Origin of the sequence: Klebsiella sp. GG_Kp173 (assembly GCF_040062415.1) — a bacterium.
GTDB lineage: Bacteria > Pseudomonadota > Gammaproteobacteria > Enterobacterales > Enterobacteriaceae > Klebsiella > Klebsiella quasipneumoniae.
In genome coordinates this window covers 1-57,377 of record NZ_JBEAFZ010000010.1, presented here as the reverse complement: position 1 = coordinate 57,377, position 57,377 = coordinate 1, and the positions used below count along the sequence as shown (strand labels likewise).

Annotated in this window: 51 protein-coding genes, 3 tRNA genes and 1 pseudogene; 25 read left to right on the top strand and 30 right to left on the bottom strand. The window is 58.1% G+C overall.

Translation table 11 applies throughout. From position 1 onward, the window contains the following. Nucleotides 1-7: 7 nt before the first annotated feature. The 15 genes from tolR to sdhC all read right to left on the bottom strand — a co-directional run bounded on the left by tolR (nt 8) and on the right by sdhC (nt 15,527). On the bottom strand, nt 8-436 hold the full coding sequence (tolR, locus tag ABLU50_RS08335; protein WP_002895061.1) for a colicin uptake protein TolR: 429 nt from the start codon (nt 434-436) through the stop codon (nt 8-10). 3 nt (nt 437-439) lie between these two features. Further along, nucleotides 440-1,132 carry a Tol-Pal system protein TolQ gene (tolQ, locus tag ABLU50_RS08330; protein ID WP_004152221.1) on the bottom strand — a complete coding sequence of 231 codons (693 nt, stop codon included), beginning with the start codon at nt 1,130-1,132 and terminating at the stop codon, nt 440-442. Then, on the bottom strand, nt 1,129-1,533 hold the full coding sequence (gene ybgC, locus ABLU50_RS08325) for a tol-pal system-associated acyl-CoA thioesterase (RefSeq protein ID WP_087832755.1): 405 nt from the start codon (nt 1,531-1,533) through the stop codon (nt 1,129-1,131). Before ybgC ends, tolQ begins: the two co-directional genes overlap by 4 nt. Before the next feature lie 149 nt (nt 1,534-1,682). Then, the gene (gene ybgE / locus ABLU50_RS08320) at nt 1,683-1,973 is read right to left on the bottom strand and encodes a cyd operon protein YbgE (RefSeq protein ID WP_002895053.1); all 291 of its coding nucleotides are present in this window, start codon (nt 1,971-1,973) and stop codon (nt 1,683-1,685) included. Beyond that, a complete protein-coding gene (gene cydX, locus ABLU50_RS08315; protein ID WP_002895051.1) occupies nt 1,973-2,089 on the bottom strand; it encodes a cytochrome bd-I oxidase subunit CydX in 117 nt (38 codons plus the stop codon). Before cydX ends, ybgE begins: the two co-directional genes overlap by 1 nt. 15 nt (nt 2,090-2,104) lie before the next feature. After that, on the bottom strand, nt 2,105-3,244 hold the full coding sequence (gene cydB / locus ABLU50_RS08310) for a cytochrome d ubiquinol oxidase subunit II (protein ID WP_004885993.1): 1,140 nt from the start codon (nt 3,242-3,244) through the stop codon (nt 2,105-2,107). A 15-nt stretch (nt 3,245-3,259) separates the two neighbouring features. Next, a complete protein-coding gene (gene cydA / locus ABLU50_RS08305) occupies nt 3,260-4,828 on the bottom strand; it encodes a cytochrome ubiquinol oxidase subunit I (RefSeq protein ID WP_002895047.1) in 1,569 nt (522 codons plus the stop codon). Between the two features lie 827 nt (nt 4,829-5,655). After that, nucleotides 5,656-6,525: a succinate--CoA ligase subunit alpha gene (gene sucD / locus ABLU50_RS08300; protein ID WP_087832754.1), complete on the bottom strand. Its 870-nt coding sequence runs from the start codon at nt 6,523-6,525 to the stop codon at nt 5,656-5,658. After that, a complete protein-coding gene (gene sucC, locus ABLU50_RS08295) occupies nt 6,525-7,691 on the bottom strand; it encodes an ADP-forming succinate--CoA ligase subunit beta (protein WP_002895039.1) in 1,167 nt (388 codons plus the stop codon). Before sucC ends, sucD begins: the two co-directional genes overlap by 1 nt. 103 nt (nt 7,692-7,794) lie before the next feature. Further along, complete coding sequence (gene odhB / locus ABLU50_RS08290; RefSeq protein WP_023319992.1) at nt 7,795-9,021, bottom strand: 2-oxoglutarate dehydrogenase complex dihydrolipoyllysine-residue succinyltransferase; 1,227 nt, start codon at nt 9,019-9,021, stop codon at nt 7,795-7,797. Nucleotides 9,022-9,035: 14 nt separating this feature from the next. After that, a complete protein-coding gene (gene sucA / locus ABLU50_RS08285) occupies nt 9,036-11,843 on the bottom strand; it encodes a 2-oxoglutarate dehydrogenase E1 component (RefSeq protein WP_004147623.1) in 2,808 nt (935 codons plus the stop codon). Nucleotides 11,844-12,283: 440 nt separating this feature from the next. Beyond that, the gene (sdhB, locus tag ABLU50_RS08280) at nt 12,284-13,000 is read right to left on the bottom strand and encodes a succinate dehydrogenase iron-sulfur subunit SdhB (RefSeq protein ID WP_002894954.1); all 717 of its coding nucleotides are present in this window, start codon (nt 12,998-13,000) and stop codon (nt 12,284-12,286) included. Between the two features lie 15 nt (nt 13,001-13,015). Then, the gene (sdhA, locus tag ABLU50_RS08275) at nt 13,016-14,782 is read right to left on the bottom strand and encodes a succinate dehydrogenase flavoprotein subunit (RefSeq protein ID WP_004179067.1); all 1,767 of its coding nucleotides are present in this window, start codon (nt 14,780-14,782) and stop codon (nt 13,016-13,018) included. Continuing rightward, nucleotides 14,782-15,129 carry a succinate dehydrogenase membrane anchor subunit gene (sdhD, locus tag ABLU50_RS08270; RefSeq protein WP_002894949.1) on the bottom strand — a complete coding sequence of 116 codons (348 nt, stop codon included), beginning with the start codon at nt 15,127-15,129 and terminating at the stop codon, nt 14,782-14,784. The genes sdhA and sdhD overlap by 1 nt, the downstream gene beginning before the upstream one ends. Next, on the bottom strand, nt 15,123-15,527 hold the full coding sequence (gene sdhC / locus ABLU50_RS08265; protein ID WP_004142216.1) for a succinate dehydrogenase cytochrome b556 subunit: 405 nt from the start codon (nt 15,525-15,527) through the stop codon (nt 15,123-15,125). Before sdhC ends, sdhD begins: the two co-directional genes overlap by 7 nt. A 640-nt stretch (nt 15,528-16,167) precedes the next feature. Between sdhC and gltA the strand changes: the two genes are divergently transcribed. Then, nucleotides 16,168-17,451: a citrate synthase gene (gene gltA / locus ABLU50_RS08260; RefSeq protein ID WP_004885983.1), complete on the top strand. Its 1,284-nt coding sequence runs from the start codon at nt 16,168-16,170 to the stop codon at nt 17,449-17,451. Between the two features lie 89 nt (nt 17,452-17,540). Here gltA and nei read toward each other — a convergent pair whose 3' ends face one another. From nei to ABLU50_RS08230, 6 genes are read right to left on the bottom strand one after another with little or no spacing between them, the layout of a single operon-like run. Continuing rightward, nucleotides 17,541-18,332 carry an endonuclease VIII gene (gene nei, locus ABLU50_RS08255; protein ID WP_348864663.1) on the bottom strand — a complete coding sequence of 264 codons (792 nt, stop codon included), beginning with the start codon at nt 18,330-18,332 and terminating at the stop codon, nt 17,541-17,543. Nucleotides 18,333-18,347: 15 nt separating this feature from the next. Next, nucleotides 18,348-18,992 carry a pyroglutamyl-peptidase I gene (pcp, locus tag ABLU50_RS08250; RefSeq protein WP_087832753.1) on the bottom strand — a complete coding sequence of 215 codons (645 nt, stop codon included), beginning with the start codon at nt 18,990-18,992 and terminating at the stop codon, nt 18,348-18,350. Between the two features lie 29 nt (nt 18,993-19,021). After that, the gene (gene pxpA / locus ABLU50_RS08245) at nt 19,022-19,774 is read right to left on the bottom strand and encodes a 5-oxoprolinase subunit PxpA (protein WP_348864662.1); all 753 of its coding nucleotides are present in this window, start codon (nt 19,772-19,774) and stop codon (nt 19,022-19,024) included. After that, nucleotides 19,764-20,696, bottom strand: coding sequence for a 5-oxoprolinase subunit PxpC (gene pxpC / locus ABLU50_RS08240; RefSeq protein WP_087832752.1), 933 nt, complete (start codon nt 20,694-20,696; stop codon nt 19,764-19,766). Before pxpC ends, pxpA begins: the two co-directional genes overlap by 11 nt. Next, nucleotides 20,690-21,346 (bottom strand): 5-oxoprolinase subunit PxpB, encoded by a 657-nt coding sequence (pxpB, locus tag ABLU50_RS08235; protein ID WP_087832751.1) that lies wholly within the window; start codon nt 21,344-21,346, stop codon nt 20,690-20,692. Before pxpB ends, pxpC begins: the two co-directional genes overlap by 7 nt. A gap of 14 nt (nt 21,347-21,360) precedes the next feature. After that, nucleotides 21,361-22,104, bottom strand: a complete 744-nt coding sequence (locus ABLU50_RS08230; RefSeq protein ID WP_004885970.1) for a type 2 GTP cyclohydrolase I — start codon at nt 22,102-22,104, stop codon at nt 21,361-21,363. Nucleotides 22,105-22,371: 267 nt separating this feature from the next. Here ABLU50_RS08230 and ABLU50_RS08225 point away from each other — a divergent pair, with 267 nt between their 5' ends. Beyond that, nucleotides 22,372-23,850, top strand: a complete 1,479-nt coding sequence (locus tag ABLU50_RS08225; RefSeq protein WP_004885969.1) for an MFS transporter — start codon at nt 22,372-22,374, stop codon at nt 23,848-23,850. Here ABLU50_RS08225 and phrB read toward each other — a convergent pair. Both phrB and ABLU50_RS08215 read right to left on the bottom strand, forming a co-directional pair. Continuing rightward, nucleotides 23,822-25,264 carry a deoxyribodipyrimidine photo-lyase gene (gene phrB / locus ABLU50_RS08220; RefSeq protein ID WP_087832750.1) on the bottom strand — a complete coding sequence of 481 codons (1,443 nt, stop codon included), beginning with the start codon at nt 25,262-25,264 and terminating at the stop codon, nt 23,822-23,824. The genes ABLU50_RS08225 and phrB overlap by 29 nt on opposite strands. A gap of 182 nt (nt 25,265-25,446) precedes the next feature. After that, the gene (locus ABLU50_RS08215) at nt 25,447-25,656 is read right to left on the bottom strand and encodes a DUF2517 family protein (protein ID WP_004142243.1); all 210 of its coding nucleotides are present in this window, start codon (nt 25,654-25,656) and stop codon (nt 25,447-25,449) included. Between the two features lie 305 nt (nt 25,657-25,961). Between ABLU50_RS08215 and kdpF the strand changes: the two genes are divergently transcribed. From kdpF to kdpE, 6 genes are read left to right on the top strand one after another with little or no spacing between them, the layout of a single operon-like run. Next, the gene (gene kdpF, locus ABLU50_RS08210; protein WP_020323459.1) at nt 25,962-26,051 is read left to right on the top strand and encodes a K(+)-transporting ATPase subunit F; all 90 of its coding nucleotides are present in this window, start codon (nt 25,962-25,964) and stop codon (nt 26,049-26,051) included. Continuing rightward, a complete protein-coding gene (gene kdpA / locus ABLU50_RS08205) occupies nt 26,051-27,730 on the top strand; it encodes a potassium-transporting ATPase subunit KdpA (RefSeq protein ID WP_087832749.1) in 1,680 nt (559 codons plus the stop codon). Before kdpF ends, kdpA begins: the two co-directional genes overlap by 1 nt. Nucleotides 27,731-27,750: 20 nt before the next feature. Next, the gene (gene kdpB, locus ABLU50_RS08200) at nt 27,751-29,799 is read left to right on the top strand and encodes a potassium-transporting ATPase subunit KdpB (RefSeq protein ID WP_004885966.1); all 2,049 of its coding nucleotides are present in this window, start codon (nt 27,751-27,753) and stop codon (nt 29,797-29,799) included. A 10-nt stretch (nt 29,800-29,809) separates the two neighbouring features. Next, nucleotides 29,810-30,385: a potassium-transporting ATPase subunit KdpC gene (gene kdpC / locus ABLU50_RS08195; RefSeq protein ID WP_004885963.1), complete on the top strand. Its 576-nt coding sequence runs from the start codon at nt 29,810-29,812 to the stop codon at nt 30,383-30,385. Next, nucleotides 30,386-33,073 (top strand): two-component system sensor histidine kinase KdpD, encoded by a 2,688-nt coding sequence (gene kdpD / locus ABLU50_RS08190; protein WP_057214014.1) that lies wholly within the window; start codon nt 30,386-30,388, stop codon nt 33,071-33,073. Further along, on the top strand, nt 33,070-33,747 hold the full coding sequence (kdpE, locus tag ABLU50_RS08185) for a two-component system response regulator KdpE (RefSeq protein WP_002894776.1): 678 nt from the start codon (nt 33,070-33,072) through the stop codon (nt 33,745-33,747). Before kdpD ends, kdpE begins: the two co-directional genes overlap by 4 nt. Here kdpE and ABLU50_RS08180 read toward each other — a convergent pair. From ABLU50_RS08180 to seqA, 3 genes are read right to left on the bottom strand one after another with little or no spacing between them, the layout of a single operon-like run. Then, nucleotides 33,729-34,166, bottom strand: a complete 438-nt coding sequence (locus ABLU50_RS08180; RefSeq protein WP_004885958.1) for a hypothetical protein — start codon at nt 34,164-34,166, stop codon at nt 33,729-33,731. The two genes, kdpE and ABLU50_RS08180, sit on opposite strands and share 19 nt — an antisense overlap. Before the next feature lie 54 nt (nt 34,167-34,220). Further along, nucleotides 34,221-35,861, bottom strand: a complete 1,641-nt coding sequence (pgm, locus tag ABLU50_RS08175) for a phosphoglucomutase (alpha-D-glucose-1,6-bisphosphate-dependent) (RefSeq protein WP_002894773.1) — start codon at nt 35,859-35,861, stop codon at nt 34,221-34,223. Nucleotides 35,862-35,893: 32 nt separating this feature from the next. Further along, nucleotides 35,894-36,442, bottom strand: a complete 549-nt coding sequence (seqA, locus tag ABLU50_RS08170; protein ID WP_017901421.1) for a replication initiation negative regulator SeqA — start codon at nt 36,440-36,442, stop codon at nt 35,894-35,896. Nucleotides 36,443-36,625: 183 nt separating this feature from the next. Here seqA and ybfF point away from each other — a divergent pair, with 183 nt between their 5' ends. From ybfF to ABLU50_RS08130, 8 genes are all read left to right on the top strand, one after another. After that, nucleotides 36,626-37,399, top strand: a complete 774-nt coding sequence (ybfF, locus tag ABLU50_RS08165; protein ID WP_053810641.1) for an esterase — start codon at nt 36,626-36,628, stop codon at nt 37,397-37,399. Between the two features lie 133 nt (nt 37,400-37,532). Further along, entirely contained in the window at nt 37,533-37,826 is a 294-nt protein-coding gene (ybfE, locus tag ABLU50_RS08160; RefSeq protein WP_004885954.1) for a LexA regulated protein, read from the top strand. Between the two features lie 151 nt (nt 37,827-37,977). Continuing rightward, on the top strand, nt 37,978-38,508 hold the full coding sequence (fldA, locus tag ABLU50_RS08155) for a flavodoxin FldA (protein ID WP_002894765.1): 531 nt from the start codon (nt 37,978-37,980) through the stop codon (nt 38,506-38,508). Between the two features lie 291 nt (nt 38,509-38,799). Next, a complete protein-coding gene (fur, locus tag ABLU50_RS08150; RefSeq protein ID WP_004885952.1) occupies nt 38,800-39,252 on the top strand; it encodes a ferric iron uptake transcriptional regulator in 453 nt (150 codons plus the stop codon). A gap of 127 nt (nt 39,253-39,379) precedes the next feature. Beyond that, nucleotides 39,380-40,306 carry a tricarballylate utilization LysR family transcriptional regulator TcuR gene (gene tcuR, locus ABLU50_RS08145; RefSeq protein WP_017901422.1) on the top strand — a complete coding sequence of 309 codons (927 nt, stop codon included), beginning with the start codon at nt 39,380-39,382 and terminating at the stop codon, nt 40,304-40,306. Nucleotides 40,307-40,403: 97 nt separating this feature from the next. After that, nucleotides 40,404-41,807: an FAD-dependent tricarballylate dehydrogenase TcuA gene (gene tcuA / locus ABLU50_RS08140; protein WP_017901423.1), complete on the top strand. Its 1,404-nt coding sequence runs from the start codon at nt 40,404-40,406 to the stop codon at nt 41,805-41,807. After that, nucleotides 41,794-42,933, top strand: a complete 1,140-nt coding sequence (tcuB, locus tag ABLU50_RS08135; protein ID WP_023319978.1) for a tricarballylate utilization 4Fe-4S protein TcuB — start codon at nt 41,794-41,796, stop codon at nt 42,931-42,933. The genes tcuA and tcuB overlap by 14 nt, the downstream gene beginning before the upstream one ends. Before the next feature lie 55 nt (nt 42,934-42,988). Further along, nucleotides 42,989-44,284 carry an MFS transporter gene (locus ABLU50_RS08130; protein WP_004885943.1) on the top strand — a complete coding sequence of 432 codons (1,296 nt, stop codon included), beginning with the start codon at nt 42,989-42,991 and terminating at the stop codon, nt 44,282-44,284. 51 nt (nt 44,285-44,335) lie between these two features. On the opposite strand, the gene chiQ is transcribed toward ABLU50_RS08130, so the two are convergent. Together chiQ and chiP are read right to left on the bottom strand one after the other, a co-directional pair. Next, nucleotides 44,336-44,668: a ChiQ/YbfN family lipoprotein gene (gene chiQ, locus ABLU50_RS08125; RefSeq protein ID WP_023319976.1), complete on the bottom strand. Its 333-nt coding sequence runs from the start codon at nt 44,666-44,668 to the stop codon at nt 44,336-44,338. 47 nt (nt 44,669-44,715) lie between these two features. Further along, complete coding sequence (gene chiP / locus ABLU50_RS08120; RefSeq protein WP_017901425.1) at nt 44,716-46,119, bottom strand: chitoporin; 1,404 nt, start codon at nt 46,117-46,119, stop codon at nt 44,716-44,718. A 73-nt stretch (nt 46,120-46,192) separates the two neighbouring features. Here chiP and ABLU50_RS08115 point away from each other — a divergent pair. Next, nucleotides 46,193-46,501, top strand: a pseudogene (locus ABLU50_RS08115) (methionine synthase). Nucleotides 46,502-46,556: 55 nt separating this feature from the next. On the opposite strand, the gene glnS reads toward ABLU50_RS08115, so the two are convergent. Both glnS and nagE read right to left on the bottom strand, forming a co-directional pair. Further along, on the bottom strand, nt 46,557-48,224 hold the full coding sequence (gene glnS, locus ABLU50_RS08110) for a glutamine--tRNA ligase (RefSeq protein WP_004885933.1): 1,668 nt from the start codon (nt 48,222-48,224) through the stop codon (nt 46,557-46,559). A 178-nt stretch (nt 48,225-48,402) separates the two neighbouring features. Next, complete coding sequence (nagE, locus tag ABLU50_RS08105) at nt 48,403-50,358, bottom strand: PTS N-acetyl glucosamine transporter subunit IIABC (protein ID WP_017901426.1); 1,956 nt, start codon at nt 50,356-50,358, stop codon at nt 48,403-48,405. A gap of 315 nt (nt 50,359-50,673) precedes the next feature. Between nagE and nagB the strand changes: the two genes are divergently transcribed. From nagB to ABLU50_RS08065, 8 genes are all read left to right on the top strand, one after another. Further along, the gene (gene nagB / locus ABLU50_RS08100) at nt 50,674-51,474 is read left to right on the top strand and encodes a glucosamine-6-phosphate deaminase (RefSeq protein WP_002894749.1); all 801 of its coding nucleotides are present in this window, start codon (nt 50,674-50,676) and stop codon (nt 51,472-51,474) included. 113 nt (nt 51,475-51,587) lie between these two features. After that, on the top strand, nt 51,588-52,736 hold the full coding sequence (nagA, locus tag ABLU50_RS08095) for an N-acetylglucosamine-6-phosphate deacetylase (RefSeq protein ID WP_004885928.1): 1,149 nt from the start codon (nt 51,588-51,590) through the stop codon (nt 52,734-52,736). Between the two features lie 8 nt (nt 52,737-52,744). Then, nucleotides 52,745-53,965 (top strand): N-acetylglucosamine repressor, encoded by a 1,221-nt coding sequence (locus tag ABLU50_RS08090; protein WP_004885919.1) that lies wholly within the window; start codon nt 52,745-52,747, stop codon nt 53,963-53,965. Between the two features lie 119 nt (nt 53,966-54,084). Then, nucleotides 54,085-54,837, top strand: coding sequence for an HAD-IIA family hydrolase (locus ABLU50_RS08085; protein ID WP_004885918.1), 753 nt, complete (start codon nt 54,085-54,087; stop codon nt 54,835-54,837). A 278-nt stretch (nt 54,838-55,115) separates the two neighbouring features. Continuing rightward, nucleotides 55,116-56,780, top strand: a complete 1,665-nt coding sequence (asnB, locus tag ABLU50_RS08080; RefSeq protein WP_004885914.1) for an asparagine synthase B — start codon at nt 55,116-55,118, stop codon at nt 56,778-56,780. A 237-nt stretch (nt 56,781-57,017) separates the two neighbouring features. Beyond that, a tRNA-Met gene (locus ABLU50_RS08075) sits at nt 57,018-57,094 on the top strand. A 9-nt stretch (nt 57,095-57,103) separates the two neighbouring features. Further along, nucleotides 57,104-57,188, top strand: a tRNA-Leu gene (locus tag ABLU50_RS08070). Nucleotides 57,189-57,211: 23 nt separating this feature from the next. Next, a tRNA-Gln gene (locus ABLU50_RS08065) sits at nt 57,212-57,286 on the top strand. Nucleotides 57,287-57,377 lie beyond the last annotated feature (91 nt).

Here is a 57,377-nt window from a genome sequence, read left to right as displayed (position 1 = left end):
GAAGCGATTAAATAGGTTTGGTCATCAAGCCGACCGATTTAACCCCTGCACTATGCAACAGGTTCAGCGCTTTAATAATTTCATCGTAAGGGACGTCTTTCGCACCGCCGATCAGGAATACCGTTTTCTCATTGGCTTCAAGACGACGCTTCGCTTCGGCAATCACCTGCTCCGGCGGCAGCTGGGACAGCGTCTCCTGCCCCACTTTCACGCTGTACTGCCCTACCCCGGAGACTTCCACAATCACCGGCGGATCGTCATTGCTTTTCACCGCTTGCGATTCCGTGGCGTCCGGCAGATCGACTTCCACGCTCTGCGTAATGATCGGCGCCGTTGCCATAAAGATCAGCAACAGCACCAGCAGGACATCCAGCAGCGGAACGATGTTGATCTCGGACTTCAGTTCGCGACGTCCGCGTCCACGTGCTCTGGCCATGGCTTACCCCTTATTGCTTTCGCTGGTGGTAAAAGCCTGACGGTGCAGAATGGCGGTGAACTCTTCCATAAAGTTGTCGTAATTCAGTTCAAGCTTGTTCACGCGCTGGTTCAGGCGGTTATACGCCATGACCGCCGGGATAGCAGCGAACAGACCGATCGCAGTGGCGATCAGCGCTTCGGCGATACCCGGCGCCACCATCTGCAGGGTGGCCTGCTTCACCGCGCCAAGAGCGATAAAGGCGTGCATGATCCCCCAAACGGTACCGAACAGACCGATATACGGGCTGATGGAGCCTACGGTGCCGAGGAACGGAATATGGGTCTCCAGCGTTTCCAGCTCGCGGTTCATCGAAATACGCATCGCGCGCGATGCCCCTTCGACGATCGCCTCCGGCGCATGGCTGTTGGCCCGATGCAAGCGCGCAAACTCTTTGAAGCCGCTGTAGAAGATCTGCTCCGAACCGGTCAGATTATCGCGACGCCCCTGGCTTTCCTGATACAAACGAGACAGTTCAATCCCGGACCAGAATTTGTCCTCGAACGCTTCAGCTTCGCGCGCGGCCGAGTTAAGGATACGCGTTCTCTGAATAATGATAGCCCAGGAAGCGATAGAAAAACCAATCAAAATCAACATGATAAGTTTAACCAGAAGGCTCGCCTTCAGGAACAAATCAAGGATATTCATGTCAGTCACTGCTTAAACTCCGCGACAATAGACTTGGGAAGCGCACGTGGCTTCATTAAGAGTGGATCAACGCACACAATGAGAACCTCAGCTTCGTTTAACACTGTATTCTCGACGTTGACGATTCGCTGCGTGAAAACCAAAGAGGTGCCGCGCATCGAGGTAATTTCCGTCTGGACTTCGAGCATGTCGTCGAGTCTGGCGGGGGCAAAATACTCCAGCGTCATTTTGCGAACCACGAAGGCAACGCGTTCAGCCAACAGAACCTGTTGACTAAAGTGATGGTGGCGCAGCATCTCTGTGCGTGCTCTTTCATAAAAAGCGACGTAACTGGCGTGGTAAACCACACCACCGGCGTCGGTATCTTCGTAGTAGACCCGAACCGGCCATCGAAACAGCGTTGTATTCACTTTACATCCCGGTAATGCAAAAAAAGGTTAGAGCTTTCAAACTTCGCTACTATACGCGCGGGAAAGATGGTTTGGAATGGGGGAAAGTAAACGGGGCGTAAATTTTTATGGGCTTATGCAAGCCCATAGCATTAACAGAGATCTCTTATTCAAAAGAAGAAAAAGAAGAGACCTAAAGCGAGCACGATATCAGCGATAAGCGGACAAAAAATCCCCTGCCAGTGAACGGCACGCGGGCGGAAGCCTACGCCGTGAATAACGCCGCTGCAAACTGCCCACATCAGCAAGAAACCATGCCAGATTTCCAGCTCGCTGGTCTTCGCGGCAAAGCGCGACGGATCCCAGAAGATGCAGCCTGCCAGCAGCAGCGCCATCAATAAGGAAAGCGCCCGGAGCGGGCGCTTGTCCATTATCGCGTACAGAGTAGCGATAAATTTCATCAGATTTCTTCTTTCTTCCCGGCTTTGGTGGCTTCCACGTGCTCAAGCGCCAGCGCGGTAATCACCCCAAAGGCACAGGCAAGAAGCGTTCCCAAAATCCATGCGAAGTACCACATATATAGCTCCTTACCTTAGTACAGCGAGTGGGTGTTCTTTTCGATGTCTTCGCGCGTGATGCGGCCAAACATTTTCCAGTAACACCAGCTGGTGTAGCCCAGAATGATCGGCACGAAGACAATCGCCACGTAGGTCATCAGATTCAGCGTCCGTTGGCTGGAGGTCGCGTCCCACATCGTCAGGCTGGCGTTCAGCATAGTGCTGGACGGCATGATGAACGGGAACATCGCGATACCGGCAGTCAGAATGATGCAGGCCAGGGTCAGCGAGGAGAACAAGAATGCCCAGGCGCCTTTATCCGCTTTGGTCGAAACGACGGTCAGCAGCGGCAGCACCACGCCCAGGGCAGGGATCGCCCACAGCGCTGGCATATTGTTAAAGTTCACCATCCACGCGCCAGCTTCACGCACCACTTCTTTGGTCAGCGGATTAGACGGGCCGGTATGGTCAATCACCGATTTCACCACATAGCCGTCGATACCGTAGTAGACCCACACGCCCGCCAGCGCGAAGCAGACCAGCGTCACCAGCGCCGCCACCGTGGAGACGGTGCGGGTGCGCAGGTGCAGTTCGCCTACGGTACGCATCTGCAGGTAGGTCGCGCCCTGGGTCAGGATCATCGCCACGCTGACGATACCGGCCAGCAGACCAAACGGGTTCAGCAGCTGGAAGAAATTACCGGTATAGAAGAGACGCAGGTATTCGTCGACATGGAACGGCACACCCTGCAGCAGGTTGCCGAAGGCCACGCCAATCACCAGCGGCGGCACGAAGCTGCCGATGAAGATGCCCCAGTCCCACATGTTGCGCCAGCGGGTGTCCTCGATCTTGGAACGGTAGTCGAAACCGACCGGACGGAAGAACAACGAGGCCAGCACCAGAATCATCGCCACATAGAAACCGGAGAACGCCGCGGCGTAGACCATCGGCCAGGCAGCGAACAGCGCGCCGCCGGCGGTGATCAGCCACACCTGGTTACCGTCCCAGTGCGGGGCGATGGCGTTGATCATAATCCGACGCTCGGTATCGTTACGGCCGAGGAAGCGGGTGAGCATGCCCACCCCCATGTCGAACCCGTCGGCGACGGCGAAGCCAATCAGCAGGATGCCAATCAGCAGCCACCAGATAAAACGCAATACTTCATAATCGATCATTTGACGACTCCTGTCTTAGCGTGCCGACTGAATAGCCGCAGAGGACTGTTCAAAGTGATAGCGGCCGGTTTTCAGGCTGCTAGGTCCTTTGCGGGCAAACTTGAACATCAGGAACAGTTCAGCCACCAGGAACAGCGTGTACAGGCCGCAGATCAGCAACATAGAGAAGATCAGATCGCCCGCGGTCAGCGACGAGTTGGCCACCGCCGTCGGCAGGACTTCACCAATCGCCCACGGCTGACGGCCGTATTCGGCAACAAACCAGCCCGACTCCACGGCAATCCATGGCAGCGGCAAGCCATAGAACGCGGCGCGCAGCAGCCATTTTTTCTCGCCGATACGGTTACGGATCACGCTCCAGAAGGAGGCGCCGATAATCAACAGCATCAGGATGCCGCACGCCACCATGATACGGAAGGCGAAGTACAGCGGTGCGACGCTTGGAATAGAGTCTTTGGTCGCTTTGGCGATCTGCTCTTCCGTGGCGTCAGCGACGTTCGGGGTATAGCGTTTCAGCAGCAGACCATAGCCAAGATCTTTCTTCACGTTATTGAACTGGTCGCGAACGGCCTGGTCGGTGGAACCGGCGCGCAGTTGCTCCAGCAGCGCATAGGCCTTCATGCCGTTACGGATACGCTCTTCGTGCTGAACCATCAGATCCTTCAGACCGATAACCGGCTTATCCACCGAGCGGGTGGCAATGATGCCCAGCGCGTAAGGGATCTGGATGGCGAAGTGGTTGGTTTGCGCATTCTGATCGGGAATACCAAACAGGGTAAAGGCCGCCGGCGCAGGCTGGGTTTCCCACTCTGCTTCGATAGCCGCCAGTTTGGTTTTCTGCACGTCGCCCATTTCGTAACCAGATTCGTCACCCAGCACAATAACGGAGAGGATCGCTGCCATACCGAAGCTGGCTGCGATGGCAAAGGAGCGCTTAGCAAAGGCAAAGTCACGGCCTTTCAGCATGTACCAGGAGCTGATAGCCAGGATGAACATCGCACCGGTGACATAGCCCGACGCCACGGTGTGAACAAATTTCACCTGAGCAACCGGGTTGAGCACCAGTTCGGAGAAGCTAACCATCTCCATACGCATGGTTTCAAAGTTGAAGTCCGATGCGATAGGGTTCTGCATCCAGCCGTTTGCGACGAGGATCCACAGCGCGGAGAGGTTGGAGCCCAGTGCGACCAGCCAGGTGACGGCCATGTGCTGAACTTTACCCAGACGATCCCAACCGAAGAAGAACAGACCTACAAAGGTGGATTCGAGGAAGAAGGCCATCAGACCTTCAATGGCCAGCGGCGCACCGAAGATATCCCCCACGTAGTGTGAGTAATACGACCAGTTAGTCCCGAACTGGAACTCCATGGTCAGACCGGTCGCCACACCCAGTGCGAAGTTGATACCAAACAACTTGCCCCAGAATTTGGTCATATCTTTATAAATCTGTTTGCCGGAAAGGACGTAGACCGTTTCCATGATGGCCAGCAGGAACGCCATACCGAGCGTCAGTGGCACAAACAGGAAGTGGTACATCGCGGTCAAGGCAAACTGTAAGCGCGACAGTTCGACTATATCTAACATCATGACTCCTTGCTCATCGCATGAAGACTCCGAAAATGAACCGAGAAGCTCTGGCTCATACGCATGCCCCAATACAAATTTTTATTTGTCGCCCGCCCGGAGCGGGTTTCAACCGAAAGTGAAACCACGCCAGGACAAGGTTACAAATACGTTAACGAAAAACCCAATTGATTCCCCAATATATTACGCCGCAATAACCTTACAATAAATATGTTTTTATTGTTCCAGTTTTACATTTTTCGACGGTGATCAATATATAGCGAAGATGGCCAGTTTAGGCCAATTTGACTTGAGACAATTTAACGTTTTTTGAAGGATTTTTCCAAGCATTAAGTATTGATATAAATCAATTTTTACTCTACGTGTTAATTATGTAGCCCAATAAAGAATATTGGTAAACTTAATGTTAATACTGTGTTTAAAGTATACTTTGATTGGTTACTAAAAAGGGAGAGATGAGAATCATAGGTAATATTATTTAACGCCACAGGAAAAAAAAGAAAAAAAGAGCCGATCTGATTAATGCTAGACCGCTCACAGTATTTTTTCCTGTTTTCTTATCCCCTCCCCCACTCTTTTTTTAGTGTCTGTTTTGTTTCCCTCCGGTACGGCCAGGGCATATTTTCATTTCCGACAACCGCACGTCGACAATATTTATGAAATAATTCTTAAAATCAATATGATAGATAAGGTTTTCGCCAAACGCGGGGTTTGCTGGCTCAGCGGCTTTCGGGAGAAGCGGATAACGGCCAAAAAAAAGGCCACCTGACGGTGGCCAACCATGTCGAAATCGGACAGATTTCTGCTTGCGGACAAGCAGAGAGGGTTTACTTGATGATCGCTTTCAGCGCTTCGCCGATATCGGCCAGGCTGCGAACGGTTTTCACACCGGCTGCTTCCAGGGCTGCGAATTTCTCATCAGCAGTACCTTTACCGCCAGCGATGATGGCGCCCGCATGGCCCATACGCTTGCCTTTCGGCGCGGTCACGCCCGCGATGTAGCCGACAACCGGCTTGGTCACGTGCTCTTTGATGTAGGCAGCCGCTTCTTCTTCCGCGCTGCCGCCGATCTCACCGATCATGACGATCGCTTCGGTCTGCGGGTCTTCCTGGAACAGCTTCAGGATATCGATGAAGTTAGAGCCCGGGATCGGGTCGCCGCCGATACCGACGCAGGTAGACTGGCCGAAACCGTAGTCGGTAGTCTGCTTAACCGCTTCATAGGTCAGGGTACCGGAACGGGAAACGATGCCCACTTTACCCGGTTTGTGAATGTGACCCGGCATGATGCCGATTTTGCATTCGCCCGGGGTGATCACGCCTGGGCAGTTCGGGCCGATCATGCGCACGCCCGCTTCGTCCAGTTTCACTTTCACAGTCAGCATATCCAGGGTCGGGATACCTTCGGTGATGGTGATGATAAGCTTAATGCCCGCGTCAATCGCTTCCAGAATGGAATCTTTGCAGAACGGCGCCGGAACGTAGATCACGGTCGCGGTAGCGCCGGTCGCTTCAACGGCTTCGCGCACGGTGTTGAACACCGGCAGGCCCAGGTGCGTGGTGCCGCCTTTGCCTGGCGTCACGCCGCCAACAATTTGCGTACCGTAGGCGATCGCTTGTTCAGAGTGGAAGGTCCCCTGGCTACCGGTGAAGCCCTGGCAGATAACCTTGGTATCTTTATTAATTAAAACTGACATTATTTCCCCTCCACTGCGGCAACAACCTGCTGTGCTGCGTCCGTCAGACTTTTCGCTGCAATAATATTCAGGCCGCTGTCAGCCAGTTTTTTCGCGCCCAGTTCGGCGTTGTTACCTTCCAGACGAACCACCACCGGAACGTTAACCCCAACTTCCGCTACCGCACCGATGATACCGTCAGCGATCAGGTCGCAGCGTACGATACCGCCGAAGATGTTCACCAGAACCGCTTTCACGTTGTCATCAGAGAGGATGATTTTGAACGCTTCGGTGACGCGCTCTTTGGTGGCGCCGCCGCCCACGTCGAGGAAGTTAGCCGGTTCGCCGCCGTGCAGTTTAACGATGTCCATGGTACCCATCGCCAGGCCCGCGCCGTTAACCATGCAACCAATGTTACCGTCCAGCGCGACGTAGTTCAGTTCCCACTGCGCAGCCTGCGCTTCACGCGGATCTTCCTGAGACTGGTCGCGCATTTCGCGCAGATCCGGCTGGCGGAACAGTGCGTTGCCGTCAGCGCCCAGTTTGCCGTCCAGACAGATCAGGTCGCCCTGCTTGGTGATCACCAGCGGGTTAATTTCGATCAGCGCCAGGTCGCGCTCCAGGAAAATGGTCGCCAGGCCCATGAAAATCTTAGTGAACTGCTGAACCTGCTTACCTTCCAGGCCCAGTTTGAACGCCAGTTCACGGCCCTGGTAAGGCATCGGGCCCGCCAGCGGATCGATGGCGATCTTGTGGATCAGGTGCGGGGTCTCTTCCGCCACTTTTTCGATTTCCACGCCGCCTTCGGTAGAGGCCATGAACACCACGCGACGGGAACTACGGTCAACGACCGCGCCCAGGTACAGCTCTTTGTCAATATCGGTCGCCGCTTCAACCAGGATCTGGTTAACCGGCTGGCCGTTCGCATCTGTTTGATATGTCACCAGACGTTTGCCCAGCCAGTGCTCGGCAAATGCGCGGATCTCTTCTTTGCTCTTTACCACTTTCACACCGCCCGCTTTGCCGCGGCCACCAGCGTGAACCTGACATTTCACTACCCACGGACCCGCGCCGATTTTTGAAGCGGCTTCTTCTGCTTCACGCGGAGTAGTACAGGCATAACCCACCGGCGCCGGTAAGCCATAGCGGGCAAAAAGTTGTTTTGCCTGATATTCATGTAAGTTCATGTGTTCAGTCCATCCTTCAGGGTGTAATTATCTTTAAACCTGTAGGCCTGATAACGGCGCTAACGCGTGTTATCCGGCCTACGGTAGGTAATACGCTTGCTGACTACACGTCCAGCAGCAGACGGGTCGGATCTTCCAGCAGCTCTTTAATCGCCACCAGGAAGCCTACCGACTCACGTCCGTCGATCAGACGGTGGTCGTAGGAGAGCGCCAGGTACATCATCGGCAGGATCTCTACCTTGCCATTCACCGCCATCGGACGGTCTTTAATGGCATGCATACCCAGGATGGCGCTCTGCGGTGGGTTGATGATCGGCGTGGACATCAGGGAGCCGAACACGCCGCCGTTGGTAATGGTGAAGTTACCGCCGGTCAGGTCATCTACGGTCAGCTTGCCGTCGCGGCCTTTCACTGCCAGCTCTTTAATATTCTTTTCGATATCCGCCATGCCCAGCAGGTCGACGTCACGCAGAACCGGGGTGACCAGGCCGCGCGGGGTGGATACGGCCATGCTGACGTCGAAGTAGTTGTGGTACACCACGTCGTCGCCATCGATGGAGGCGTTCACTTCCGGATAGCGTTTCAGCGCTTCCACTACCGCTTTCACGTAGAAGGACATAAAGCCCAGACGGATGCCGTGACGTTTTTCGAACGCCTCACCGTACTGCTTACGCAGATCCATGATTGGCTTCATGTTGACTTCGTTGAACGTGGTCAGCATGGCGGTGGAGTTTTTCGCTTCCAGCAGACGCTCGGCCACGCGTTTACGCAGGCGGGTCATCGGGACGCGTTTTTCAGAACGATTGCCCAGCTGCGGCGCCGGCGCGGCTGCCGCGGCGGAGGCTGGCGCTTTGGCTTCTGCCGGCGCCGGGGCTTTCGCCAGATGTTTCTCAACGTCTTCGCGGGTCAGACGGCCGCCGACGCCAGTGCCTTTGATGGCCGCTGCGTCGAGGTTGTGTTCAGCCAGCAGACGACGGATCGCCGGGCTCAGCGCGTCGTTGTTCTGCTCTTCCAGAGAGGCCTGCTGACGCTGCGCCGGCGTGGACGCCTTCGCATCGGCTTTTTCGCTGCTTTCTTTACCTGCGCTGTTACCTTCGCGCAGGCGGCCAAGGATCTGGCGAGACAGGACGGTAGCGCCCTCGTCTTCCAGCACTGCATCCAGAATGCCGTCCGCTGATGCCGGTACTTCCAGTACCACTTTGTCAGTTTCGATTTCGACCAGGACTTCGTCACGGACGACCGCGTCGCCCGGTTTTTTGTGCCAGGTGGCGACGGTTGCGTCAGCTACGGACTCAGGCAGGTCGGGAACCAGAATATCTACGCTACTCATTGTGTATCCTTTAATTAATCGACGTTCAGCGCGTCATTGACCAGATCTTGTTGCTGTTTCTGGTGAACGGACATATACCCTACCGCCGGAGAGGCGGAGGCCGGGCGGCCTGCATAACGCAGAGAGGCCCCAAACGGAATCACTTCACGGAAGTGATGCTGGCTGCAGTACCATGCGCCCTGGTTGAGCGGCTCTTCCTGGCACCAGACAAAATCATGCACGTGCGCATACGCTTTCAGCGCTTCCTGCACCGCCTGATGCGGGAACGGATAGAGCTGCTCGATACGAACGATAGCGACATCTTTTTGCTCGTTTTTGCGGCGCTGTTCCAGCAGGTCGTAGTAAACCTTACCAGAGCACAGCACAACGCGCTTCACAGCCTGCGGATCAAGTTGATCGATTTCACCGATGGCCGGCAGGAAAGTGCCGTTCGCCAGCTCATCCATGCTGGAGACTGCCAGCGGATGACGCAGCAGCGACTTCGGCGACATCACCACCAGCGGACGACGCATACCGCGCAGCGCCTGACGACGCAGCATGTGGTACACCTGCGCCGGTGTGGACGGTACGCAGACCTGCATGTTCTGCTCAGCGCACAGCTGCAGATAACGCTCCAGACGCGCGGAGGAGTGCTCCGGACCCTGGCCTTCATAGCCGTGCGGCAGGAGCATCACCAGGCCGCACATCCGGCCCCACTTCTGCTCACCGGAGGAGATGAACTGGTCGATCACCACCTGAGCACCGTTGGCGAAGTCGCCAAACTGCGCTTCCCAGATGGTCAGGGTGCGCGGCTCAGCGGTGGCGTAACCATATTCAAACGCCAGTACGGCTTCTTCAGACAGCACCGAGTCCCAAACGCGGAACTGGCCCTGACCGTTATGGACATGCTGCAGCGGGGTGTAAGTTGAACCATTGGTCTGGTTATGGATCACCGCATGACGATGGAAGAAGGTGCCGCGACCGGAGTCTTCCCCGGACAGACGCACCGGAATACCTTCATCAACCAGCGTGGCGTAGGCCAGGTTTTCGGCGCCGCCCCAGTCGAACAGCTTCTCACCTGCCGCCATCGCCTGGCGGTCGGCGTAAATTTTCGCTACGCGGGACTGCATTTCGATACCTTCCGGCACCGTGCTGATGCGTTTCGCCAGCTCCTGTAGACGCTTCGGCTCCACTTTATCCGGATAGCTCTCGTCCCACTCATGATTGAGGTACGGCGACCAGGTAAAGGAGTGCATGTTCATCGGACGCCATTCCTGCACCACGCATTCGCCGGCATCCAGCGCATCGCGGTAGAGGTTAACCTGCTCGGTCGCGTCTTCCAGAGTCGCCACCTTCTCCTGCTCCAGCTTGTCAGCATAGATTTTGCGCGGGGTCGGGTGCTTTTTGATCTTCTGATACATCAGCGGCTGAGTTGCGCTCGGCTCATCGGCTTCGTTATGGCCGTGACGGCGGTAGCACACCAGATCGATGAAGACATCGCGTTTGAAGGTATTGCGGAAATCCAGCGCCAGACGAGTGACGAACGCGACCGCTTCCGGATCGTCGGCATTGACGTGGAAAATCGGCGCCTGCACCATTTTACCGATGTCGGTGCAGTACGGGGTCGAACGCGCATCCAGCGGGTTAGAGGTCGTGAAGCCCACCTGGTTGTTGATAACGATGCGCACGGTACCGCCCACTTCGTAACCGCGGGCTTTCGACATGTTCAGGGTTTCCTGAACCACGCCCTGACCGGTGACGGCGGCGTCGCCGTGGATAGTGATCGGCAGAACCTTGTTGCTGCTCGGCTCGTCCAGACGATCCAGACGGGCGCGTACGGAACCGATAACCACCGGGCTGACGATCTCGAGGTGCGACGGGTTAAACGCCAGCGCCAGGTGCACCAGACCGCCTTCGGTTTCCATATCGGATGAGAAGCCCATGTGGTACTTCACATCGCCGGTACCGAGATGTTCTTTATGTTTGCCGGCGAACTCGTCGAACAGATCCTGCGGTTTTTTACCCAGCACGTTGACCAGCACGTTGAGACGACCGCGGTGCGCCATGCCCAGCACCACTTCGCGGGTGCCGCTCTTGCCCGCATGGCGGATCATCTCTTTGAGCATCGGGATCAGGGCATCGCCACCCTCCAGCGAGAAGCGCTTCGCCCCCGGGAATTTGGCGCCGAGGTAGCGCTCCAGGCCTTCCGCGGCGGTCAGTTCGCTGAGGAAGCGTTTTTTCTCTTCCGCGGTAAAGCTCGCTTTGCCGGCTACCGATTCAATGCGCTGCTGGATCCAGCGTTTTTCTTCGGTAGAGGTGATATGCATGTATTCCGCGCCGATGGAGCCGCAGTAGGTTTGCTTGAGGGCGGCAATCAGCTCGCCCAGCTTCATCGTATCTTTACCGATGGCAAATGAACCTACGTTATAGCTTTCCTGGAAATCGGCCTCGGTCAGATCGTGGTAGGCCGGATCGAGATCCGCCACTCTCTCTTGCTTCCACAGCCCCAGCGGATCGAGATTCGCATGCTGGTGGCCACGGAAACGGTATGCGTTGATGAGCTGCAGGACTTTAACCTGCTTCACATTGGTGTCTGGGTCGGAAATCGAAGAAGTGTAACGTGAGGCATCCTTCGCCAGTCGACGGAAATAATCACGCGTTTTGGAATGAAATTGATCCGGTTTAACTCCGGTGCCAGGTAACTGCTGGAACATTGAACGCCAGTTGGCGTCAACAGAGTCAGGATCGGTTAAGAAGTCTTCATAGAGCTGTTCTATCCAGCTCTGGTTCGAACCAGAGAGGTAAGAAGAGTCCAGCCAGGCTTTCATTGCGCCGTTCTGCATCGTGATCCCTTAAGCATTCATATGCTTATTTCGCCGTAGAAACTACCACGCACACCGAGTGCACGTGCCGGGGTTCACTTGTTGCGGACGAGTTGTGGTTTCTATCCGCTAAGGAACCTTTAAAAACTGCCATTAATCTTCGGCGTTCAGGCTGCGGTTGCGTTAGCTGCCTTCACTTACCCCGGTCACATAGTTCGCTATGCTCCCGGGGATGCGTTCAGTTGCCGCCTTACCTCGCACTGAACGCCTTGATTACTGGTACATCTTGTGGCGGTTTTTAAAGATTTCCTGCTATCCCTTCATACTTCAAGTTACATGTACGTTGTCCTGTAACTCGAATTATTTAGGGTATTCATTTCCCGGTAGCACAAACGCTACCGGGGTTACTGCTTTTGGTAGCCCGGATAAGCGGTAGCGCCATCCGGGACACACCGGGTTTCTTACGCGCTGCGCTGCAGCAGCATCGACTTAATATGGCCGATGGCGCGCGTCGGGTTCAGCCCCTTCGGACACACACTGACGCAGTTCATAATGCTGTGACAGCGGAATACGCTGAAAGCATCGCTCAGGCCGTCCAGACGCTCGCTGGTTTCGGTATCGCGACTGTCGATCAGGAAGCGATACGCAGCCAACAGGCCAGCCGGGCCAATGAACTTATCCGGGTTCCACCAGAACGACGGGCACGAGGTCGAACAACATGCGCAGAGAATACACTCGTAAAGACCATCGAGTTTCTCACGCTGCTCAGGCATCTGCAGATGCTCGCGAGCCGGAGGATTTTGCCCATTATTCAACAAGTAAGGCTTAATCTTCTCATATTGTGCATAGAATTGCCCCATGTCCACCACCAAATCACGGATAACCGGTAATCCTGGCAGCGGACGGATAACAATCTTCTTGCCCGGCTGATTCAGCGCGGAGATCGGCGTGATGCACGCCAGACCGTTTTTCCCGTTCATATTCAGGCCATCGGAACCACAAACCCCTTCACGGCAGGAGCGGCGGAACGACAGCGACGGATCTTTTTCTTTCAGCTGGATCAGCGCATCCAGCAGCATCATGTCACGACCTTCTTCCGCTTCGAGGGTGTAATCCTGCATGTGCGGAGCGTCATCAACATCCGGGTTATAGCGATAAATTGAAAACTCGAGTTTCATTTTCCTGTCTCCGCATTAGTAAGTACGAATCTTCGGCGGGAATGCCGGACGCAGTTTCGGTTCCATGTTGACGCTACGACGCGTCATGGATTCCGACTCTGGCAGATACAGGGAATGGCACAGCCAGTTTTCATCATCACGATCCGGGAAGTCGAAGCGGCTGTGGGCGCCACGGCTCTCGGTACGGAAGTTAGCGGATACGGCGGTCGCGTACGCGGTTTCCATCAGGTTATCCAGCTCCAGGCACTCAACGCGCTGGGTGTTGAACTCGCTGGAGGTATCGTCGAGACGGGCGTTTTTCAGGCGCTCGCGGATCACTTTCAGCTGTTCCAGACCTTTGTGCATCGCATCGCCTTCGCGGAACACCGAGAAGTTATGCTGCATACATTCCTGCAGCGCTTTGCGGATCGCCACCGGATCTTCACCGGAACGGGTGTTGTTCCAGCGGTTGAGGCGGTCCAGCGAGCCTTCGATATCGGATTCGCTGGCGTCGCGCAGCGTGCCCTGCTCGGCGATGGATTCCTGCAGATGCAGGCCCGCCGCGCGGCCGAAGACCACCAGGTCGAGCAGCGAGTTGCCGCCAAGACGGTTAGCGCCGTGGACCGATACGCAGGCGATTTCGCCTACCGCGAACAGGCCCGGGATCACCACGTCTTCGCCCTTCTCATTGACGGTCAGCGCCTGGCCGGTCACTTTGGTCGGAATACCGCCCATCATGTAGTGGCAGGTTGGGATAACCGGGATCGGCTCTTTCACCGGATCGACGTGAGCAAAGGTACGGGACAGCTCGAGGATACCCGGCAGACGAGATTCCAGAACCTCTTTACCCAGGTGATCCAACTTCAATTTCGCGTGCGGGCCCCACGGGCCATCGCAGCCGCGACCTTCGCGGATTTCGATCATGATGGAACGCGCCACCACGTCACGACCCGCCAGGTCTTTGGCGTTCGGGGCATAACGCTCCATAAAGCGTTCGCCGTGTTTATTGAGCAGATAACCGCCTTCGCCGCGGCAACCTTCGGTGACCAGAACCCCTGCCCCGGCGATGCCGGTCGGGTGGAACTGCCACATTTCCATATCCTGCACCGGCACGCCGGCACGGATGGCCATCCCGACGCCGTCACCGGTGTTGATGTGGGCGTTGGTGGTAGACTGATAGATACGGCCTGCGCCGCCGGTCGCCAGCACGGTGGCGCGGGCTTTAAAGTAGACCACTTCGCCGGTCTCGATGCACAGGGCGGTACAACCCACCACCGCGCCGTCCTGGTTTTTCACCAGATCGAGGGCATACCATTCGGAGAAAATAGTGGTGTGGTTTTTGAGGTTCTGCTGGTACAGGGTGTGCAGCAGGGCGTGGCCAGTACGGTCAGCAGCCGCCGCGGTGCGCGCCGCCTGCTCGCCGCCGAAGTTCTTCGACTGGCCGCCGAACGGGCGCTGATAAATACGGCCGTCGTCAAGACGGGAGAACGGCAGGCCCATGTGCTCCAGCTCGAGAATCGCTTCCGGGCCGGTCTTACACATATATTCGATGGCGTCCTGGTCACCGATATAGTCCGACCCTTTTACGGTGTCGTACATATGCCATTCCCAGTTATCTTCATGGGAGTTACCGAGCGCGACGGTGATGCCCCCCTGCGCTGACACGGTATGGGAACGGGTCGGGAAGACTTTAGAGAGCAGCGCACAGGTCTGTCCGCTCTGGGAAATTTGCAGCGCCGCGCGCATACCTGCGCCGCCGGCACCGATGACAACAGCATCAAACTCTCTGACTGGCAATTTCATTACACACCCCACACCACAACAAATCCATAAAGAACGTAAGCCACCAGCGCCACAACGATAGCCAGCTGCAGAACCAGGCGCAGAGCCAGTGGTTTAACGTAGTCCGTTAACACCTGCCACATCCCGATCCAGGCATGGATAAGAATGGAAACGAGAGCCAGCAGAGTGAAGACTTTAGTGAAGCCGGAGGCAAAGAATCCGGTCCACACTTCCCATGAGATCTCACCGGTGGTAGCGAAGAAGCCAACCATGTAGATGATGTAGAGGGTCAGAACGATGGCGGTAGCACGGACCAGAATAAAGTCATGTACGCCGTTGCGTCCCAGTGCTGAGGCGTTGCTTACCATACGAGGACTCCTGCGAGAAGTGAAAGCACGACAGTAATAACAAAAGAAATCTTGGCGGAACGTTTCCCTGCTTCGAGGGTTTCGTCCAGGTAACCAAAGTCCATCATCAGATGGCGGATACCGACAACGACGTGATAGGCCAGCGCGGTGAGAATGCCCCACATGATGAACTTCACAAAGAAGCTATCCATGATCGAGGCCGCCGTCAGAAAACCTTCAGGGGAGGAGAGGCTGGTGCCCAGCAGCCAAAGCAGAATTCCGACCGCCACGAAGGTGATGACACCGGAAACGCGATGGAGAATGGACGCTATCGCCGTGATTGGGAACCGTATCGTTTGTAGATCCAGATTGACAGGTCTTTGTTTTTTCACATTTCTTACCATGAATAACGCCCACATGCTGTTCTTATTGTTTCCTTCCTCCGGTCTGCTTGCGGGTCAGACAGCGTCCTTTCTATAACCAGAAGTCATGTTAAAACGTCTTTTCAGGCATTAAAACATCACTAAACAACGCTGGGTGGCTCGGGATTGCAGGGTGTTCCGGAGACCTGGCCGCAGTATAGGCCGTTCACAAAATCATTACAATTAACCTACATATAGTTTGTTGGGTTTTCTCCGGAACAGTGATCAAGGTCACGATAACAACATTTTTTTAATTTTTAATCACCTGATTTGACAAATATTAAACATTCTTGTTACAACCATTACCAGTTAAATGCAATAATGCTCAAAAGTTATGGGGTCACTCTTTCACCTGAGAATAAGTTATGTAACAGTGTGTCAGTATTGACCGATGTAATCAGGACAGTTATTAGTGGTATACAGGTTTTAATATTCGGACTGCTAAAACGCTGATTTGCTGTTGTTTCACCGCAGCCCTGAAGAACGTGCCATCAAGCGCCGTTGCTCTGTACCCTGCCCTTTTCGCTGACGCAGAGCTGTGTGCAACATAACAAACTGGTAACGTATACGGGCGCGGGCCGAAAGCAAATCCACCACCCGGCAGTCTTAAGCAATAAAGGCGCTAAGGAGACCATAAATGTCTGATGCTAAAGCAAAAATCACCCTGGGTGGTGACACTGCTATTGAACTGGATGTGCTAAAAGGCACGCTCGGTCAGGATGTTATTGATATTCGTAGTCTTGGTTCAAAAGGCGTATTTACCTTTGACCCAGGTTTCACATCTACCGCTTCCTGTGAATCTAAAATTACGTTTATCGATGGTGACGAGGGGATCCTGCTGCACCGCGGCTTCCCGATCGACCAGTTAGCGACCGAATCAAACTATCTTGAAGTTTGTTACATTCTGCTAAACGGTGAAAAACCAACCCAGGCCGAATATGACGAATTCAAAACCACCGTGACCCGTCACACCATGATCCATGAGCAGATCACCCGTCTGTTCCATGCGTTCCGTCGCGATTCTCACCCGATGGCCGTTATGTGCGGGATCACCGGCGCCCTGGCGGCGTTCTATCACGACTCCCTCGACGTGAATAACCCGCGTCACCGTGAAATCGCCGCCTATCGCCTGCTGTCCAAAATGCCGACCATGGCAGCTATGTGTTACAAGTATTCTATCGGCCAGCCGTTTGTTTATCCGCGCAACGACCTCTCCTACGCCGGCAACTTCCTGCGCATGATGTTCGCCACGCCGTGCGAAGAGTACGAAGTCAATCCGGTGCTCGAGCGCGCCATGGACCGTATTCTGATCCTGCACGCCGATCACGAGCAGAACGCCTCGACCTCGACGGTACGTACCGCGGGCTCTTCCGGCGCTAACCCGTTCGCCTGTATCGCAGCCGGCATCGCCTCTCTGTGGGGACCGGCGCACGGCGGCGCCAACGAAGCGGCGCTGAAAATGCTGGAAGAGATCAGCTCCGTTGAACACATTCCGGAATTTGTTCGTCGTGCGAAAGACAAGAATGACTCTTTCCGCCTGATGGGCTTCGGCCATCGTGTTTACAAAAACTACGACCCGCGCGCCACCGTGATGCGTGAAACCTGCCATGAAGTGCTGAAAGAGCTGGGCACCAAAGACGACCTGCTGCAGGTGGCCATGGAGCTGGAGCATATCGCGCTGAACGACCCGTACTTCATCGAGAAGAAGCTCTACCCGAACGTCGACTTCTACTCCGGTATCATCCTGAAGGCGATGGGTATTCCGTCCTCCATGTTTACCGTTATCTTCGCCATGGCGCGTACCGTGGGCTGGATTGCGCACTGGAACGAAATGCACAGCGACGGCATGAAGATCGCCCGTCCGCGTCAGCTGTACACCGGCTACGCCAAACGCGACTTCCAGTCCGACATCAAGCGTTAATCTCGCTGTCCGGATGATAAAAACGCGCCTGCTGGCGCGTTTTTTATGCCTGACGATGAAGCCTGGCGCTGACACTGCCTGCTGCCGGCTTAATGCTGGCAGTGCGGGCACCAGTAAAACGGCCGCGATGAGAGCATGGTCTTCTCAATCACGCCCCCGCAGCGCTCGCACTTTTCCCCATCGCGATGGAAGACCTTAAAGCGGAATAGCGCGCCGTGGTGCTTGTTGTTATCGGGCTGGCCGCGAGTGCGATAAGAAAGCCGTGGGATATCGAGTAGCGCGTGCGCCAGCGCATCCAGCTGTATTTCATTAAGCTCCGAGGCCTTATGCCCCCCGGTCAGCCCCACCTGCCAGAGGATTTCCACCCGCAGATAGTTACCCAGACCGGCAAGAAAAGCCTGAGCCAGCAGCAGGCCGGAAAACTGACGATTGCGGAATTTGGCCGACAGCAGTCGCGCTTTCACCTGCTCCGCGGTTAACGTCATATCCAGCACGTCCGGACCGACGCGCAGCAAGAACGGATGGTTGGCCTCCTGCTCCGCCGTGAGCATCTCAATGTCCGACGCGCTGTAGAGCAAAATCGCCTTGCTGGCCGTCTGTAGCCTGACGCGCAACACCCGGTTAGAGGCAGGCTGTTCGCCGGCCTCAACCACGCGCCAGACGCCGTACAGCTGATTATGGCTGTACAGGGTCAGGCCGCCGGAGAAGCGGGTCAGCAGGGCTTTGCCCCGGGTGTCGATATGGGTAACCCGCTGACCAATCAGTTCGGTTTGATAGGGTTGCAACCGGGGAAAAGCGAACCAGACGTCGGTTAAGGGTTCGTCTTTGATTGCTGCCTCCAGTGTATCCGCCGCGCGGCGGATCTCCGGACCTTCCGGCATACTTTCATCCTTTTGTTAGTGGGTGGCGCCGCCGCCCAGTTTACTATCCACCGGCTGGTGCAGGGCTACGGCTATGGCCGTCTCCAGCGCTTCCCGCACGGTGGCGGTCGCCATACTCGGCTCGCCGGGATGGGCCGCCGCCTGCGCCGGTAGCCAGGGAATATGGATAAACCCGCCCCTCACCTCATTCTGTCCCTGCAGCTTGTGCAGCAGACCGTACATGACGTGATTGCAGACGAAGGTGCCGGCAGTTTGCGACACCGAGGCCGGGATCCCATGATCGCGCAGCGCGCTGACGATCGCTTTGATCGGCAAGGTGCTGAACCACGCGGCCGGCCCGCCGTCGACGATCGGCGTGTCGATGGGTTGCTGGCCTTTGTTATCAGGGATACGCGCATCATCGACGTTAATCGCCACACGTTCGACGCTGATATCGACCCGGCCGCCGGCCTGTCCCACCGCGATAACCAGCTTCGGCTGCAGGTCTTCAATCGCCGCGTCCAGCGCCGACAGCGCCTCGCCAAACACGCAGGGAAGCTGCCTGGCGATCACCGGCTGACCAGCAATCATTGTACCGTCAAGCTGCTGCACCACTTCCCAGGAAGGGTTTACCGTCTCGCCGTCAAAGGGTTCAAAACCGGTGAGTAATACGCCCGCCATCGTCTTCTCCTTCGCGGTCCTTCAGATTGTCATATCTCAGCCTCTGGCTGAGCGCTGACCATAATATGGCGCCCGGCGAACGCCGCCCGCAAACGGCGGGCAAATTCGAGGGCATGCGGACCATCGCCATGCAGACATACCGTCTGCGCCACCACGTTCGCCCATTCGCCGCTGACGCTACGCACCCGGTGGTGTTGCACCATTTCGAGGGTTTGCGCCAGGGCCTGCTCTTCGCTGTCAATCAGCGCGCCGGGCTGGGTGCGCGGCACCAGGCTGCCGTCGGCCAGATAACCGCGATCGGCAAACACCTCCTGACGCGTCGTCAAGCCATAGCGTTGCCCAGCGCGGATCAGTTCGCTGCCCGCCAGACCCACCAGCACCAGCTGCGGGTTAACATCGCGGACCGCGCGGGCGATCGCGTCGGCCAGCGGCGGCGATTTGGCCGCCTGGTTGTAGAGCATGCCGTGCGGCTTTACGTGCTGCAACTCGCCGCCCTGAGTCTGAACGATCGCCGCCAGAGCGCCAATCTGATACAGCGTCTGGGCATAGACCGTTTCCGGCGGCAGCTCCATCGCCGTGCGGCCAAAATTTTCCCGGTCGGGATATCCCGGATGGGCGCCCACCGCGACGCCGTACTTCAGCGCCTCGCGCACGCTCTGCACCATCAGCCCGGCGTCGCCGGCGTGAAAACCACAGGCGATATTCGCCGACGACACCAGCTGGAGCAGCGCGCTATCGTTCGCCCCGCCTTCCCCGAGATCGGCATTGAGATCAATCATCATCGTGGAGTCTCCACGCCAGTTGTTCAAGATAACGCTGACAATCGGCCCGCGCCTTCAGCGCCTCCTCCAGCGAGCAGGCCACGAAATGGATCGGCTGCCCCAGCGGGATCTGCGCCAGCTGGTACATATCGGCATCGATGATGCAGGCGATCCGCGGATAGCCGCCGGTGGTTTGCGCGTCGTTCATCAGCACAATGGGCTGGCCGTTGTGCGGCACCTGCACCACGCCCGGCAGCAGGCCGTGCGACAGCATTTCGCGATCGGTGGTGCGTTTCAGCGGCTGCCCCTGCAGGCGGTACCCCATGCGGTTACTCTGCGGACTGAGCTTCCAGGGGGCGCGCCAGAATGACGCCTGCGAGGCCGCGTCAAATTCGTGGTACTCCGGCCCGGGCAGCGCACGAATGCGGTTGCCCAGCGGCAGCTGCTTGACGCCGCGCGGGGTGGTGAAGCGGCGGGCGGCTTTCCCGAGCTTCAGCTTGTCGCCGTCCTGCAGGCGGCGTCCTTCCAGACCGCCAATCCCCGCCTTGAGATCCGTGCAGCGCGAGCCAAGGACCTCGGGTACCGCAATCCCGCCCGCCACCGCCAGATAGCTGCGAATGCCATGCTGCGGCGTTTTCAGTACCAGCCGCTGCCCGGGCCGGTAGGCGGTGCGCCAGCCCACCCAGACCGCTTTACCGTCCAGCGTCGCTTCGCAGGCGGCGCCGGTCAGCGCAAACCAGCCGCTGCGGGCAAATTCGATCTCCACCTGGCCGAGGGTAATCTCCAGCCCGGCGGCATTCGCCTCGTTGCCAACCAGCAGATTGGCAATCACCAGCGAGGGATAATCCAGAGCGCCGCAGCGGCTGATGCCAGACTGGCGCAGGCCTTCTCGTCCACCGTCCTGTACCGAGGTGTACAGGCCGGCGCGGATCAGAGTCAACATACCCCCTCCTTTTGCGGCACAAAGCGAAGTTTATCGCCCACGCGCAGCAGCGCAGGCTCCTTCCGCGACGGGTCGAACAGCGTTAGCGAGGTCCGCCCCAGCAGCTGCCAGCCGCCGGGCGTCGCCAGCGGATAGATCCCGGTTTGCGCGCCGCCGATACCCACCGACCCGGCCGGGACGTGCACGCGCGGTTCAGCGCGACGCGGCGTCGCCAGCGCCGCTGGCAACCCGCCCAGGTAGGGAAATCCCGGCTGAAAACCAATAAACCAGACCAGATACTCCACCGAGGCGTGCAGCTCCACGACCTGCTTTTCACTGAGGCCGCTGTGCTGCGCCACCACCCCGAGATCCGGTCCGGCCTCGCCGCCGTAGACGACCGGAATGGTCAGCGAGCGCGACTCCGGCTCGATCGCGAGGCTCTCCTCCCACCAGCGCTGCAGACGGTCTATCGCCTCCCACGCCACCTCCTGCGGGCGGCGGAGCACCACAGTGATATTGTTCATGCCGGGAATGGCGTCAATCACTTCCTCATGGTTCGCCAGACGCTGGGCTAAGCCCCAGATCCGCTGCTGGCTCTCAAGGGTGACCGGCGGCTCCAGCTCCAGCACGACGGCCGTTTCTCCTAACAGATAACAACGCGCTCGCTGCACTTTTCTCTCTCCCGTCAGGCAGGGTTGGGAATATCAATAAAGGTGACGTCCAGGTCAGTGGTTTCCGTCAGCCATTCGCTGAGGGCGCGAATACCGCCCCGCTCGGTGGCGTGGTGGCCGGCGGCATAAAAATGCAGGCCCTGCTCGCGGGCGGAATGGATGGTTTGTTCCGACACCTCGCCGGTGATAAACGCGTCCACGCCAAAGCGCGCCGCGGCGTCGATAAAGCTCTGGCCGCCGCCGGTACACCAGGCGACGCGGCTGACGGTGTCCGGCCCGGTATCGCCGCACCACAGCGGCTTACGCCCCAGCCGCGCTTCAATCCATGAGGCCAGTTCAAGGCCGGAAACCGGCATCGACAGTTCGCCCCAGGGCACCAGCGGTTCGATTTCCCCCAGCACGTTAATCCCCAACAGATGCGCCAGTTGCGCGTTATTGCCCAGCTCGGGATGGGCATCCAGCGGCAGGTGCCAGCCGTAGAGATTGATATCATTGGCCAGCAGGGTTTTCAGGCGCCGGCGCTTCATACCGCGGATCACTGGCGATTCGTTTTTCCAGAAATAGCCGTGATGGACAATCACCGCATCCGCCTGAAGACGAACGGCCTCATCCAGCAGCGCCTGGCTGGCCGTCACTCCGGTGACGATCTTGTGCACCGTGTCGCGCCCTTCCACCTGCAGACCGTTAGGGGCGAAGTCACTGATGGCTGCACTATTGAGCTTGTCGTTTATCAGTTGTTCCAGTTCGCTATTTTTCATCGCCACTCCAGCAGATAATCAGGGTATACAAAGGCATAACATAACCAGATCCATTCGGGTCGTCGATAGTCCGCCTCCGACACTGACTATGACTTTTTACCGAATAGCGCAATTTGTCTATTCACCCCGCCGCGCATTCGTGTATATTTATGCACTAATAAAGCATATTAAATAATCAGAAAGCCCCTCAAGCCATGAATATGACTAATTAAACGCTATTCATGCAGAACGATCGACTTTCGCTTTAGGCCAGGAAACACACTTCTCATGAAGACAACATCATCGCAACCGCGGGCGATTTACTACGTCGTGGCGCTGCAAATCTGGGAATATTTTAGCTTCTACGGCATGCGCGCCCTGCTGATCCTCTATCTCACCAATCAGCTCAAATATGACGATAACCACGCTTACGCCCTGTTCAGTGCCTACTGTTCGCTGGTCTATGTAACGCCGATCCTCGGCGGCTATCTGGCCGATAAACTGTTAGGCAACCGGATGGCAGTCATGCTCGGCGCGCTGCTGATGGCCATTGGCCATCTGGTGCTCGGGGCCAGCGAAACCGCCCCGGCCTTCCTCTACCTGTCGCTGGCGATCATCGTCTGCGGCTACGGGTTGTTTAAATCCAACGTCAGCTGTCTGCTGGGCGAACTGTACGAACCCGCCGATCCGCGTCGCGATGGCGGCTTCTCGCTGATGTATGCCGCGGGCAATATCGGCTCGATCATCGCGCCGATCGCCTGCGGCTACGTTCAGGAGGAGTATAGCTGGGCGATGGGCTTTGCCCTGGCGGCCATCGGCATGGTGGCGGGACTGGTGATTTTCCTCTGCGGCAACCGTCATTTCCAGCATACCGCCGGCGTGAACCGCCAGGCGCTGTGCGCCCGCCGCTTCCTGCTGCCGAACTGGGGCTGGCTGCTGGTACTGCTGGTCATCGCGCCGCTGCTGATTGCCGTGCTGTTCTGGCAGGAGTGGTCGGTGTATGCCCTGATCGTGGCCACGGCCATTGGCCTCGCGGTACTGGCGCGGATCTACCTGCGTGCCGAGACCGATAAACAGCGCAAGGATTTGCGCCTGATCGTCGTCCTGACCGCCTTCAGCCTGCTGTTCTGGGCCTTCGCCCAACAGGGCGGCAGCTCCATCAGCCTGTATATTGACCGCTTCGTTAACCGCCATATCATGAGCTACGAAGTCCCTACCGCTATGTTCCAGTCGATCAACGCCTTTGCGGTGATGCTCTGCGGCATGGTGCTGGCGTGGCTGGTGAAAGAGAGCGTCGGCGGTAACCGCACCGTGCGCATCTGGGGGAAATTTGCCCTCGGTCTGGGCCTGATGAGCGCCGGGTTCTGCATTTTGACCCTCAGCGCCCGCTGGTCGGCGGCCTATGGCCAGTCGTCCATGCCGCTGATGGTGCTGGGACTGGCGGTGATGGGTTTTGCCGAACTGTTTATCGACCCGGTCGCGATGTCGCAAATCACCCGCATTGAGATCCCGGGGGTGACCGGGGTGCTGACCGGCATCTATATGCTGCTCTCCGGGGCCATCGCCAACTATCTGGCCGGCGTTATCGCCGACCAGACCTCGCAGGCGTCATTCGACGTCGCCGGGGCGGTGAACTATTCCATTGACGCCTACATCAACGTCTTCAGCCAGATCACCTGGGGCGCGCTGGCCTGCGTCGGCGTAGTGCTGGTTATCTGGCTGTATCACTCGCTGAAGGTCAGGACCCGCCGTCTGGCGGTGGAATAATCCCCTTTCTGGCGGCCTCCCAGGCCGCCAGCGTCTCCTGCCGCGCCTGCTTGTGATCGACTATCGGGCGCGGATAATCCAGCGTCACCCCCTGTTTATCCGCCCACACCCACGGCTGATGCAGCGCCTTCTCCGGCACCTTTGCCAGCTCCGGCAGCCAGCGACGCATAAACACCCCCTGCTTATCAAACTTCTCGCCCTGGGTGGTGGGATTAAATATGCGGAAATAGGGCGCGGCGTCGGTGCCCGTCGAAGCCGCCCATTGCCAGCCGCCGTTGTTCGCCGCCAGGTCGCCGTCAATCAGCTGGCTCATGAAATAGCGCTCCCCTGCCCGCCAGTCGAGGCGCAGATCTTTGGTCAGGAAGCTGGCGACAATCATGCGCAACCGGTTATGCATCCAGCCGGTGGCGTTAAGCTGGCGCATGGCGGCATCGACAATCGGAAAGCCGGTCTCCCCGCGCTGCCAGGCCTGCAGGGCGCCATCCTCTTCGCGCCAGGCGACCTTATCGGTCCAGGCGACAAACGGCCGACCTTTACAGAGTTTCGGATAGTAGACCATCAGATGGCGATAAAACTCGCGCCAGATCAGCTCATTAAGCCAGGTGGCGCCTGCCCCGCCATCCAGTGCGGCGTGGTGTTCCGTCAGCAGCCGATGCAGGCACTGGCGCGGCGACAGCACCCCGATGGCCAGGCAGGGCGACAGGCGACTGGTCCCTTCCACGGCCGGGAAGTCGCGCTGCCCCTCATAATCCGCCGCCGGTTGCTGACAAAACGCGCGCAGCCGCGCCAGCGCCGTTTTTTCATCCGCGGCAAACAGCAGCCCATCGAACGGCGTTTGCGGATAGTTAAGCTCCGGCACCGGCGGCGCCAGGCGAGCGGGCGCCTGGCGCGGCTTTGGCGCGGCCACGCACGCCGGCAATCCTTCCCGCAGCCGGCGAATAAACGCGTTCTTAAACGGGGTGAAGACTTTATACATTTCGCCGCCGCCGGTCAGTACGCTGCCGGGCGGCAACAGGACGCTGTCGTCAAATCCCTGGCAAATCACTTCGCTCAAGGAGCTCTCAACGGCGGCATCGCGCTGGCGTTCATTGAATTCGTACTGATAGTTGTAGAACAGGTGACTGACCTGGTGCTGCTGGCAGAAATGGGCCAGCCGCTCGACGCTGGCGCTAAAATCGTCCGCCTCTTCTACCCACAGCGGTATGCCCCGCTCCGCCAGCGCGGTGTGCAGACTGTGCAAATGGCTGGCGATAAAAGCGGCCTGCCGCGGCGCCAGGTGATGTTCGCGCCACTGCCCCGGGGTGGCAATATACAGCGCCAGCACCTGCGCCTGCGGATCGCGGCAGGCGGCGGCCAGCGCCAGGTTATCGTGAATGCGTAAATCCGTGCGTAACCAGACCAGATGGGTGGCCATATCACTCCTCACTCTCCGTCAGCAAAACTCATCTTATGATCTAAGCCGGCAAAAATAGCGCGCCCCGGCAAAATAAGCACCTGCCAATTCCGCTGCGGCGCCTGAAAACGAGTGTAGACAAGCGGCGAAAAAAAACCGCCGGGGCAACCGGCGGTTAGTGGTTTTCCTCGCAGCAGGGCGAATTAGTAGAAGTCGTGCGCGGCTTTTTCCGCCTGCGCCATCCACACCGGCTGCTCGCTGGTTTTCGACCATACACGGTGCAGCCAGCTGTAATAGCGGGCGCGATCCTTCCAGAACAGCATCACCGGCAGCGCCGCGACGCCAGCCACGACGGCGAAAGCACGACGCAGCAAAATAATATGAGCAGGATAAGCTTTGTACAACGCCATCATTTCTCTCCCCTTTGTCAGGCCGGCAAGCAGCGCCGGAAAATTAATCATGTTTGTCTGAGCAAAATAATACCGCTCTGGTTGTAATTTTACTACTCATCCGACCACTAAAAAGCACGTATTTATACTTAATTTACATTCGCCACGTAAATTAGTTACAAAAAAGTTAAATTAATACTAACCATTAGTTAATTTGTGCCTTTGTCATTTTTATACTTTTTTTACACCGCGCCCGCGGATTTTTGCGAAATCTTTGCGCCGTAATTTCTATTCTCCTGGTAAATCAAAAACACACCCGGAGGTGGATTGTGACTGCAGGCGTACTCACTGGCGTTGGGCTGGTGTTCCTGTTACTGGCTTATCTGGTTTATGCCTTGATACATGCGGAGGCATTCTGATGGCTGCCCAGGGATTTTTATTATTAGCCAGCTATCTGCTGGTATTGCTGGTGCTGGCGCGCCCGCTGGGGATGTGTCTGGCAAGAATGGTGAATGACATCCCGCTTCCCGGCCTGGCCGGGATCGAGCGCGTCCTGTGGAGCGTGGCCGGGATCCGCGCCGAAGAGATGGGCTGGCTGCAGTATTTGCTGGCGCTCCTGCTGTTCAACGCCCTCGGCGGCCTGGCGCTGTTTGCCCTGCTGATGCTGCAGGGCGTGCTGCCGTTTAACCCGCAGCACCTGCCGGGGCTGACGTGGGATCTGGCGCTCAACACCGCGGTCAGCTTTGTCAGCAATACGAACTGGCAGGCCTACGCCGGCGAAAGCACCATGAGCTATCTCAGCCAGATGGTGGGGCTGACGGTGCAGAATTTCCTCTCCGCCGCCACCGGCATCGCCGTGGTCTTCGCCCTGACCCGCGCCTTCGCCCGGCAGAAAATGTCCACCCTCGGCAATGCCTGGGTCGACCTGACGCGCATTACCCTGTGGCTGCTGCTGCCGCTCTCTCTGCTGGTGGCCCTGTTCTTTATTCAGCAGGGCGTGCCGCAGAACCTGCAGGCCTACCAGCCCTTTACCACCCTCGAAGGGGCGCACCAGCTGCTGCCGATGGGGCCCGTCGCCTCACAGGAAGCGATTAAGCTGCTGGGCACCAACGGCGGCGGTTTCTTTAACGCCAACTCCGCCCATCCGTTTGAAAACCCGACGGCGCTGACCAATCTCGTGCAGATGCTGGCCATCTTCCTGATCCCGGCGGCGCTGTGCTTCGCCTTCGGCGAGGTGGTGAGCGATCGCCGCCAGGGGCGCGCCATCCTGTGGGCGATGACGCTGATCTTTATCCTCTGCGTCGCCGTGGTGATGTGGGCGGAAACCCGCGGTAACCCGCACCTGATGACGCTGGGCGCCGACAGCAGCCTGAATATGGAAGGTAAAGAGAGCCGCTTCGGTATTCTCGCCAGCAGTCTGTTCGCGGTGATCACCACCGCCGCCTCCTGCGGCGCGGTCAACGCCATGCATGACTCCTTCACCGCGCTGGGCGGGATGGTGCCGATGTGGCTGATGCAGATTGGCGAAGTGGTGTTCGGCGGCGTCGGCTCGGGTCTCTATGGCATGCTGCTGTTCGTTATGCTGGCGGTGTTTATCGCCGGCCTGATGGTCGGCCGCACCCCGGAGTACCTCGGAAAGAAAATCGATGTCCGGGAAATGAAAATGATCGCCCTGGCCATTCTGGTCACCCCGACGCTGGTGCTGCTCGGCACGGCGCTGGCGATGATGACCGAGGCCGGCCGCGCCGGGATGTTCAACCCCGGACCGCACGGCTTTAGCGAAGTGCTGTACGCCGTCACTTCGGCGGCCAATAACAACGGCAGCGCCTTCGCCGGCCTGGGCGCGGCGACGCCATTCTGGAACCTGCTGCTGGCGTTCTGCATGCTGGCTGGACGCTTCGCCGTCATCATTCCGGTGATGGCTATCGCCGGCTCGCTGGTGGCGAAGAAAATTCAACCGGCCAGCCCCGGCACCCTGGCCACCCACGACGCCCTGTTTATCGGTCTGCTGATCGGCACCGTGCTGCTGGTTGGCGCCCTGACCTTTATTCCTGCGCTGGCGCTTGGCCCGCTGGCCGAACACTTTTCCTTACTTTGAGCGATGCGGAGCACCCTGTTATGAGTCGCAAACAATTAGCCCTGCTGGAGCCGACGCTGGTGCGCCAGGCGCTGCTGGATGCCGTTAAAAAACTCAGCCCGATGGTGCAGTGGCGCAATCCGGTGATGTTTATCGTCTGGGTGGGCAGCCTGTTAACCACCCTGCTGGCCATCGCCATGGCTGGCGGCGCCCTGACCGGCAGCGCCACTTTTACCGCCGCCATCAGTATCTGGCTATGGTTTACCGTGCTGTTCGCCAACTTTGCCGAAGCGATGGCGGAAGGCCGCAGCAAAGCCCAGGCCAATAGCCTGAAAGGGGTGAAAAAAACGGCCTTCGCCCGTAAGCTGCGCGCCCCGCAGCATGACGCGACGGTCGACCACGTGCCGGCGGAAGACCTGCGCAAAGGCGACGTGGTGCTGGTGGAAGCAGGGGATATTATCCCCTGCGATGGTGAAGTCATCGAAGGCGGCGCCTCGGTGGATGAAAGCGCCATTACCGGCGAGTCTGCTCCGGTGATCCGCGAATCCGGCGGTGATTTCGCCTCGGTGACCGGCGGGACGCGCATCCTCTCCGACTGGCTGGTGATCCGTTGCAGCGTTAACCCGGGAGAAACCTTCCTCGACCGGATGATCGCCATGGTGGAAGGCGCCCAGCGCCGTAAAACGCCGAACGAAATCGCCCTGACGATCCTGCTGATCGCCCTGACGCTGGTGTTCCTGCTGGCCACCGCCACCATCTGGCCATTCTCGGCGTGGAGCGGCAATGCGGTCAGCGTCACCGTACTGGTGGCGCTGCTGGTGTGCCTGATCCCGACCACCATCGGCGGTCTGCTGTCGGCCATCGGCGTCGCCGGGATGAGCCGTATGCTGGGCGCCAACGTGATCGCCACCAGCGGCCGCGCGGTGGAAGCGGCAGGCGACGTTGATGTGCTGTTGCTGGATAAAACCGGGACCATTACGCTCGGCAACCGCCAGGCCTCCGCTTTCCTGCCGGCGCGCGGTGTGGAAGAGCGAACCCTCGCCGATGCCGCCCAGCTCTCCTCGCTGGCGGACGAAACCCCTGAAGGACGCAGCATCGTGGTGCTGGCGAAACAGCGCTTTAACCTGCGCGAACGCGATCTGCAGTCGCTGCACGCCACCTTTGTCCCCTTTACCGCGCAAACGCGGATGAGCGGCATCAATATCGATCAGCGCATGATCCGCAAAGGGTCGGTGGACGCCATTCGCCGCCACGTAGAGGCCAACGGTGGCCACTTCCCTGCCGATGTCGAGAAGCAGGTGGAAGAGGTCGCCCGCCAGGGGGCCACGCCGCTGGTGGTCGCCGAAGGGGAAAAGGTGCTGGGGATTATTTCACTCAAAGATATCGTCAAAGGCGGCATCAAAGAACGTTTCGCCCAGCTGCGCAAAATGGGCATTAAAACGGTGATGATCACCGGCGATAACCGCCTGACCGCCGCGGCGATCGCCGCCGAGGCCGGCGTCGACGATTTCCTCGCCGAAGCGACGCCGGAAGCCAAGCTGGCGCTGATCCGCCAGTATCAGTCGGAAGGTCGGCTGGTGGCGATGACCGGCGACGGCACCAACGACGCGCCCGCGCTGGCGCAGGCCGACGTGGCGGTGGCCATGAACTCAGGCACCCAGGCGGCGAAAGAGGCGGGCAACATGGTCGATCTGGATTCCAACCCCACCAAGCTGATTGAGGTGGTCCATATCGGCAAACAGATGCTAATGACGCGCGGCTCGCTGACCACCTTCAGTATTGCCAACGACGTGGCGAAATATTTCGCCATTATTCCGGCGGCGTTTGCCGCGGTCTATCCCCAGCTGGCCATGCTGAACGTGATGGGCCTGCATTCGCCATCGTCGGCGATCCTCAGCGCCGTTATCTTCAACGCGCTGATCATCGTCTTCCTGATCCCGCTGGCCCTGAAAGGGGTGAGCTATCGCCCGCTCTCCGCCTCGGCGATGCTGCGCCGCAATCTGTGGATCTACGGCCTCGGCGGTCTGCTGGTGCCTTTTATCGGTATTAAAGCCATCGACCTGCTGCTAACCCTGAGCGGTCTGGTGTGAGGAACAAACTATGTCATTGATTCGTCCAGCACTTGTGCTATTTATTCTGTTAACCCTGCTCACCGGCGGCGTTTATCCTCTGCTGACCACCAGCCTGGGGCAGTGGTGGTTTAACTCACAGGCCAACGGCTCGCTGATCCGCATGAACGGCGAGGTGCGCGGCTCGGCGCTGATTGGCCAGAACTTTACCGCCGCAGGCTATTTCCAGGGTCGCCCGTCAGCCACCGCGGAGACAGCGGATAACCCGATGGCCTCTGGCGGCAGCAACCTCGCCGCCAGCAACCCGGCGCTGGATAAGGCGGTGAGCGAGCGGGTGCAGGCCCTGCGCGCCGCAAACCCGGATGCCGACCCGCGTGTGCCGGTCGAACTGGTCACCACCTCGGCGAGCGGTCTCGATAACAACCTGACCCCGGCCGCCGCGCTGTGGCAGGCGCCGCGGGTGGCCAAAGCGCGCCAGCTGAGCGTCGACCAGGTGACCGCGCTGGTTAACCAGGCCACACAAAAGCCGCTGCTGAGCTTCCTTGGCCAGCCGGTGGTCAATATACTGCAACTCAATATGGCGCTGGATGCCCTGAAGGATAAGTAAATGAGTGACGAGCCGCTGCGTCCGGACCCTGACCGCCTGCTGCAGCACACCGCCGCCCCGCATCGCGGCAAACTAAAAGTGTTCTTCGGCGCCTGCGCCGGGGTGGGGAAAACCTGGGCGATGCTGGCGGAAGCGCAGCGGCTCCGGGCGCAGGGGTTGGATATTCTGATTGGCGTGGCGGAGACCCACGGCCGGAAAGAGACCGCCGCGATGCTGCAGGGCCTGAGCACCCTGCCGCCGCGGCGGCTCGCCCACCGCGGGCGCTACGTGTATGAGTTCGATCTCGACGCCGCCCTCGCCCGCCGTCCGGCGCTGATTCTGGTGGATGAGCTGGCGCACAGTAATGCCCCCGGCTCCCGCCATCCAAAGCGCTGGCAGGATGTGGACGAACTGCTGGAGGCAGGGATTGACGTCTTCACCACCGTTAACGTCCAGCATCTGGAAAGTCTGAATGACGTCGTCAGCGGGATCACCGGCGTGCAGGTGCGAGAGACCGTCCCCGATCCCTTCTTTGACGCCGCGGACGACGTGGTGCTGGTGGATCTGCCCCCTGACGATCTGCGCCAGCGGCTCAATGAGGGCAAAGTCTATATCGGCGGCCAGGCCGAGCGCGCTATCGAGAACTTTTTCCGCAAAGGGAACCTGATTGCGCTGCGTGAACTGGCCCTGCGCCGCACCGCCGATCGCGTCGATGAGCAGATGCGCGCCTGGCGCGACCGCCAGGGCCAGGAGAAAGTCTGGCACACCCGAGACGCGATCCTGCTCTGTATCGGGCACAACACCGGCAGCGAAAAGCTGGTGCGCGCCGCCGCACGGCTCGCCGCCCGTCTGGGCAGCGTCTGGCATGCGGTGTATGTCGAGACCCCTTCCCTGCACCAGCTACCGGAAGCCCGGCGACGGGCCATCCTCGCCGCGCTGCGTCTGGCCCAGGAGCTGGGCGCCGAAACCGCCACCCTCTCCGACCCGTCAGAAGAGAAAGCGGTTCTCCATTACGCCCGCGAACACAACCTTGGGAAAATTGTCATCGGCCGCCAGAGCAAGCGCCGCTGGTGGGATCGTAGCGGTTTTGCCGACCGTCTGGCTCGCCACGCGCCGGACCTCGATCTGGTGGTCATCGCTCTGGATGAAAAGCCCTTCCCCCTTCAGGCGCGCGCCAGCGACAGCCGTCCGGCGCTGGAGAAATGGCGGCTACAGCTGCAGGGCTGCGCGGTGGCGGTGGCGCTATGCGCCATCATTACCCTGGTGGCCATGCAGTGGCTGATGGCCTTCGAAGCCGCCAACCTGGTGATGCTCTATCTGTTAGGAGTGGTGATCATCGCCCTGCTCTATGGCCGCTGGCCGTCGGTCCTGGCGACGGTGATCAACGTTATCAGCTTCGATCTCTTTTTTGTCGCCCCGCGCGGCACGCTGGCGGTGTCCGATGTCCAGTATCTGCTCACCTTCGGCGTGATGCTCACCGTGGGCCTGCTTATCGGTAACCTCACCGCCGGCGTGCGCTACCAGGCGCGGGTGGCGCGCTACCGCGAGCGGCGTACCCGCCATCTGTATGAGATGTCCAAAGCGCTGGCGGTGGGTCGTAGCCAGCAGGATATCGCCACCACCAGCGAGCGGTTTATCGCCTCCACCTTTCAGGCCCGCAGCCAGCTGCTGCTCCCGGACGCCCAGGGGAAACTGCTGCCCTTAACCCACCAGCCCGGGTTGACGCCGTGGGATGATGCCATCGCCCGCTGGAGCTTTGATAAGGGTCAACCCGCCGGCGCCGGCACCGATACCCTGCCCGGCGTGCCGTATCAGATCCTGCCCCTGAAGAGCGCCGCCCGCACCTGGGGCCTGCTGGTGGTGGAGCCGGCGAATCTGCGCCAGCTGATGATCCCGGAGCAGCAGCGGCTGCTGGAGACCTTCACCCTGTTGGTGGCCAGCGCCCTGGAGCGTCTCACCTTGACCGCCAGCGAAGAGCAGGCCCGACTAACCAGCGAGCGCGAAAGCCTGCGTAACTCGCTGCTCGCCGCCCTCTCGCACGATCTGCGTACCCCGCTGACCGTGCTGTTTGGCCAGGCGGAAATCCTGACCCTCGATCTGGCCAGCGAGGGCTCGAAGCATGCCCCGCAGGCCAACGAAATCCGCCAGCATGTGCTCAACACCACCCGGCTGGTGAACAACCTGCTGGATATGGCGCGGATCCAGTCCGGCGGTTTTAATCTGCACAAGGAGTGGCTGACGCTGGAGGAGGTGGTCGGCAGCGCGCTGCGCATGCTCGAACCGAGCCTCGGCGGCCAGCACGTTCAACTGGATTTACCCGATCCGCTGCAGCTGGTGCATGTTGACGGGCCGCTGTTCGAGCGGGTGCTGATTAATCTGCTGGAGAATGCCCATAAGTATGCCGGCGCCCGGGCGGACATCGGTATTCGCGCCGAAGCGGACGCCCGGCAGCTGTCGCTGGAAGTATGGGATAATGGTCCAGGGATCCCGGCGGGCCAGGAACAGGCTATCTTTGATAAATTCGCCCGCGGCAACAAAGAATCGGCGATCCCCGGCGTCGGGCTGGGCCTTGCCATCTGTCAGGCCATCGTCGACGTCCACGGCGGGACCATCTCCGCCAGCAACCGGCCAGAGGGCGGCGCCTCATTCCGTGTTACACTGCCGGGAGAAACGCCCCCTGAACTGGAAGAGCTATCTGAGGAATTGTGATTAACGTTCTGATTATCGAAGACGAACACGCTATCCGTCGCTTTCTGCGCACCGCGCTGGAAGCCGACGGCATGCGCGTATTTGAAGCGGAAACCCTGCAGCGCGGGCTGATCGAAGCCGCCACCCGTAAGCCCGACCTCGCGATCCTCGATCTCGGCCTGCCGGATGGTGACGGCATTGATTTTATTCGCGACCTGCGCCAGTGGAGTCAGATGCCGATTATCGTCCTGTCAGCGCGTAGCGAAGAGCATGACAAAATTGCCGCCCTGGATGCCGGCGCCGATGACTACTTAAGTAAACCCTTTGGCATCGGCGAGCTGCAGGCCCGCCTGCGCGTCGCGCTACGTCGCCACGGCGCGGCGCAGGCCGACGAGCCGGTGGTGCGCTTCGCCGACCTGGAGGTCAATATCCCTGCCCGCCGCATCCTGCGCGGCAGCGAAGAGATCCACCTGACGCCCATCGAGTTTCGTCTGCTGGCGGCGTTATTGAATAATCCCGGCAAAGTGCTTACCCAGCGCCAGCTGCTGAATCAAGTGTGGGGCCCTAACGCCGTGGAGCACAGCCATTATCTGCGGATCTATATGGGTCACCTGCGGCAAAAGCTGGAGGCCGATCCGGCGCGCCCGCAGCATCTGCTGACCGAAACCGGGATTGGCTATCGCTTTATGCCCTGAGCCCCGCCTCTGCAGTACCAGAGGCTGGTGATTTTCAGCCCTTCAGAGAGCAGCAGGAAGCCTGCCAGGATCGCTAAATGCCTGACGCCGGCGGCCTGAATCAGCCACAGACCCAAAGAAAGCGAAGGCTGCATAAACACCAGCCTGAGCGGCGCCTGCCCCCAGGCCAGCCACAGCCCATAGCGGCTCTGACGGAAAAAGAGGATCATCGACAACGGGATGCTGATAATCAGCAGCACATTTAGCGGATAGAGCCAGACCGCCGCAGAGCCCCAGGTGTGCAGCAGCTGGAGATAAGCCAGCAGGTCGTCGTAAAAAGGGAGTCGGCGGTGGGCAATATTCCACCATAAGAATTGCAGGACGAAAAAGAGATCCATCCACGCCCAGAACAAAAACAGGGACTTCCGTTGTATTTTCATCGCTATCCTTGCGAAAAAAATCAGGCCCGCAAGGGGCCTGATAATCGTGCGCCGTTAAGCGTTCTTCAGCACTTCACTGACAATCTCTACCGCTTCTTTTTCAATCAGCTTGCGATGTTCTTCGCCGAGGAAGCTTTCGCAGTAGATCTTGTAGGCGTCTTCGGTGCCTGACGGGCGTGCCGCAAACCAGCCGTTGTCGGTCATCACTTTCAGGCCGCCAATCGCCGCCCCGTTGCCCGGCGCCGCGGTCAGACGAGCGGTGATTGGATCCCCCGCCAGGGTGTCAGCACTGACCATTTCCGGCGACAGCTTAGACAGCGCCGCTTTCTGCGCGGAGGTCGCGGAAGCCTGCAGACGGTTGTAGCTCGGCGCGCCGAAGCGTTCCGCCAGCTCGTTATAGTGCTCCTGCGGGTTTTTCCCGGTCACTGCGGTGATTTCCGCCGCCAGCAGGCACATGATGATGCCGTCTTTATCGGTGGACCACGGCGTGCCGTCGAAGCGCAGGAAGGAGGCCCCGGCGCTCTCTTCGCCGCCGAAGCCGAAGCTGCCGTCGAACAGGCCGTCAACGAACCACTTAAAGCCCACCGGCACTTCCACCAGCTTGCGGCCCAGATCGTTCACCACGCGGTCAATCATCGCCGAGGAGACCAGGGTTTTACCGACCGCCACCTCTTTGCCCCACTGCGGACGATGCTGGAACAGGTAGTTAATCGCCACCGCCAGGTAGTGGTTCGGATTCATCAGCCCGGCAGGGGTGACAATCCCGTGACGGTCGTAATCCGGGTCGTTGGCAAATGCCAGATCGAACTTATCGCGCAGCGCCAGCAGGCCCGCCATCGCACATTCCGAGGAGCAGTCCATGCGGATGGCGCCGTCTTTATCGAGGTGCATAAAGCGGAAGGTCTGGTCCACCTGGTCGTTCACAATGGTCAGATTGAGCTTGTAGTGCTCGCCAATGCGCTTCCAGTATTCGATACCGGACCCGCCCAGCGGATCGACGCCCAGCGTCAGGCCCGCTTTCTGGATCGCCGCCATGTCGACGATGTCCGCCAGGCCTTCAATGAACGGCTGCACCAGATCCTGCTCTTTGACGTGGCCGGAAGCCAGCGCCGCGTCCAGAGAAATGCGTTTCACACCCTGCAGGCCAGCGGCAAGCAGTTCGTTGGCACGGTTTTCCACTACTTTGGTGACGTTGGTATCAGCCGGACCGCCGTTTGGCGGGTTGTACTTGATACCGCCATCTTCCGGCGGGTTGTGTGACGGGGTGATCACAATGCCGTCCGCCAGCGGACCGCCTTTTTTGTTATGCACCAGAATCGCGTTGGAAACCGCCGGCGTCGGGGTGAAGCCGTTGTTTTCCTGAACGATAACGTCAACGCCGTTGGCGGTTAACACTTCCAGCACCGAAATAAACGCCGGCTCGGACAGGGCGTGGGTATCTTTACCGACATAGCACGGACCGGTGATCCCGTTCTTCGCACGATCTTCCGCAATAGCCTGGGCGATGGCCAGGATATGCGGTTCGTTGAAGTTGTGACGCGCCGCGCTGCCGCGATGGCCGGAGGTGCCGAATTTGACCGCATGCTCCGCATTACCGACTTCAGGCTTCAGCACGTAGTACTGAGCAGTCAGTTGGGCGACGTTAATCAAATCACTCTGTTGCGCAGGCTGCCCCGCACGTTTATCGATTGCCATTGCCTGATCCTTCTGGTGCAAATGTTAAAAAGCTAGATCGTGCCGCAAACCTTTTCAATCAGTTCCGCAGGGAACTGCATCGACTGCATGATGTGCTCAATCATGCTGCATTTACGGCCGGTATTGGTATTGGTGATCACCCACCACGGTGTACCAGGAACCTGTTTCGGTTTGGTCTGATTACCGCTTTTCAGCAGCGTACGCGCATCTTCCGCGAAGTAAACGCGCGTGCGGCCGTGCAGAGACTCAGTGGCCTCGGCAAATGCTTTACTGTCCAGGGAATAGAGGGTGGTCAACACCAGCATAAAACGGTTCACCGCGCGCTTCTGCTCGGCGTATTCATCAGATAACAGCATCTCGCGCATGGCGCGGACTTTATCTTTCACCGGGTTAGCGGGTTTCACCTCAGCGGCAGGCGTGGGCGCCAGCGTCGGCGCGGCTTTGCTGACCGGTGTAGCCGGTTGGGAAACGGCGGAAAATTTCAGCATACGCCGTAAAATGTCGGATGCGCTCTCACCGATATGCAGAGTGTGGCTGGCAATATAGCGGTAGAGTTCATCATCAACTTCAATTGTTTTCATCTTAATCCAGTGCGATATCTTTTCTGAATACAAATCGTTGGGATTATAAGTACAAATCCCAACCGCGGATAGCGTCAAACCAGGATGGCGGTAAAACTCAGAAAACTTCTGGGTCTTGCAGCCGGATGGCAGAATGTCCAACATAATACCCTAACCCGACGGAGCGAAAAAAAGAACTTTGCCATGAAATTAAATAGCCGAGCGCAATCTGCACAGAATCCGCACAACCACTCCCCGATCGTGCTGGTCCATGGTCTGTTTGGCAGCCTGGACAACCTGGGCATCCTCGCCCGCGAGCTGATCGCCGACCACGATATTCTGCAGGTCGATATGCGCAACCACGGTTTGTCGCCGCGGTCGCCAGAGATGACCTACCCCGCGATGGCGCAGGATCTGCTCGACACGCTCGATGCACATCAGATTGAACGGGCCACCTTTATCGGCCATTCGATGGGCGGCAAAGCGGTGATGGCGTTGACCGCCCTGGCCCCGGAGCGCATCAGCGGTCTGGTGGCTATTGATATCGCGCCGGTGGATTATCACGTTCGCCGCCATGATGAGATCTTCGCCGCTATCCGCGCCGTCAGCGAATCCGCCGCCAGCACTCGCCAGCAGGCGGCGCAGGTGATGCGCGAGCATCTGCAGGAAGAGGGCGTGATTCAGTTCCTGCTGAAATCTTTCGTCGACGGCGACTGGCGCTTCAACGTCCCGGTGCTGTGGGACCAGTACCCGCATATCGTCGGCTGGGAAACCATCCCGGCCTGGCCGCACCCAACGCAGTTTATTCCCGGCGGCAACTCCCCCTATGTGACCGACGCCTACCGCGACGCGCTGCTGGCCCAGTTCCCGCAGGCTCGGGCCCACGTCATTGCCGGCGCCGGACATTGGGTCCATGCCGAGAAACCCGAGGCGGTGTTGCGCGCGATCCGCCGCTATCTGACGAGCATAGCCGCCTGATTGGCTAAAATATGCCCGACCGCGCCGCAGAATGCCCGCGGTCGTTGGCGCAGCCGTTCGCCTGATGTATGATGGCGCGCTATCTGCGCCGGCTAGAGCCCGGCAGCTTGTTTCCCCGAAGTCACTCAGAATCATGGCAAAAGAACAAACGGACCGTACGACATTAGATTTGTTCGCAAACGAGCGTCGCCCGGGAAGACCGAAAACCAATCCGCTGTCGCGCGATGAACAACTGCGCATCAACAAACGTAATCAGCTGAAACGCGATAAAGTGCGCGGGCTGAAGCGCGTGGAGCTAAAGCTCAACGCCGACGCGGTCGATGCGCTCAACGAACTGGCGGAAGCGCGTAATATGAGCCGCAGCGATCTCATTGAAGAGATGCTGATGACGCAATTAACCGCCCTGCGCAGCCAGGGAAAACTCTAACTTTCCGCGAAAAATCCGCATTCATGTAGCAGAGTGTGCAGTCGGGCGTGATTGCTGTTTCCGCGCCCTTGCCTGTTCTGCTATGATTGCCGTTATCTGTGGGCATCGCGTCCCTACCACATCATTTAAGTTTCAAGAGGTTATTTTACTCATGGCAATCATCGGCATCTTTTTTGGCAGCGACACCGGCAACACCGAAAATATTGCAAAAATGATTCAAAAGCAGCTTGGTAAAGATGTTGCTGATGTTCACGACATTGCCAAAAGCAGCAAAGAAGATCTGGAAGCCCACGACATCCTGCTGCTCGGCATCCCGACCTGGTACTACGGTGAAGCGCAGTGTGACTGGGACGACTTCTTCCCGACGCTGGAAGAGATCGACTTTAACGGCAAACTGGTGGCGCTGTTCGGCTGTGGCGACCAGGAAGACTACGCCGAGTACTTCTGCGATGCGCTGGGCACCATCCGCGACATCATTGAGCCGCGCGGCGCGACCATCGTTGGCCACTGGCCGACTGCCGGCTATCACTTCGAGGCCTCTAAAGGCCTGGCGGATGACGACCACTTCGTCGGCCTCGCCATTGATGAAGACCGCCAGCCGGAGCTGACCAACGAGCGCGTTGAGAAGTGGGTGAAGCAGGTGGCCGAAGAGCTGCACCTCGAAGAAATCAAAAACGCCTGATGATTAAGCGGCGCAATCATTGAGTTGCGTCGCATTAATAGACAAAAGCAATCAAACTAATAGCTACAAGTTTTTAACTTTTAATCACATATCTGTACAATGTCCTCTGATTCTACGAGGCACGTGACGCAGTTTGTAGCTGGTGCCTCGTTTTTGACAGCAAACCAGGCCCGATACTTGCAGTTTTCATTTACCAGTGGCAGTTCTATAATGAGACGCATTACGTCGGGTTAATTTCTGTATGACTTCCGTTGAAGGAAGTAGATCGTTTAGCAACAGGACAGATTCCGCATGACTGACAACAATACCGCATTAAAGAAGGCTGGCCTGAAAGTCACACTTCCTCGACTGAAAATCCTTGAAGTGCTGCAGGAACCGGATAACCATCATGTCAGTGCGGAAGACTTATATAAACGCCTGATCGACATGGGCGAAGAGATTGGTCTGGCGACCGTTTACCGCGTCCTCAACCAGTTTGATGACGCCGGTATCGTGACTCGTCATAATTTTGAAGGTGGTAAATCCGTTTTCGAACTGACTCAGCAGCATCACCACGATCACCTGATCTGCCTCGACTGCGGCAAAGTGATCGAATTCAGTGATGACTCTATCGAAGCGCGCCAGCGTGAAATCGCTTCCCGTCACGGCATCCGCCTGACCAACCACAGTCTGTATCTGTACGGCCACTGTGCGGAAGGTGATTGCCGCGAGGACGAACACGCCCACGACGCGGTGGAAAAGTAATTCCCCGCTTCGCCTGCTCTGAAAAGCCAACCAGTCGGTTGGCTTTTTTATGGGCGCTTCTGCCGCGCTTCCCGCTCACGTCCCGGCGGCGCCCCTCGCGAGTCCCCGCTTTGTCCGGAGAGTTGATATGGAACTTCGCCAGCTACGCTATTTTGCGCGCATTGTTGAAACCGGCAGCATGGGCCGCGCCGCGCTCGATCTGAATATCGGCGTCTCGGCGCTCAGCCAGCAGATCGCGCGTCTGGAAAATGAGCTGGCCATTCGCCTCCTGCAGCGGACCTCCCGCGGCGTGACGCCCACCAGCGCGGGCCTCGCTTTCTACTCACAGGCGCAGCTGGCGCTGCGTCATGCCGATGATGCCATCCTCGCCGCCCGCGAGGCGCGGCTGTCGGGCCACGTCAGCGTCGGCATGGCCCCCAGTACCGCCTCCGTTCTTGGCGTTCCGTTCATCAACGCGATGCGCGAGAGCTACCCCGACGTCCGCCTGCACCTGGTGGAAAGCCTCTCCGGGAATCTGGAGCGGATGATCAACACCCGCCAGCTGGATTTAGCCATCGTCTTCCAGCAGGAGAAGATCCTGCGCTGGAGCGCCAGACCGGTGCTCGAAGAGCGCCTGTTCCTGATTGGCACCCATGCGCTGTTGGCCTCGCTGCCGGATGACCCTGTTTCCCCTGACCAGCTCACCACCCTGCCGCTGATTATGCCAAGCCAGGGCCACGGCCTGCGCGGCAGGCTGGAGGCGGTTTGCCAGCAGCACAACCTCAGCGTTGAGGTGGTGGCGGACATTGACGGTCTGGCCCTGCTGATGCAGGCCGTGCGCAGCGGGCTGGGCGCCACCCTGCAGCCCGGGGCCGCCATTTCCCATCTCGACCATCAGGCGCTGAGGGTGATCGGCATCGCTAATCCGGTCCTCAGCCGCCCCAACTTTCTGGTCAGCCTGTCGGATGATGAGCTCACCCCGGCAGGCCTTGCGGCAAGGGTAATACTGAGCAAAGTCATGCGCCAGCTGGTGGAGTCCGATCGCTGGCCAGGTGCTACCCTTTACGTTAACTAAACCCCTCTTTAGCGCTACGCCATAGCGCCCTGCCGCCGTTACCGCCTACATTCCCATTACAAATTTAACAATTAATTAAATTACAAGGGAACCGATAATGGTGGATGTACTGGTCATTGGCGGCGGCAATGCCGCGCTATGCGCCGCCTTAACCGCCCGGGAAGCCGGCGCCTCGGTGCTGCTGCTGGAGGCGGCGCCGCGGGAGTGGCGAGGCGGCAACTCGCAGCACACGCGTAACCTGCGCTGTATGCACGATGCGCCACAGGATGTGCTGGTCGACAGCTACCCGGAAGAGGAGTACTGGCAGGATCTGCTGCGCGTCACCGAAGGGAACACCAACGAAGCGCTGGCCCGGCTGGTGATTCGCACCTCATCCCAGTGCCGGGACTGGATGCGCCAGCACGGGGTTAACTTTCAGCCGCCGCTCTCCGGCGCCCTGCACGTGGCCCGCACCAACGCCTTTTTTATGGGCGGCGGTAAAGCGCTGGTCAATGCCTATTACCGCAGCGCAGAGCAAATGGGGGTGCAGATCCGCTACAACACGCCGGTACAGGCCCTGGAACTGCGCAACGGTGAATTTGTCGCCGCGCTGGCGGGCGAGGAACGGATTGTCGCGAAAAGCTGCGTTCTCGCCGCCGGCGGATTTGAATCCAACCGCGAGTGGCTGCGCGAGGCCTGGGGGCAAAATGACCGCGGCGAATGGCCCGCCGATAACTTTCTCATACGCGGCACGCGCTTCAACCAGGGGGTGCTGCTCAAGTTTATGATCGACGCCGGGGCCGATATCATCGGCGATCCTTCTCAGTCCCACTGCGTCGCCATTGACGCCCGGGCGCCGCTCTATGACGGCGGGATCTGCACCCGCGTCGACTGCGTTTCGCTGGGGGTGGTGGTCAACCGCGATGCCGTGCGCTTTTATGATGAAGGGGAAGATTTCTGGCCTAAACGCTACGCCATCTGGGGCCGACTGGTCGCCCACCAGCCCGGCCAGATCGGCTACTCGATCATCGACAGCAAAGCCATCGGCCACTTTATGCCCCCGGTCTTTCCCGGCGCTCAGGCCAATACCATCGCGGAACTGGCCCGCCAGCTGGGGCTTGACGGCGAACGCTTAGCGCAAACCATCGCCGACTATAATGCCGCCTGCGCGCCGGGCCAGTTCGATCACACCCGCCTGGATAACTGCGCGACCTCCGGCCTCACCCCGGCGAAAACTCACTGGGCGCGCCCCATCGATACGCCGCCTTACTACGGCTACGCCCTGCGTCCGGGGATCACCTTCACCTACCTCGGGCTCTACGTCGACGACACCGCCGCCGTCCATTTCGCCGGTCAACCCAGCCGTAATCTGTTCGTCGCCGGGGAAATGATGGCTGGCAACGTGCTGGGCAAGGGCTACACCGCCGGCGTTGGGATGTCGATCGGCACCACCTTCGGCCGTATCGCCGGCCAGCAAGCCGCCCGGGCGGCGCAGCAGGAGAAACACCATGAAGTCGCTTGAAAAGCTGATCATTGACGCGCAGATCATCACCGAACCGGAAGCGGAAGTCGAACGGGTGATGCAGGTGTGTAACGCCTGCCGCTACTGCGAAGGGTTTTGCGCCGTGTTCCCGGCGATGACCCAGCGCCTGGCCTTTGGCAAGGCGGATATCAACTATCTGGCTAACCTGTGCCATAACTGCGGCGCTTGCCTGCACGCCTGCCAGTACGCGCCACCGCACGAGTTCGCCATTAACGTGCCGAAGGCGATGGCCGAAGTCCGGCTCGAGACCTATCAACACTACGCCCAGCCCGCCGCCTTTGGCAGCCTGTACCGCCGGGCCGGCATGACCACCGTGCTGGCGCTGGTCGGCGGCCTGATTGTCTTTCTGCTGCTGGCGATGGGGCTCAAAGGCTCGCTGCTTCATCCGCCGCTGGCGGGCGACTTCTACCAGATATTCCCCCATAACCTGCTGGCGTGGATGTTTGGCTCGGTCTTTGTGCTGGCGATTGGCTTACTGATGACCGGGGTGATCCGCTTCTGGCGCGAGATCTCCCCTGGCCAGCCGCAACCGATTGATATCGCGAAGGCATCCCATGATGCGCTGACGCTGAAATATCTCGACGGCGGGCACGGGAAAGGCTGCAACGAAGCCGATGACGCCTTCACCCTGCTGCGCCGCCGATTCCACCACTGCACCTTCTACGGTTTTATGCTCTGCTTCGCCGCCACCGTGGTGGCCACGGGCTATCACTATATCGCCGGCCGGGAAGCCCCCTACCCGTTCTTCAGCCTGCCGGTGCTGCTCGGCACCCTCGGCGGCATCGGCCTGCTGGTCGGCCCGGCGGGCCTGCTGTGGCTGAACCTGCGCCGCTCGCCGCTGCACGGCGACGCGCGGCAGAAGCCGATGGATCGCGGATTTATTCTGCTGCTGCTGCTGACCAGCTTCACTGGCCTGGCGCTGTTGGCGGGGCGGGATACCTCGTGGATGGGCATCCTGCTCGCCATCCACCTCGGGGTGGTGATGGCCCTGTTCTTAACCCTGCCGTATGGAAAATTTGCCCACGGATTTTATCGCTGTGCGGCGTTACTCAAGTGGGCGATTGAGAAACGCCGCGGAAAACAGGTGGGCGTCGCCGGCGACTGACCTACCCCCTCTGCACCCGATAACAACAAGATAAAGACAATGGAGAGCACCCGCTATGACCCAACAACCCACCCGCGCCGGCACCGTCGGCGCTATCCTCCGCGTGACCAGCGGTAATTTTCTCGAACAGTTCGACTTCTTCCTGTTTGGCTTTTACGCCACCTATATCGCCCGCACCTTCTTTCCGGCGGAGAGCGAGTTCGCAGCTCTGATGCTCACCTTTGCGGTATTTGGTTCGGGCTTCCTGATGCGTCCCATCGGCGCGGTGGTGCTCGGCGCCTATATCGACAGAATCGGTCGCCGCAAAGGGCTGATGGTTACCCTGGCGATCATGGGCTGTGGGACGCTACTTATCGCCCTGGTCCCTGGCTATCAGACTATCGGTGTGCTGGCGCCGATCCTCGTATTAGTGGGCCGTCTGCTGCAGGGGTTCTCGGCGGGCGTCGAGCTTGGCGGAGTGTCGGTCTATCTCTCTGAAATCGCCACACCGGGCAATAAAGGCTTCTATACCAGCTGGCAGTCCGCCAGCCAGCAGGTGGCTATCATCATGGCGGCGCTGATCGGCTATGCGCTGAACGCCACGCTGGAACATGAGGAGATCGCCGCCTGGGGCTGGCGCATCCCCTTCTTTATTGGCTGCCTGATCATTCCGCTGATTTTCGTGCTGCGCCGCTCGCTGCAGGAAACCGAGGAATTCCTGCAGCGTAAACATCGCCCGGATACCAAAGAGATCCTGACCACCATCGCCAGGAACTGGCGCATTATTACCGCGGGGACCCTGCTGGTGGCGATGACCACCACCACGTTTTACTTTATTACCGTCTATACGCCAACCTACGGCAGAGCGGTGCTGCACCTCAGCGCCCGCGACAGTTTGCTGGTAACCATGCTGGTGGGCATCTCCAACTTCATCTGGTTACCGATTGGCGGAGCCATCTCTGACCGGATCGGTCGTCGCCCGGTGCTGATGGGAATTACCGTGCTGGCGCTGCTCACCACCTGGCCGGTGATGCACTGGCTTACCGCCGCGCCGGATTTCACCCGTATGACGCTGGTCCTGCTGTGGTTTTCGTTCTTCTTTGGCATGTATAACGGCGCGATGGTGGCGGCCCTCACCGAAGTGATGCCGGTTTATGTCCGCACCGTGGGCTTTTCGTTGGCCTTCAGCCTCGCCACCGCCATTTTCGGCGGCCTGACGCCGGCTATCTCCACTGCCCTGGTCGAGCTTACCGGCGATAAAAGCGCGCCGGGATGGTGGCTAATGTGCGCTGCACTGTGCGGCTTCATTGCCACCGCGCTGCTGTTTGTGCGCCTGAGTCGCGGCTATCAGCCGGCGGAGAGTCAGCGCTAAAAAAGCAAACGGGCGGAGATATGCTCCGCCCGTTTGCCGCTGCCGTCTGGCTTAATGGGTCGAATTATTGCTGCGGATCTCTTTCCAGATCTGGTCGCAGCGCGCTTTTACCGCCTGATCGTTGCCGGTGCGGGTAGCCTGGATACACTGCTGATAATCCAGCACCCGGACGCTCTCCTGGTTAGCAAACTGCTGGTGCTGTTTATCCTCTTTCAGGACATTCAGTACGCTCTGGCAGGCTTCAATCTTGTCCGGATTGCCTTCCGCCGTATTAATACAAGCGCTATAGGCATCTTTCAGTTTGGTGTCTTCTTTCGGAGCCGGGGACGTGGTGCAGGCCACCAGAGCCGATGCCATCATGGCAATAAGCAGCATTTTTTTCATTGTCATTCTCCCAGAGGTGCGGCAGGCTCATGCCCGCCGCGCAGGCATTAGAAAATGGTGAACGGGGCGATAACCATGAACTTCACGTCGCGCTCATCCTGGAAGATGTTGCCGTAGCCGCCGCTCCAGCTCGGAATATCGGAATGGTTGTCGTACTGGGTAAAGTGCAGTTTAAACAGCGTGCCCTTCGCCCGGCCTTCCTGCACGGTATACATGGCATCGAGGCTATAGGCCGACTCTTTCAGGCGATAGTCAGGGTCATAGTACGCATCCGGAGAAGCCATTCTGCCAGGCTTCGCATCCCAGGCGTACACATAAGACGCGCCAAACGCCCAGCCCGGCATATCCCAGTTTTTCATGTCATACATCGCGCCGAAGAAGACCGCTTTTTCACCGTTGGCATTGAAGTCGGAACGGTTATCCCACCAGATATCGAGACGACCGTTGGAGGAGGCGTAGGTCGGGGTCATACGCTGCAGGAAGTAGCCCTGCTGGCCATCGGCCTTCACCCAGGTCCCTTCCAGACGCAGATCCAGCACATCCGCTACTTTATAGCCAAAGGTTAACGCCTGCAGCCATGCGGTGCCGTCATAGATGTCGTTGACCCCGCCGTTGCTGACCTTATCGCGAGTGCCGTAGAACTGGTAGCTGGTGCTCAACGGCGCGCCGGCGACGTCAAATTTGTAGCTGGCTTTAGCAAAGTACTGATCGATATAGCCCTGAGCCTGACCAAATGCCGCCTCCAGCACCAGGTCGTTTTTGAAATCATATTTGGCGCCGATGGAGTGAAGATAATCAACTTTGGTCTTCTTATCGTTCTGGTAGAAATCATCCATTTCGATATGCCATGGCGCTTTATACTCGTTCGTCCACATGTAGGAGAAACTTAACGCGCCCGCGGTGCCATAGTCGAAGTTGGCCCCGGCTTCCGCCCCCTGATAGGTCCCCGGCATGAAGCTCCAGTGCGGCGCCAGCAGGGTCTGACCGGTCGGCTGAATGTAGCCCGCGCGCGCCCACGCCGGACCGTATTTGAATTTCGCGGCGGCTTTATACAGGCTGATGCCGCTCTTATCGCCGGAGTAGTCTTCGTCATAGGCTTTGTTGCGCGACGAGAAGGCGATTTCGTTCGGGTGGCCGCTGTCGCCGTTCTCCGCCATTTCAATCGCGGTAAACGCCGCAATATCAAGGCCAAACATATCGGCGGCATAGCCGGACTGGAAGTCCAGGTTGGCGTTCCAGGTGGAGTGGGAAAGGTTGGTTTTGTATTTGTCGCCGTCGGTCACATCTTTACGGTCACGCTCACGCTGCCAGTAATAGATACCGCCGGTTAAAGTAGAATCATCGATAAAGCCTGCTGCGCTGGCCTGCGGAATCACAACCCAGCCCGACATCGCGGTGACGGCGGCAATAGCCAGCGCCAGCGTACTACGTTTGCCACTAAACGTACGCATGTGCATATCCTCTTTGACGTTTTAAAAGGCGAAGACCAGAGGTCATTCGCTAAAAAATAAATAAAACTGCAAAATGTGGGGCGGCGAAAAAGGCCGCGAAACCACTGTAGATAGACTATTTTTCGTGACGCGAATTATCAATGTTTTTCGTGAGGCAAAGCTTAAGATTATGACAAAGCGCACATAATTTATGTCGTTTTGTTACAGTCTTATCTCTGATGATTTTGTCATGGAAGTCATTGCTAAATCAGGGAAAAATGCGAAGACTGAAAGCGATTACATTGGTTTTTTATATGAGACAGGAAACATCAGAAGCGTTATTTATTTCCGGAGCGAAACAGAATTAATTCGCTTCGCGAAAATAAAAAGAGTAATTGGCTGATTCTGAAACAAAAAAAAGCGCCGCAGAGTGCGGCGCTTTGACGGTAGGGAAAATGTTATTCGCCCGCTTTCGCCCAGGTATCGCGCAGACCGACGGTGCGGTTAAACACCAAACTGGTTGCGGTTGCATAGCGGCTGTCGAGGCAGAAGTAACCTTCACGCTCAAACTGGTAAGCTTTACCGGCTTCCGCCTGCGCCAGGCTCGGCTCCGCGTAACCCTGTTTGATCACCAGCGATTCCGGATTGATCACCGCGAGGAAATCCTCCGCTGCGCCCGGGTTTGGTACGCTGAACAGGCGATCGTAGAGACGGATCTCTACCGGCAGCGCATGCGCCGCGCTCACCCAGTGGATCACGCCTTTGACCTTGCGGCCGTCAGCCGGATCTTTGCTCAGGGTGTCGGCATCGTAGGTGCAGAAGATAGTGGTGATATTGCCTTCGGCATCTTTCTCCACGCGTTCCGCTTTGATGACGTAGGCGTTGCGCAGACGCACTTCTTTGCCCAGCACCAGACGCTTGTACTGCTTGTTGGCTTCTTCACGGAAGTCCGCGCGGTCGATCCAGATTTCCGCGCTGAACGGCACTTCGCGGCTGCCCATCTCCGGCTTGTTCGGATGGTTCGGCATCGCCACCATTTCGCTTTCGCCCTGCGGGTAGTTCTCGATAACCAGTTTCACCGGATCGATCACCGCCATCGCGCGCGGCGCGTTTTCATTGAGATCTTCGCGAATGCAGGACTCCAGCGACGCCATCTCAATGGTGTTGTCCTGCTTGGTCACGCCGATACGCTTGCAGAATTCGCGGATGGATTCGGCGGTGTAGCCGCGACGACGCAGACCGGAGATGGTCGGCATCCGCGGATCGTCCCAGCCTTCCACGTGCTTCTCAGTCACCAGCTGGTTCAGCTTACGCTTGGACATCACGGTGTATTCGAGATTCAGGCGCGAGAATTCGTACTGGCGCGGGTGAACCGGGATGCTGATGTTGTCCAGCACCCAGTCATACAGACGACGGTTGTCCTGGAACTCCAGGGTACACAGCGAGTGGGTAATGCCTTCCAGCGCATCGCTGATGCAGTGGGTGAAGTCGTACATCGGGTAGATGCACCACTTGTTGCCGGTCTGATGATGCTCAGCGAACTTAATGCGGTACAGCACCGGATCGCGCATCACGATGAACGGCGACGCCATATCGATCTTCGCGCGCAGGCAGGCCTTGCCCTCTTCGAAGCCGCCGCTGCGCATTTTTTCGAACAGCGCCAGGTTTTCTTCCACGCTGCGGTCGCGATACGGGCTGTTTTTACCCGGCGCTTTCAGGGTGCCGCGGTATTCGCGGATCTCATCAGGAGAGAGTTCATCAACGTAGGCCAGGCCTTTGTTAATCAGCTCAACCGCATACTGATGCAGCTGATCAAAGTAATCAGACGAGTAGCAAACGTCCCCGGACCAGTGGAAACCTAACCACTGCACGTCGTTTTTAATCGACTCTACGTATTCGATATCTTCTTTCACCGGGTTGGTGTCATCGAAACGCAGGTTGCATTGGCCCTGATAATCCTGGGCGATGCCGAAGTTCAGGCAGATGGATTTCGCATGGCCAATGTGCAGATAACCGTTCGGCTCCGGCGGGAAGCGGGTGTGAACGGTGGTGTGCTTACCGGTAGCCAGATCTTCATCAATGATCTGACGGATAAAGTTAGTCGGGCGGGCTTCTGCCTCACTCATCACGGGTTCCTCAAAGCGTAAACAACGTATAACGGCACATGATCTTACAAGCAGGGCGTAGTGACAACTATTAGTTACGTAAAATAGGTATCAGAAGAGGATTATGGGGCCGATTGCTGGAAAAAAAAGCGGCGAAGGTTTCCCTTCGCCGCTGAGGCATAAACTCGACTCAGGAGCCTTACTTGCCTTTAATCTCATACAGCGGCGTCTGGCCGGCTACGACCTTACCGCTCGCCAGTATCACCAGCGCGCTGTAGTCATCGCTATTGCTGCAGACTACCGGGCTAATCATCGAGCGCGCATTGGCGTTGAGGAAGTCCAGATCCATTTCCAGAATCGGCTCGCCCGCCTTCACGTCCGTGCCCTCTTCAACCAGACGTTTGAAGCCCTTGCCTTCCAGCGCCACGGTGTCGATACCCATGTGGACGACGATTTCCGCACCGTTGTTGGTTTCGAGGCAGAACGCATGGTTAGTGTTGAAAATTTTCACCACGGTACCGGCGGCCGGGGCCACCACGATATTGCTGGTCGGTTTCACCGCGATACCGTCGCCGACGGCTTTGCTGGCGAAGGCTTCGTCCGGCACCTGCTCGAGGGCCACCACGTCACCGGTAATCGGCGAAACCAGCGACTCAACGGTCTTCGCGTTCGCTACCGCCTGCGGTTTAGCCGCTGGCGCTGCGGTGGCGACGTTGCCAGCCGGTGCGGTTGCCGCTGCCGCTACCGGGCCGCGGGTAACCACTTTTTTCATCTCATCGCCGATAGACTCTGCCTTCGCGCCGACGATAACCTGGATGGTTTGCTTATTCAGTTTCACCACCCCGGATGCGCCGAGACGTTTACAGGCGGCGTCGTTCACTTTCGCCGAATCGCCCACGGTCAGACGCAGACGGGTGATACAGGCGTCAATCGCTTTCAGGTTGTCCGTTCCGCCCACCGCGGCGATATAGCTGGTCGCCAGCTGGGTCAGGCCTTCTTCAGTGTTGCTGTTAGCTTCTTCCGTTACCACGTCAGCGGCTTTGTCTTCACGACCCGGTGTTTTCAGGTTGAACATGCGGATCACCGCGCTGAACAGCAGGAAGTAGACGAAGAAGAAGACCACGCCCATCACCAGCAGCATCCAGACGTTTTTGCTGGCGGCCGGCAGGCTGTACATCAGCACGTAGTCAATGGCGCCGGCGGAGAAGGAGAAGCCCGCATGAATGCCCAGCGCCGTTGCGATGAACAGACTGATACCGGTCAGTACCGCGTGCAGGAGGTACAGCAGCGGAGCCAGGAACATGAACAGGAATTCCAGCGGCTCGGTTACCCCGGTCAGGAACGCGGTGATGGCAACAGACAGCAGCATACCGCCCACCATTGGACGACGCGCTTTCGGAGCGGCCAGATACATCGCCAGCGCCGCGCCCGGCAGACCAAACATCATGATTGGGAAGAAGCCGGACATGAACATCCCCGCGGTGCCGTCGCCGGCGTAGAAGCGGTTGATGTCGCCGTGGAACACGGCGCCTGCGGCGTTAGTAAACTCACCAATCTGGAACCAGGCGATGGTGTTCAGCACCTGATGCAGGCCGGTCGGGATCAGCAGACGGTTGATAAAACCGAAGATACCGGAACCCAGTGCCCCTGCGGAAACGATCCACTCGCCGCCCGCATGGATAGCGTGCTGCACCGGCGGCCAGACGTAGCCGAAGATCGCCGCGAGAATCAGACAGAAGAAGCCGGTGGCGATCGGCACGAAGCGTTTGCCGCCGAAGAAGCTCAGGAAGTCCGGCAGCTTGATGCCGGCCCAGCGGTTGTACACCGCCCCAGCTACCAGACCGGTAATGATACCGGCCAGTACGCCCATGTTAATTTCCGGATTGATGGTGACCATCGCTTTGGTCATCACGAAATAACCTACTGCCCCAGCCAGCGCCGCAGAACCGGCGTTATCCTTGGACCAGCTTGACGCCACACCGATAGCAAAGATCAGCGCCAGGTTGTCGAAGATAGCCCCACCCGCTTGCGCGATGAAGGGTACATTCAACAGGTCTGGTTGCCCGAAACGCAGCAGCAATGCTGCGACCGGCAGCACTGCGATAGGGAGCTGTAACGCCCTACCCAGCCGCTGAAAGAAACCTAAAATATTCATCTTATTCCCCCTATGAGACCCCGATGAGGCTCATTTTCAAAGCCACTTTTTTATTGTGTAACAAGGTCGGTTTTATCACTTACCGGCAAAGTGTGTGAAAAATTAATTCGTATCGCAAATTAAACGGGTATTTTTTGTGATAATTATCACCAAATATCGTATTCCCCCCTCCCTTACACTGGCTAACATCGAAAACTTATTTTATCATTCAAAAAATCAACACGGATTGACCCCGGTCGGCGCAGTTGCTGCAATACTCTCCTCAGAGTGCTGGCGCCAATCCGCCAGAATCTACTTTAACTATAGAGGTGAAGAATGAGACTGATCCCCCTGGTAACCGCTGAGCAGGTCGGTAAATGGGCTGCCCGCCATATCGTTAACCGCATTAATGCATTTAAACCAACCGCGGACCGTCCGTTCGTCCTGGGACTGCCGACCGGCGGCACCCCACTCACCGCCTACAAGGCGCTGGTTGAAATGCATAAAGCAGGCCAGGTTAGCTTCAAACACGTCGTCACCTTCAACATGGATGAATACGTTGGCCTGCCGAAAGAGCATCCAGAAAGCTATCATAGCTTCATGCACCGTAATTTCTTTGACCACGTTGATATTCCGGCAGAAAATATCAACTTGCTGAATGGTAACGCGCCGGACATCGATGCGGAATGCCGTCGCTATGAAGAAAAAATTCGTTCCTACGGTAAAATCCACCTGTTCATGGGCGGCGTGGGCAACGATGGCCACATCGCGTTTAACGAACCGGCCTCCTCTCTGGCGTCTCGTACCCGTATTAAGACCCTGACCCATGAAACCCGCGTGGCGAACTCCCGCTTCTTCGACGGCGACGTGGATCTGGTGCCGAAATATGCGCTAACCGTCGGCGTGGGTACCCTGCTGGACGCAGAAGAGGTAATGATTCTGGTGCTGGGCCATCAGAAAGCGCTGGCGCTGCAGGCGGCGGTAGAAGGTAACGTCAACCACATGTGGACCATTACCTGTCTGCAGCTGCATCCGAAGGCGGTGATCGTCTGTGACGAACCGTCTACCATGGAGCTGAAAGTGAAGACACTGAAATATTTCAACGAATTAGAAGCTGAAAATATTAAAGGTCTGTAATGTAGTCGTGTCCCGCGATTTGCGCGGGACCATCTTTTTCTTTGTATGCATCATCATGCCGGCGGCAAACGAACGTACCCGGGCCTGATGAGGCGTATATACCGGGGGTCGTAATGTATGCATTAACCCAGGGCCGGGTTTATACCGGTCATGAAATTCTTGATGACCATGCGGTTGTTATCGCTAATGGCCTTATCGAACGTCTTTGTCCGCTGGCAGATTTGCCGTCTGACATCGAGCAGCGCTCAGTCAACGGCGCCATCCTCGCCCCCGGTTTTATCGACGTCCAGCTCAACGGCTGCGGCGGCGTGCAGTTTAACGACAGCCCTGACGCGGTCACTGTCGACACGCTGGAGATCATGCAGAAGGCCAACGAACGCTCAGGCTGCACCAGCTTCCTGCCGACGCTGATTACCTCCAGCGACGATCTGATGAAGCAAGGCGTGCGCGTGATGCGCGAATACCTGCAAAAGCACCCGAACCAGGCGCTGGGTCTGCATCTTGAAGGACCGTGGCTGAATATCGTCAAGAAAGGCACCCACAACCCGGACTATGTGCGTAAACCGGACGCGGCGCTGGTCGATTTCCTGTGCGACAACGCCGATGTGATCACCAAAGTGACCCTCGCCCCTGAGCGCGTTGAGCCGGAAGTGATCCGCAAACTGGTCGCCGCCGGGATCGTCGTCTCCGCGGGCCACTCCAACGCCACGCTGAAAGAGGCGAAGGTGGGCTTCCGCGCAGGCATTACCTTCGCCACCCACCTGTATAATGCAATGCCGTACATTACTGGCCGCGAACCGGGTCTGGCCGGGGCGATTTTTGACGAGCCGGATGTCTACTGCGGTATTATTGTCGACGGGATGCACGTCGATTACGCCAACGTGCGCAACGCCAAGCGCCTGAAAGGCGACAAACTGTGCCTGGTCACCGACGCCACCGCGCCGGCGGGGGCGAATATTGACCAGTTCATTTTTGCCGGGAAAACAATATACTACCGCAACGGGCTGTGCGTAGATGAAAACGGTACCCTCAGCGGATCTTCCCTGACCATGATTGAAGGGGTGCGTAATCTGGTTGAGCATTGCGGTGTGGCGCTGGACGAAGTATTGCGCATGGCGACGCTCTATCCCGCGCGCGCCATTGGTGTGGACAAGCAGCTCGGCAGTATTGCGCCGGGTATGGTCGCTAACCTGACCGCCTTTACACGCGATTATAAAATCACCAAGACCATCGTTAATGGTAACGAGGTCGTCACTGAGTAAGTAAAAGTATGACAGCAGGCGGACAAGCTCAAATTGGTAACGTTGACCTCGTAAAACAACTGAACAGCGCGGCCGTGTACCGCCTGATTGACCAGCATGGGCCTATCTCGCGCATTCAGATCGCGGAACAAAGCCAGCTTGCCCCTGCCAGCGTGACCAAAATCACGCGTCAGCTTATTGAGCGCGGCCTGATCAAAGAAGTCGATCAGCAGGCCTCCACCGGGGGGCGCCGCGCCATCTCCATCATTGCGGAGACGCGCAACTTCAACGCCATTGGCGTGCGCCTTGGCCGCTATGACGCCACTCTCACCCTGTATGATTTAAGCAGCAAGACCCTGGAAGAGGAGCATTTCCCGCTGCCCGAGCGCACCCAGGAAACGCTGGAACACGCCCTGCTGAATATCATCGCCACTTTTATTGAAAACTGTCAGCGCAAAATTCGCGAGCTGATCGCCATCTCGGTGATCCTGCCGGGGCTGGTGGATCCGGAAAGCGGGGTGATCCGCTATATGCCGCACATTGCGGTGGAAAACTGGGGCCTGGTCGGGGCGCTGGAAAAACGCTTCAACGTTACCTGCTTTGTCGGACACGATATCCGCAGCCTGGCGCTGGCCGAGCACTATTTTGGCGCAAGCCAGGATTGCGAAGACTCCATTCTGGTGCGCGTGCACCGCGGCACCGGGGCGGGGATCATCTCCAACGGACGCATTTTTATCGGCCGTAACGGCAACGTCGGCGAAATCGGCCATATTCAAGTCGACCCGCTGGGCGAGCGCTGCCACTGCGGCAACTTTGGCTGTCTGGAGACCGTCGCGGCTAATGCCGCCATCGAACATCGCGTTCGCCACCTGCTGGAGCAGGGCTATCAGAGCCGTCTGACCCTCGATGACTGCACGATCAAAACCATCTGCAAAGCGGCCAACAAAGGCGATGCCCTGGCCTGCGAAGTGGTCGAGTACGTAGGGCGTCACCTCGGAAAAACGATCGCCATCGCCATCAACCTGTTCAATCCACAAAAAATCGTCATCGCCGGCGAAATTGTGGAAGCCGAGAAAGTGCTGCTCCCGGCTATTGAGGGCTGCATTAACGCCCAGGCGCTGAAGGCGTTTCGTAAGAACCTGCCGGTGGTGCGCTCCACCCTCGATCATCGCTCAGCGATTGGCGCCTTCGCGCTGGTCAAACGCGCCATGCTCAATGGCACGCTGCTGCAGCGCTTGCTTGAGAGCTAACCGCCCCCCTTTATTGATAAGCGCGTCGCTCTGTCGTTGGCGGGCATCGCCCGTCAGAGGTGTGAAACCTCATCAATGACGCGTATAGTTTCGTCTTTGATAATGATTCTGGACCCACCATGACCATTCAAAACATAATTTGTGATATTGACGGTGTGCTGATGCACGATAACGTCGCCGTTCCCGGCGCTGCCGAGTTTATCAAGCGCATCCTCGAGAAAGGCATGCCGCTGGTGATGCTGACCAACTACCCGTCACAAACCGGCCAGGATCTGGCGAACCGTTTCGCCACCGCCGGGATTGAGGTTCCGGATAGCGCCTTCTACACCTCGGCGATGGCGACGGCCGATTTTCTGCGCCGCCAGGAAGGTAAGAAAGCCTATGTGGTGGGTGAAGGGGCGCTGATCCACGAGCTGTACAAAGCCGGCTTTACCATTACCGACGTCAACCCGGATTTTGTCATCGTCGGGGAAACCCGCTCCTTTAACTGGGAGATGATGCATAAGGCGGCCTTCTTTGTCGCCAATGGCGCCCGCTTCATTGCCACTAACCCGGATACTCACGGTCGCGGCTTCTACCCGGCCTGCGGCGCCCTGTGCGCCGGGATCGAGAAGATCTCCGGCCGTAAGCCGTTTTACGTCGGTAAACCCAGCCCGTGGATCATCCGCTCAGCGCTGAACAAAATGCAGGCCCACTCCGAACAGACGGTGATTGTCGGCGACAATCTGCGTACCGACATTCTGGCTGGCTTCCAGGCGGGGCTGGAGACCATTCTGGTGCTCTCCGGAGTCTCAACCCTCGACGACATCGACAGCATGCCGTTCCGCCCGTCGTGGATCTACCCCTCTGTCGCGGAAATCGATATTTTCTAATGTCAGCCACGTCTCAGGACGTGGTTGTTCATTTTTGACGCCTGCCAAAATCACCATATCTAATAAAAACGGCTTAAAATTGCGTATTCTTCAATGAAGCCGTTCAAAAGATACTCTTTTTTTACTATTCAACAATCGCAGTTGCGTTTTTTCTTTTTCCAGCCGTAAAACCCTTGCGCCTGCTCACCCTTTACGGCATTTTCTTAAGCACGCACTCAGGCTTCGCCACGAGACGAAGCCAGCACAACATCAAACACGACAGGGTAATGGAGAAGGCTATGTGTTCTATTTTTGGCGTACTGGATATTAAAACTGACGCAGGCGAGCTGCGTAAAAAGGCGCTGGAGCTTTCCCGCCTGATGCGCCATCGCGGTCCGGACTGGTCTGGCGTGTATGCCAGCGACAAAGCGATTCTGGCGCACGAGCGCCTGTCGATTGTCGATGTCAACGCCGGCGCTCAGCCGCTGTACAACGCCGAAAAAACCCATGCGCTGGCCGTTAACGGCGAAATCTACAACCATCAGGCGCTGCGCGCGGAATATGGCGACCGCTATCAGTTCCAGACCGGCTCCGACTGCGAAGTGATCCTCGCGCTGTATCAGGAAAAAGGCCCGGCGTTCCTCGACGACCTGCAGGGGATGTTCGCCTTCGCCCTGTACGACAGCGAAAAAGACGCGTACTTAATTGGCCGCGACCATATCGGCATTATCCCGCTGTATATGGGCCATGACGAACACGGCAACTTCTATGTCGCCTCTGAAATGAAAGCCCTGGTGCCGGTGTGCCGCACCATTAAAGAGTTCCCGGCGGGGAGCTACCTGTGGAGCAAAGACGGTGAAATTCGCCAGTACTATCAGCGCGACTGGTTCGATTACGACGCGGTAAAAGACAACGTTACCGATAAGAACGAGCTGCGCCAGGCACTGGAAGAGTCGGTGAAAAGCCATCTGATGTCCGACGTCCCCTACGGCGTGCTGCTCTCCGGCGGCCTTGATTCTTCGGTCATCTCCGCCATCACCAAGAAATTTGCCGCCCGTCGCGTTGAAGATCAGGAGCGTAGCGAAGCCTGGTGGCCGCAGCTGCACTCCTTCGCGGTCGGTCTGGAAGGCTCTCCTGACCTGAAAGCGGCGCAGGAAGTGGCTAACCACCTTGGCACCGTGCACCATGAAATTCACTTTACCGTCCAGGAAGGGCTGGATGCGATCCGCGACGTTATCTATCACATCGAAACCTACGATGTGACCACTATTCGTGCTTCGACGCCGATGTACCTGATGTCGCGGAAAATTAAAGCCATGGGCATCAAAATGGTGCTTTCCGGCGAAGGCTCGGACGAAGTGTTCGGCGGCTACCTCTACTTCCATAAGGCGCCGAACGCCAAAGAACTGCACGAAGAGACGGTACGTAAGCTGCAGGCGCTGCATATGTTTGACTGCGCCCGCGCCAACAAAGCGATGTCCGCCTGGGGCGTGGAAGCCCGCGTGCCGTTCCTTGACAAGAAGTTCCTCGACGTGGCGATGCGCATCAACCCGCAGGATAAGATGTGCGGCAACGGCAAAATGGAAAAACACGTGCTGCGCGAATGCTTTGAATCCTATCTGCCGGCCAGCGTTGCCTGGCGCCAGAAGGAGCAGTTCTCTGACGGCGTCGGCTACAGCTGGATCGATACGCTGAAAGAAGTGGCCGCGAAACAGATCAGCGATCAGCAGCTGGAAACCGCAAGCTTCCGCTTCCCGTACAACACGCCGACCTCCAAAGAAGGCTATCTGTACCGCGAGATCTTCGAAGAGCTGTTCCCGCTGCCAAGCGCGGCGGAGTGTGTCCCTGGCGGTCCGTCGGTGGCCTGCTCTTCTGCTAAAGCCATTGAGTGGGATGAAGCATTCAAAACCATGAACGATCCGTCAGGCCGCGCGGTAGGCGTCCACCAGTCGGCCTATAAATAAGCCCTGACAGGCGTTGAAACGCGAAACGGACCCTCCGGGGTCCGTTTTCTTTTTGCGGGAATTATGCCGCTGAAAAACGATAAATAACCAATAATTGCCGATTATTGCAGCGAGCTGTTCGCAACCTAACCAAACAGTCACATTACAACGATTTTCCTTGAAAAAGAGGTTGACGCTCGCAGGCCCAATACGCATAATGCGCCCCGCAACGCCGATAAGGTTACGCGAAAAAAAGATGGCTACGTAGCTCAGCTGGTTAGAGCACATCACTCATAATGATGGGGTCACAGGTTCGAATCCCGTCGTAGCCACCATCTTTTTTTGCGGGAGTGGCGAAATTGGTAGACGCACCAGATTTAGGTTCTGGCGCCGCAAGGTGTGCGAGTTCAAGTCTCGCCTCCCGCACCATTCACCAGTCAGCGTTGTACGGATGGGGTATCGCCAAGCGGTAAGGCACCGGTTTTTGATACCGGCATTCCCTGGTTCGAATCCAGGTACCCCAGCCATATTTCTTCGATATTTGCGGGTCACCGCGACGGTATTGGGGTATCGCCAAGCGGTAAGGCACCGGTTTTTGATACCGGCATTCCCTGGTTC

What these genes read in the sequence shown, in the direction of transcription:
- tolR (WP_002895061.1), bottom strand. Translation starts at nt 436, where the DNA reads ATGGCCAGAGCACGTGGACGCGGACGTCGCGAACTGAAGTCCGAGATC.
- ybgE (WP_002895053.1), bottom strand. Translation starts at nt 1,973, where the DNA reads ATGAAATTTATCGCTACTCTGTACGCGATAATGGACAAGCGCCCGCTC.
- cydX (WP_002895051.1), bottom strand. Translation starts at nt 2,089, where the DNA reads ATGTGGTACTTCGCATGGATTTTGGGAACGCTTCTTGCCTGTGCCTTT.
- cydB (WP_004885993.1), bottom strand. Translation starts at nt 3,244, where the DNA reads ATGATCGATTATGAAGTATTGCGTTTTATCTGGTGGCTGCTGATTGGC.
- cydA (WP_002895047.1), bottom strand. Translation starts at nt 4,828, where the DNA reads ATGTTAGATATAGTCGAACTGTCGCGCTTACAGTTTGCCTTGACCGCG.
- sucD (WP_087832754.1), bottom strand. Translation starts at nt 6,525, where the DNA reads ATGTCAGTTTTAATTAATAAAGATACCAAGGTTATCTGCCAGGGCTTC.
- sucC (WP_002895039.1), bottom strand. Translation starts at nt 7,691, where the DNA reads ATGAACTTACATGAATATCAGGCAAAACAACTTTTTGCCCGCTATGGC.
- odhB (WP_023319992.1), bottom strand. Translation starts at nt 9,021, where the DNA reads ATGAGTAGCGTAGATATTCTGGTTCCCGACCTGCCTGAGTCCGTAGCT.
- sucA (WP_004147623.1), bottom strand. Translation starts at nt 11,843, where the DNA reads ATGCAGAACGGCGCAATGAAAGCCTGGCTGGACTCTTCTTACCTCTCT.
- sdhB (WP_002894954.1), bottom strand. Translation starts at nt 13,000, where the DNA reads ATGAAACTCGAGTTTTCAATTTATCGCTATAACCCGGATGTTGATGAC.
- sdhA (WP_004179067.1), bottom strand. Translation starts at nt 14,782, where the DNA reads ATGAAATTGCCAGTCAGAGAGTTTGATGCTGTTGTCATCGGTGCCGGC.
- sdhD (WP_002894949.1), bottom strand. Translation starts at nt 15,129, where the DNA reads ATGGTAAGCAACGCCTCAGCACTGGGACGCAACGGCGTACATGACTTT.
- sdhC (WP_004142216.1), bottom strand. Translation starts at nt 15,527, where the DNA reads ATGTGGGCGTTATTCATGGTAAGAAATGTGAAAAAACAAAGACCTGTC.
- gltA (WP_004885983.1), top strand. Translation starts at nt 16,168, where the DNA reads ATGTCTGATGCTAAAGCAAAAATCACCCTGGGTGGTGACACTGCTATT.
- nei (WP_348864663.1), bottom strand. Translation starts at nt 18,332, where the DNA reads ATGCCGGAAGGTCCGGAGATCCGCCGCGCGGCGGATACACTGGAGGCA.
- pcp (WP_087832753.1), bottom strand. Translation starts at nt 18,992, where the DNA reads ATGGCGGGCGTATTACTCACCGGTTTTGAACCCTTTGACGGCGAGACG.
- pxpA (WP_348864662.1), bottom strand. Translation starts at nt 19,774, where the DNA reads ATGATGATTGATCTCAATGCCGATCTCGGGGAAGGCGGGGCGAACGAT.
- pxpC (WP_087832752.1), bottom strand. Translation starts at nt 20,696, where the DNA reads ATGTTGACTCTGATCCGCGCCGGCCTGTACACCTCGGTACAGGACGGT.
- ABLU50_RS08230 (WP_004885970.1), bottom strand. Translation starts at nt 22,104, where the DNA reads ATGAAAAATAGCGAACTGGAACAACTGATAAACGACAAGCTCAATAGT.
- ABLU50_RS08225 (WP_004885969.1), top strand. Translation starts at nt 22,372, where the DNA reads ATGAAGACAACATCATCGCAACCGCGGGCGATTTACTACGTCGTGGCG.
- phrB (WP_087832750.1), bottom strand. Translation starts at nt 25,264, where the DNA reads ATGGCCACCCATCTGGTCTGGTTACGCACGGATTTACGCATTCACGAT.
- ABLU50_RS08215 (WP_004142243.1), bottom strand. Translation starts at nt 25,656, where the DNA reads ATGATGGCGTTGTACAAAGCTTATCCTGCTCATATTATTTTGCTGCGT.
- kdpA (WP_087832749.1), top strand. Translation starts at nt 26,051, where the DNA reads ATGGCTGCCCAGGGATTTTTATTATTAGCCAGCTATCTGCTGGTATTG.
- kdpB (WP_004885966.1), top strand. Translation starts at nt 27,751, where the DNA reads ATGAGTCGCAAACAATTAGCCCTGCTGGAGCCGACGCTGGTGCGCCAG.
- kdpC (WP_004885963.1), top strand. Translation starts at nt 29,810, where the DNA reads ATGTCATTGATTCGTCCAGCACTTGTGCTATTTATTCTGTTAACCCTG.
- kdpD (WP_057214014.1), top strand. Translation starts at nt 30,386, where the DNA reads ATGAGTGACGAGCCGCTGCGTCCGGACCCTGACCGCCTGCTGCAGCAC.
- ABLU50_RS08180 (WP_004885958.1), bottom strand. Translation starts at nt 34,166, where the DNA reads ATGAAAATACAACGGAAGTCCCTGTTTTTGTTCTGGGCGTGGATGGAT.
- pgm (WP_002894773.1), bottom strand. Translation starts at nt 35,861, where the DNA reads ATGGCAATCGATAAACGTGCGGGGCAGCCTGCGCAACAGAGTGATTTG.
- seqA (WP_017901421.1), bottom strand. Translation starts at nt 36,442, where the DNA reads ATGAAAACAATTGAAGTTGATGATGAACTCTACCGCTATATTGCCAGC.
- ybfF (WP_053810641.1), top strand. Translation starts at nt 36,626, where the DNA reads ATGAAATTAAATAGCCGAGCGCAATCTGCACAGAATCCGCACAACCAC.
- ybfE (WP_004885954.1), top strand. Translation starts at nt 37,533, where the DNA reads ATGGCAAAAGAACAAACGGACCGTACGACATTAGATTTGTTCGCAAAC.
- fldA (WP_002894765.1), top strand. Translation starts at nt 37,978, where the DNA reads ATGGCAATCATCGGCATCTTTTTTGGCAGCGACACCGGCAACACCGAA.
- fur (WP_004885952.1), top strand. Translation starts at nt 38,800, where the DNA reads ATGACTGACAACAATACCGCATTAAAGAAGGCTGGCCTGAAAGTCACA.
- tcuR (WP_017901422.1), top strand. Translation starts at nt 39,380, where the DNA reads ATGGAACTTCGCCAGCTACGCTATTTTGCGCGCATTGTTGAAACCGGC.
- tcuA (WP_017901423.1), top strand. Translation starts at nt 40,404, where the DNA reads ATGGTGGATGTACTGGTCATTGGCGGCGGCAATGCCGCGCTATGCGCC.
- tcuB (WP_023319978.1), top strand. Translation starts at nt 41,794, where the DNA reads ATGAAGTCGCTTGAAAAGCTGATCATTGACGCGCAGATCATCACCGAA.
- ABLU50_RS08130 (WP_004885943.1), top strand. Translation starts at nt 42,989, where the DNA reads ATGACCCAACAACCCACCCGCGCCGGCACCGTCGGCGCTATCCTCCGC.
- chiQ (WP_023319976.1), bottom strand. Translation starts at nt 44,668, where the DNA reads ATGAAAAAAATGCTGCTTATTGCCATGATGGCATCGGCTCTGGTGGCC.
- chiP (WP_017901425.1), bottom strand. Translation starts at nt 46,119, where the DNA reads ATGCGTACGTTTAGTGGCAAACGTAGTACGCTGGCGCTGGCTATTGCC.
- glnS (WP_004885933.1), bottom strand. Translation starts at nt 48,224, where the DNA reads ATGAGTGAGGCAGAAGCCCGCCCGACTAACTTTATCCGTCAGATCATT.
- nagE (WP_017901426.1), bottom strand. Translation starts at nt 50,358, where the DNA reads ATGAATATTTTAGGTTTCTTTCAGCGGCTGGGTAGGGCGTTACAGCTC.
- nagB (WP_002894749.1), top strand. Translation starts at nt 50,674, where the DNA reads ATGAGACTGATCCCCCTGGTAACCGCTGAGCAGGTCGGTAAATGGGCT.
- nagA (WP_004885928.1), top strand. Translation starts at nt 51,588, where the DNA reads ATGTATGCATTAACCCAGGGCCGGGTTTATACCGGTCATGAAATTCTT.
- ABLU50_RS08090 (WP_004885919.1), top strand. Translation starts at nt 52,745, where the DNA reads ATGACAGCAGGCGGACAAGCTCAAATTGGTAACGTTGACCTCGTAAAA.
- ABLU50_RS08085 (WP_004885918.1), top strand. Translation starts at nt 54,085, where the DNA reads ATGACCATTCAAAACATAATTTGTGATATTGACGGTGTGCTGATGCAC.
- asnB (WP_004885914.1), top strand. Translation starts at nt 55,116, where the DNA reads ATGTGTTCTATTTTTGGCGTACTGGATATTAAAACTGACGCAGGCGAG.